This window comes from Microbacterium sp. Be9 (assembly GCF_011754135.1).
GTDB classification, from domain to species: domain Bacteria; phylum Actinomycetota; class Actinomycetes; order Actinomycetales; family Microbacteriaceae; genus Microbacterium; species Microbacterium maritypicum_A.
This window is the reverse complement of the sequence record NZ_WNWT01000002.1, coordinates 171,118-226,997: the sequence shown is the minus strand read 5'-3', so window position 1 is coordinate 226,997 and position 55,880 is coordinate 171,118. Positions and strand designations below refer to the sequence as shown.

Here is a 55,880-nt window from a genome sequence, read left to right as displayed (position 1 = left end):
CCAGGCCCAGTCGCTGCGGATGACCCGCCTCGTCGAGGACCTGCTGCTGCTGGCCCGACTCGACGAAGGCCAGGAGCTCGTCTACGGCACGGTCGACCTGACCCAGCTGGCCCTCGAAGGCCTCTCGGACGCACGCCCGACCGCGGCCGACCACCACTGGAACATCGACGTGCCCGATGAACCCGTCACGATCGTGGGAGACGCCGGACGCATGCATCAGGTCGTCGCGAACCTGCTCGCGAACGCCCGCACCCACACGCCAGCCGGCACGACCGTGACACTGAGCGTCGCGCAGGAGGGTGAGGATGCCGTGCTGCGCGTGCACGACGACGGTCCGGGCATCGACCCCGCCATCCGTGACGAGCTGTTCGCCCGTTTCGCCCGTGGAGACAGCTCGCGGGCCCGGCAGACCGGCGGCACGGGCCTCGGACTCGCGATCGCGAAGGCCATCGTCGAAGGGCACCATGGCTTCATCACCGTCACCAGCGAACCCGGTGACACGACCTTCACCGTCCGCATCCCGCGTAACCCGGCGGCAGCCGACGACGACACCGCCGAGGCCTGACCCGACGGGTCCCTCGGCTCAGTATCCGGCGAACGCGTCGGTGGTGAGGCTGCGGGCCTTCTGCAGGGCAGGGGCGAGGTCGGCGATGAGCCGCGGCGGGCCCGAGATGAACGCATGACGCATGGCCAGGTCGGCGACGGCGCGCTCCAGGGTCTCCGCATCCAGACGTGCGCCTCGCGCCCAGGACCAGTGCGCGGGCAGATCGCCAGGCTCGTCACGTGTGAACACCACGGTGCGCACCCCCGTCGCAGCGAGCTCATCGCGGAAGGCGAGCTCTGAGGCGTCGGAGGCGACATACACGAGCACCACATCGCGGCGCTGACCGGTCGCCTGCAACTGCCGCAGCTGCGAGACGAACGGTGTCACCCCGATGCCGGCCGCGACCATGAGCACCGGCTGGTCTCCGCGAGGAAGGATGAAATCCCCCCAGGTGCCGGTCACCGCGAAGGTCGCCCCCGGCTCTGCGGCGGCGAGAGCGCGCTTGTAGCTCGACGGATGCTTCTGGTCGCCGTTCTTGTACGCGATGCGCAACGTCGGAAGATCAGCCGGTGCCGACACGATGCTGAACTCTCGACGGGTTCCGCGTGCGTCGGGGCGATGATGCGGAACGTCGAGCTCGAGGTACTGCCCCGGAAGGAAGCGCACGCGCCCCTTGGCACGGAACGTCAGCTCCTGCGCGGTCGGGGTGACGAACTCACGCCGCTCGAGCACGAGCCGCACAGAACCGCGCAGGGCGAACGCGAACGCCACCAGGTTGCCGATCAGCAGCGCACGCTCCTGACCGAGGGTGAACAGCCCGGCCACCGAGATCGGCCACCCCGCGAGCAGACCCACCACGACGGCCACGACGAGCTGTTGCCGACGGCGCGGCGGGAGGGTCAGCGGCTCCGAGAGCATGAACGCCCCGAGGAACAGGAAAGGCGACTGCAGCACCGCGAACTGCAGCGCCGTCACGATGTCGAACGAGATGTCGAACTCTGTGGCCTGCACCATCTGACGCACGACCGACGTGGCGACGGCGACGAGCAGGAACACCAGCACGATCCGGATCTTCTCGGTGCGCCACAGCACGGCGAGGCCCAGCACCGCCACAGGGATCGTGAGCACCGGCGTGCCGACCCACCACGACGACGAGGTCCCCAGCCACTCGAACGCTCCGAAAGCGCCGAGGATCGAGACCACGGCCGCCCCGAACGCGGCGGGGTTGAAGATGTGCCGCCCGCGCCACGCGATCAGGTACTTCGAGACACTTGCGACGGCGCCGGCGAGAGCGAGACCGAGGAGCGCGCCAGGCTCGATGCCCGGCCGGAGGACGAACAGGAGGATGAGTGCGGTCACCAGTGACGATTCGACGCGCCAGGGGAGTCGGAGGATGCGCTGCGCCACCGCGTCCACGGCGGAGATGACGACCGCGAGCACGAGGAACGAGGCCACGAGCTCGAGCGGGGTCGGCGAGACGATCACGCCGAAGAGCGACAGGACGAAGGCGATGACCGCGAGTGCGACGAGCGCGAACAGCACGAGGCGGTACATCGACAGCGAGCCCAGCACCGCGAGGACCCGCTGTCGTGCGGCGGCGAATGAGGTGATCACTTCTCCACTCTTCCCTAATTCCGACCTGAGGGGTGCGACGCCCCCGCGGCGACGAACAGTTCGGCCGGGCATCCGGGCGAGCGCTGCACGCGCCCGTCGGTGCTCATGCGCACCCACTCGACGTTCCACATCGCTGCGAGCTCGACACCGCCGTCGAAGAAGAGAGCCGTCGCCACGGCGTCGGCCGTCATCGCCTCCGGCGCCCATGCCCAGGTCGCGGCCCACGTGCGCACGGGCATCCCGGTGCGGGCATCCAGCACATGATGCAGCCCGCTCCCCCACGCCCTCCGGTTGATCGCCGAGGCGCACAGCGCCTGGTCGTGCACGTCGACGACCCCGATCGCCTTCGTCGGATCGTACGGGTGCTCGAGGCCGATGCGCACACCGGAGCCGCGGACCCGGATGTCACCACCGGCGTCGACCACGAGGTCTCCGGGCACCGCTGCCAACACCGCCGCCACGAGGTCGACGAGACGCCCTTTGCCGAGCGCGCCGACATCGATCAGGGCAGGCGCCGAGGCCGTGACATCGGTATCCGTCCAGGACACGTCCTGTTCCCAGTCCGCCGGGGCGCGCACAGGTTCACCCGGCACGAGGGAGTAGTCGGCGTCGTACCCGAGCGCGTCGAGGCTGTCCGCGACGAGCGGGTTGACGGCGCCTCCGGTCGCGGCGGAGAGCCCACGGTACGCGTCGAGCATCGGCCGGGCATCGACGGAGGCGAAGCCGCCCCCCTCACGTCCGAGGCGCACGACCTCCGAATCTGCACGGAATCGGGACCACTCGCGGTCGAAGCGGTCGATCTCCGCCATCACCGCGGCGCGTGCCGACTCTGGCAGGGGTTCCGTCGTCTCGATCTCCCACTGCGTCCCGATGGCCTCGAAACGCCAGCTGGCCATGGTGGATCAGGCGCCTAGGCGGCGGCCTGCTCCTTGATCGCCTCGACGGCCTTGTTGAACCCACCGCTGGTGAGCGACGAGCCGGCGACGCGGCTGACGTTCAGGTCGTCGAGAGCCTTGCCGTCGACCTGCTCGGCGATCCCGTCGATGAACTGCCCCTGGTACTGCTTGCTCTCTGGGGCCTGCGGGTCGCCGGTCACCTCGACATCGGTCACGACGCCGTCGGCGAGGGTCAGGGTGACGGAGATCTGCTCCACCGTCTCGGGCGTCTGGTACGACCCATCGGCGGTGTAGGTGCCGTCGGCGTAGGTTCCCGTGGAGTCGCCGCCGGAGGACGACGAGGAGGAACCGGCGTCCGGAGTGCTGCTGTTGTCGGCGGGCGCCTCGGCGTCGGCGTTTCCGGAGCATCCGGCGAGGACGAAGAGTCCCGCGATCCCGAGGAGTGCGGTTCCCTTACGGACAGAGGTCGGTACGGTCGTGCGGATCATGGTGGTCCTCCCGGCTCGGTGTCGGCCGACGCGCTCGTCGGCCATTCGACCGTAAGCACCCCGGCTATGCGCGGGCTGTGCCGTGACGATGCGTTACGCGTCGCCGCCGAACATGCTCGTCACCGAGCCGTCTTCGAACACCTCGTGGATCGCGCGCGCCAGCAGCGGGGCGATCGGGAGGATGGTCAGCTTGTCCCAGCGACGCGACTCGGTGAGCGGGATCGTGTCGGTGATGACGACCTCGTCGATGGACGAGTCCTGCAGCCGATCGGACGCCGGGTCACTGAAGATCGCGTGCGTCGCTGCGACGATGACGCGATGGGCGCCGTTCGCCTTGAGCGCCTGGGCGGCCTTGACGATCGTGCCGCCGGTGTCGATCATGTCGTCGACGAGGAGACAGGTGCGGCCGTCGACGGCACCGACGATCTCGTGCACGGAGACCTGGTTCGCGACCTTCGGGTCGCGACGCTTGTGGATGATCGCCAGCGGTGCGCCGAGGCTGTCCGACCAGGTGTCGGCGACGCGCACGCGGCCCATGTCGGGCGAGACGACGGTGAGGATCTCACGGTCTTCGGGCGACAGCGTGCGCTCGAAGTAGTCCAGGAGCACGGGCTTGGCGAACAGGTGGTCGACGGGGCCGTCGAAGAATCCCTGGATCTGCGCGGCGTGCAGGTCGACGCTCATGACCCGGTCGGCGCCCGCGGTCTTCAGCAGGTCGGCGACGAGGCGGGCGCTGATCGGCTCACGTCCGCGACCCTTCTTGTCCTGACGCGAATACGGATAGTACGGCGCGACGACGGTGATGCGCTTGGCCGACGCGCGCTTGGCGGCGTCGATCATGATGAGCGTCTCCATGAGCCACTCGTTGACCGGCTCGCCGAAGGTCTGGATCAGGAAGAGATCCACACCGCGGATCGAGACCTCGAAGCGGGCGTAGATCTCGCCCGAGGCGAACGTCCGGTGCTCGACCGGTGCGATCTCGGTGCCGAGGGCCTCGGCGACCGCTGCGGTGAGTTCGGGATGCGAACGTCCACCGGCGACGACGAGCCGCTTCTTGGTCTTCGCGATGATCCCGGGGGCCACGCCGTTGTCGCGATCCAGATCGACCGTCTTCTTCTTGCGCGCCATGTCCGCCTATTCCGCCGAATTCTCGCGGGACGCAGCATCCGCCGCGCCCGTCCCTGCTCTGTTCTTCTCGACCCAGCCCTCGATGTTGCGCTGGGGGGCGACGCTCATGGCCAGCGCGCCGGCGGGGACGTCCTTGCGGACGACGGCGCCTGCACCGGTCTTCGCACCGGCTCCCAGCCTAACGGGCGCGACGAGCACCGTGTGCGACCCGGTGTGCACCTCGTCACCGATCTCGGTGCGGTGCTTGTTGACGTCGTCGTAGTTCGCCGTGATGGTGCTCGCGCCCAGGTTCACCCCGCGGCCGATCGTCGCATCGCCCACGTAGGAGAGGTGCGGAACCTTGCTGCCCTCGCCGATCTCGGCGTTCTTGGTCTCGACGTAGGCGCCGATCTTGCCCCGGGCTCCGAGGACCGTGCCGGGGCGGAGGAACGAGAACGGGCCGACGGTCGCCTCGGCACCGATCACGGCCAGCGTGGCATCGGTGCGGCGGACGATCGCGTCCTCCCCGACCTCGCAGTCCACGAGTGTCGTGTCCGGACCGATGACGGCACCGGAGGCGATCACCGTGGCGCGGAGGATCTGCGTGTTCGGGAGGATCGTGACGTCGGGTGCGAGCTTCGCGTCGTCGTCGATCCAGGTGGTGGCGGGGTCGATCACGGTCACGCCCTCGAGCTGCCAGCGACGCACGATCCGCTGGTTGAGCAGGCGCCCGACCTCGGCCAGCTGGGCGCGGTCGTTGACGCCGAAGGTGACCGAGATGTCGGAGACGACGGATGCCGCCACCCGGTCGCCGTCACGGCGGAGCAGGCCCGGCACGTCGGTCAGGTACATCTCGCCCTGGGCGTTGTCGACGCCGACCCGCGGAAGGTAGGCCCGAAGCGTCGCCGCACGGAACACGTACATCCCCGCGTTGATCTCGCGGACGGCGGCCTCCTCGGCGGTGGCGTCCTTCTGCTCGACGATGCGGTCGACTCCCCCGTCGGCGTCGCGGACGACGCGTCCGTAGCCGGTCGGATCGTCGACCAGCGCCGTCATCAGCGTGGCCGGTGCGCCGGAGGCGCGGTGCTCCGCCAGGAACGCGGAGAGGGTGTCGACATCGGCCAGCGGGCAGTCGCCGGAGAGCACGAGCACGTCGCCGTCGAAGTCGGCGGGGAGGGCATCGACGGCCACCTGCACCGCACGACCGGTTCCGGGGATGTCGTCCTGGTCGACGAAGACCGCATCGGGGTAATCGACCGCGAGCGCCGCGACCACCTGGTCGCGCTCGTGACGGACGACGACCTCGACGTGCGCGGCCTGCAGCCGCCCCGCGGTGGTGAGCACGTGCCCCACCAGTGGACGCCCGCTGATCGGGTGCAGCACCTTGGGCAGGCGCGACTTCATGCGCGTGCCCTGTCCCGCAGCGAGGACGACGATGGCGAGATTGTTCCCAGTCATGCTCCGCCGCCAGGACTCGAACCTAGACCTCACAGCTCCAAAGGCTGTCGTGCTGCCATTACACCACGGCGGACCGCGCCGCCCACGAGGGCGCCGCGGCATCAAGTCTGCCATGCCCCGGCCCCGGTTCCGCTGACACCCCGTGCGTCATCCACCCGAAACACCGCTCTGGGATGCTGGCGTCATGAGCATCGTGATCGAACGGGTGGAGACCGCAGACCCCGCCCTCGTGGAGTTCCTGATCGCCCATCATGCGGAGTTGGAGCACACGGCTCCACCGGAGAGCCGTCATGCCCTGGTGTTCGAGCGTCTGCTCGCCCCGGGAGTGCGGCTGTTCGCCGGGCACCTCGACGGCCGCCCCGTCGCCACCGGCGCCCTGGCGACGGTGGCGGAAGGGCACGAGGAGATCAAGTCGATGCGCACCGACCCCGCGCTGCGCGGGCGCGGTCTCGGACGCACCATGCTCGCCTTCCTCCTGGAGGATGCCGAGGCGCGCGGCATCAGCCGTGTCTCGCTCGAGACCGGGAGCGCCGAGTTCTTCGTCCCGGCGCGCGCCCTCTACTCCGCCGCCGGCTTCCGCGAATGCGGCCCGTTCGGCGGTTACGTCCTCGACCCGCACAGCACCTTCATGACGATCGACCTGCCGGCGGCGTCCTGATCCCCGAGCCGCACACGCGATAATGGGCGGATGAGCGAGGTGGATGAGGTCGACCGGATCGTCGGCGCGTGGAACACCCAGCGCCCCGACCTCGACTTCTCCCCGCTCGAGGTGCTGTCGCGGATGGACCGGCTGTCGCGCCACCTCGACCGCGCCCGACGCGACGTGTTCCGCCGCAGCGACCTGGAGCACTGGGAATGGGATGTGCTCTCGGCGCTGCGCCGAGCCGGGGCGCCGTTCCAGCTCTCCCCCAAGCAGTTGCTGCAGCAGACTCTGGTCTCGAGCGGCACGATGACCAACCGGATCGACCGTCTGGTCGGCCGCCGCTTCGTGCGCCGCGAGGCCGACCCCGGCGACGGGCGCAGCGTGCTGGTGACGCTCACCGACGATGGGCGCATCCGCGTGGATGCCGCCATCACGCGTCTCGTCGACGTGGAGGCCGACCTGCTGCGGGCCCTCTCGCGCTCGGATCGGGATCGCCTCGCGGGGCTGCTGCGCAAGCTGAGCCTGAGCTTCGACTCGTGACCGGCCGCATCTGATGGGCATGCCCTCCCCCCTCCCCGTGCGTGACGGCGTGGGAGCCACACGATTGCACGTGCCCCTCTCCGGCTCGTGGCCCACCGTCGCCGCCTACATGGTCGAGCGCTTCTTCCACCTCGACCCCGAGCGTCTTCTCCAGCGGTTCGACCGCGGCGAGATCGTGCGGGCCGACGGCTCCCCCGTCCCGCGCGACGCCCCGCTCGGCAGCGTCGAATTCGTCTGGTACTACCGCGAACCCGCCGTCGAGACGCGGATCCCCTTCGAGATCGAGGTCCTGCACCAGGACGAGCATCTCGTGATCGTCGACAAGCCGCATTTCCTGCCCACGACTCCCGGCGGCAAGTTCCTGCAGAACTCGGCACTGGTGCGCCTGCGCAACCTCCTCGACAATCCCGACCTGGCGCCGATCCACCGCCTGGATCGCGCGACCGCCGGCCTGCTGATGTTCTCGACACGACCGGCGACCCGCGGCGCCTACCAGCTGATGTTCGAGAAGCGGCAGGTGCAGAAGGTGTACGAGGCGGTGTCGGAGCTCCCCGATCACGGCGAGCTCCCCTCGTTCCCGCTCGTCTACCGCAACCACATCGAGAAGCCGCGCGCCCAGGTGCGTGTGCAGGTCGACGATGCCAGGGAGCCGAACGCCGAGACGCTGATCGCGCTGATCGGCAGCGACGATCGCGTGGTGCATACGCTGCTCCGCCCGCACAGCGGCAAGATGCATCAGCTGCGCGTGCACCTGGCCGCCCTCGGCATCGGCATCCTGAACGACCGGTTCTACCCGGAGCTGCTCGACGACCTGCCCGACGACTTCGACCGCCCGCTGCAGCTGCTCGCTCGTGAACTGCGCTTCATCGATCCGCTGAGCGGGACGGAGCGGGTGTTCACCACTCGTCGCACCCTGCAGGAGGCGCCTGTCGCCGAGGCTCCCCTCAGCGGCGCATGACCTTGCGGGCCAGGCGGGTTCCGAGCGTCTGCGCCACGTGCACGAAGACGACGATGAGCAGCACGGCCGCCCACATCACCACGGGCTCGAACTGACGACGTCCGTAGGTCAGTGCGAAGTTTCCGAGACCGCCTGCACCGATGTAACCCGCCATCGCGGTCATGTCGATGAGGGCGACGATGACGAACGTGTACCCGAGGATGAGCGGCCCCAGGGCCTCCGGGATCACGACGGTGAAGAGCGTCCGCCAGGGGCCGGCCCCCATGGCGCGTGCGGCTTCGATCACTCCGGGTGAGACCCCGACGAGATGCTGTTCGACGATGCGGCCGATCGCGAACATCGAGGCCACGACGAGCGCCACGATCGCGGCGTTCGTGCCGATGCCGCTGCCCACGATGAAACGCGAGAACGGGATCAGCACCGTGATGAGGATCACGAACGGGATGGGGCGGAAGAAGTTGATGAAGAGGTTCAGGACTGCGGAGACCGCCCGATTCTGCAGCATCCCTCCCGGCCTGGTGAGGTACAGACCGACGCCGATCAGACCGCCCAGCAGGCCGCCCAGCACCAGCGTGAGAGAGACCATGTAGAGAGTCTCGACAGCAGCCGTCCAGAACTCGGGCCCCAGCTCGATGAGACGATCCATCAGCGCACCTCCTCGCTGTCGATGTCGGACACGTCGACATGTGGGGCGATGCTCGCGAGCGTCTGCTCGATGACACCGTCCTCACCGCGGATCGCGAGAGTGAGGTGTCCGAAGGCACGCCCGCGGATGTCGTTGATGCCCCCGAACACGAGCTCGAATTCCAGTCCCGCGTCGGCGAGCTGGAGAAAGACCTGCGCCTGGGACGGACCGCCGTCACGGAACGAGAACGTCACGAGGCGTCCATCGTGACGTTCACGGAGCACCGCCCGTTCAGACGGAGAGGGCACCCCCTTCACGACCGTGCCGACGAACCGCTGCGAAGCGGCGTGCTGTGGGTTGGAGAAGACCTCGAACACGTCGCCGTGCTCGATGACGCGACCGCGGTCCATGACGGCGACCTTCGTCGCAATCGTCTGGATGACATCCATCTCATGCGTGATCACGACGATCGTCACGCCCTGTTCCTCGTTCACCTTCTTGAGCAGTGCCAGCACCTCGTGCGTGGTCTCCGGGTCGAGCGCGCTGGTCGCCTCGTCTGCGAGGAGGATGGCCGGCCTCGTGGCGAGGGCTCTGGCGATGCCCACACGCTGCTTCTGACCGCCGGAGAGCTGTTCGGGGTATGAGCGCGCCTTGTCGCTCAACCCCACGAAGCTGAGCAGCTCGGTGACACGCGCCTCGATGTCGGGCTTCGACCACCCGGCCAGCTTGAGGGGATACGCGACGTTCGCCCGCACGCTCTTCGACGAGAAGAGGTTGAACTGCTGGAAGATCATTCCGATTCCACTGCGCACCCGGCGCAGCTCGCGCTCCGCGAGAGCCGTGATCTCCACGCCATCGACAGTGATCCGCCCCTCGGAGGCAGGCTCCAGAGCATTGATGAGACGCACGAGCGTCAACTTGCCTGCGCCGGAGTATCCGATGATGCCGTAGACATCTCCCTGATCGATCTGCAACGTGACGCCGTCGACCGCCGTGATCTGCTCGTCAGCCCCAGCCGGGGACGGGTATCTCTTCGATACGTTCTCGAGGGACACGATGGGCATGGAGTGCTCCGGTCTTGAAGGGGAAAGGAAGGGCGTGGTCGACCTGCAGACGACGAATCGGGCGACGCTCGCGCGTCGCCCGATTCTCTCAGGTCGACCTGATCAGCTGTTCGCCGCGACGTCCTTCTGAACGTCCTTGAGCAGCGAGGCCAGCTCGTCGGCCGGTGTCTGCAACGTGACGCCGGTGCCGCCCGACGACTTCGCCAGGCCCTCCTGCACGTTCTTGTCGGTCTGGAAGATCTCGACCAGCTTGAGGTAGGTCTCGTTGTCGACGTCTTCGGCGCGCGACGCGAAGATGTTCACGTACTGGAGCGCACTCGGGTCCTCGGGGTCGTCGGTGAAGAGCGCGTCGTCGAACGAGAGCCCCGCGTCCTCCACGAAGTCGTTGTTGATGACGGCTGCTGCGACATCGGGCAGGGCTTCAGGGGTGAGGGCCGCTTCCAGCGCTGTGACCTTGACCTTGGACGTGCTCTCATCGACGTCAGCGAGATCCGAGAAGGCGGTGCCGCCGTCCTTCAGATCGACGAGTCCGGCGGCCTGCAGCACCAGCAGCGCCCTGGCCTGGTTCGAAGCATCATCGGGTACAGCGACGGTCTCGCCTTCCGGGATGTCCTTCACGGAATCGTACTTCGTCGAATAGAGACCCAGCGGGTAGATCTGCGTCGATCCGATCGCCGCGAGATCATCGCCCGATGCCTCGTTGTACTGAGCCAGATACACGATGTGCTGGAACTGGTTGAGGTCCACCTCGCCCTCGCTCAACGCAGGGTTCGGAAGCTCGTACGAACCGAAATCGACGAGCTCGACCGTGATGCCTTCCGCCGCAGCCGCATCCACGAACGCGGGCCACTGCGGATCGCTCTCGCCGACGACGCCGATCTTGACGACCTCGTTCTCGGACGATCCCTCACTGCCGGATCCGGCATCGGACGACCCCGTGGCGCACCCGGTGAGTGCGACGAAGAGCGGGACCGCGGCGAGCGCGGCCAGGATGGAAGTGGTACGGCGTGACATGTGAAGGAGTTCCTCTCTTGGGGGACTCGAATACGTTAGGCAGGCCGCGCGACGCACGCGGAATCGAGTGTCACACGGCGTCACAGCGACAGGTCGACCGTCTTCACCCGACTCGGATCGACCGCGCACGCCTGTGCCCTGGCCGTGCGTCATCGAACGACACAGTCGGCGACGGCGAGAAACAGTCGGCGACAGCAGGACACAGTCGGCGACAGCAATCGCACCGTGTGTTCTGCTCGACGCACTCGAAAGAGTGTCGGTGCCGTCCGGCACCGATCCAACGACCGGAGACGTCATGAAAACACGAAAGAAAGTCGCACTCGCCACGGCCACCGCGGTACTTCTGTCCTTCTCGCTGCCCGCCGCCGCTCACGCGGCGACAGAGGAGCATCTGTACGCGAACTCGACAGTCGTCGTCACGGATGTGAGGACCGGAGCGATCGTGTATCAGCAGTCGGAGCAGATCCCTGTGGATACGAACAGCACGTCGGCCACGATCGAGGCGCGGATCCCTTCGACCGAATCATCAGCTGCTCCAACTGAGCCGGGCATCATCGCCCCGCGGTCCTCCGTCGGCGGGAATCACGACAACGGTTCGGTCAAGTCGTCGATCACGATCCAGTACACCTTGAAGGGCGATCAGATTCGGACAGAGAAGGTCACGGGCAGCTGGACGCCCGACCCGGGGTTCGGACTCAAAGAGCGGAAGGTGGAGATCTACAGCGGCGGTGGAGTGCCGTCGATCATCAAGAAGGCGCCGACGGCGAACAGCTATAGCTACAACACCGGATGGGGCTTCCAGATCAAGCCACCGCAGAACTCTCTCACCTCCCCACGGGTGCTGGCCGAGGTGAAGTACCAGCTCTCGGGGACGGGCAGTGCGTGGCTGAAGCTGACGCACTGGGTCGACCTGTCCGGTATCTGATCCCGTGGTGAGGAGGGTCCGAGCAGTGTTCGCACACTCGGACCCTTCTCTCACCTCACACGCGGAAGCGTGCGGCACACAGCGTCACAGCTGGTGCGAAGAGCGCGGTGCGCGCAACGCCAGCTTTCCCACGTAATGGCTTCGCAGCGCGTGGTGCGCCTGGGCGACCTCGGCCGCGTCGAACACCTGCGCCACGTGCGGGGCTATGAGACTGGACTCGATGACCTCGTTCAGACGCTGCAGCGCCGCTCGGCTGCGGTCGCCGTCGTAGAACGACACACGCTCGACGACCTCGGCCGACGGTGGCGGATTCACACCGTGCGCCCACGCGATGCGCCCCGACGGTGCCACCCCGCGCAGCGCATCCTCGGCCGCCCGACCTCCGGCGGTGACGAGTGCGCCGTCGAGGCCCTCCGGAGCGAAGCTCTCGATGGCCGCCATCACGTCGTCCCGCCTCCCGTCGACGACGACATCGGCGCCGAGGCCCCCGGCCAGCGACACGCCGTCCTGTCCTGAGGCGACCGCGAACACCCGGAGTCCACGGTGTTTGGCGAGCTGCACCGCGAGGTGACCGATCCCTCCGCTCGCGCCGAAGATCATCACGGCGTCTCCGGGGCGCGCATCGATCGTGTCGAGTCCGCTCGTGGCCGTCAGTGCGTCCCAGGCGAGCACTCCGGCCTGCTCGTCGGTCAGCCGCGCGGGCACCGGGGCGACATGCTCCTGGTCGACCACCGCATACTCGGCGTAGAACCCGCCTCGCGGGACGGGGGTCGACGCGGCGTACACCCGATCCCCCGGGGCGAAGCGCGTCACGTCGGCGCCGACCGCCTCGACCGTTCCCGCCCCTTCCCACCCGAGGATGTAGGGGAAGGTCGACGGCACGCCGAAAGCTCCCTCGTAGTGGCCTTCGCGCTCCTCCCGATCCCATGACCCGATGCCGGCGACATCGATGCGGATGAGTACATCACCTTCGCCGACCGCGGGGATCGGAACCGACTGTTCACGCAGCTCCCCCTCGTCGCCGAATCGATCGAGAATGATGGCTCTCATCATGGTGGGCATCGGTCTCCTCGTTCTCAGGCGGATCGTTCTGGCGGGTGCGCGCCGTCGTCTCGATGCGCTCCGACGGCGGTGTCGTCCGCTCGGGTGTTCAGTCGTACTCCTCGATCCCCTGCAGGCGCACCTGCTCGAGGTCGAGTCGGGCGGAGATGCGGCGCACGACGATGTCGTCGACCGTGCCGGCGCCACGCAGCCCGAGGAGGACCTCACGCTTGCGGTCGATCAGGGCGAGCTTGAGTCGCGTGTGCTCCTCATGCCGGATCAGCGGCGAGCGCTGCGCGAGGTCGACATCGGTCGAGGTCGCGATCATCTGCAGCACCGTGCCGTCGGTGCCCTCCCCCTCCGTCGCCTGCGAGGTTCCGCCTCCCGTGGTGGGGTCGTCTCCGATGTCGGCGGTTCCGGCACCGAGGGGGTCGGGCTCGCCGAGCATCTCGTCGAGAGCATCGGCTTCCGCGTCGACGAGGGCCTGCTCGCGGGCCAACGACCGGGCGTTCGCGAACTCGAGCATCTGATAGCCCTCCGACCGCACGCGATCGAGGACTTCCTGACCCACGCCGTGCTCAGCCGCGAGGTCGTCGAGAGCGGCGAGCGCCGCCCCGGAGATCGCCCGCTCGGCGAGTTCGTATTCCTCGTCCTCGACGTGGTCGACGGGGAACCGCGCCCACCGCACGATCGCGGGCAGGAGCGGCCCCTGCACGAGCAGACTCAGCAGGATGACGCCGGCGGTCACGAACACGATCTCATCGCGTCCGTTGATGGCCCCACCCTCTGTGATGCTCGTGGGGACAGACAGCGCGATCGCGAGCGAGACGGCGCCGCGCATACCGGCGACGGTGGAGACGACTCTGGCCCGTGCCCTGGCGCCGCGTGCGGGTCTCGGCCCGGCCTGACGCTGGAACAGCACGTTCACCAGCTGGAACAGGTAGCGCACGGCCAGCAGCGTCGCCCAGACGGCGAGCGTGATGAGCACCAGGCGACCGATCGCCGCCGCGGAGATCTCATGCACGACGTACTGCACCTCGAGCCCGATCAGGACGAACAGGGCGCCGTTGAGCAGGAAGACGCCGAACGGCCACGCCGCGTCGGCCTGCCGCCGGGAAGAGGCCGTCGTGACCCTCGGCGACACGTAGGCGACGATGAGACCCGCGACCACGACCGCCAGCACACCGGAGGCGTGCACCATCTCGGCGACGAGGAACGCCGTGAAGGGAATCAGGAGCAGAGCGACGTTGATCACGATCGTCGACGACGTGCGCCGCAGCAGCAGGTACCCGAGAGCCGCGACGATGACACCGGCCGCGATGCCGCCGACATAGGAGACCAGCACGTCGAGCGTGACCGACAGCGGGGTGATCTGGCCGCCGAGCGCCAGCGACACCGCGATCGCGTAAAGCACCAGCGCCGTGCCGTCGTTGGTCAGGCTCTCGGCCTTGAGCTTCATGAACATGCGGCGCGGCAGCAGACGCCCGAGCGCGGCGACGGCCGTGGCATCCGGCGGCGCGACCGCGGCACCCAGGATGAGGGCGATCTCCCACGGCATCCCGAACAGCACTCCGATACCGGCGACCGCGAACGCCGAGGCGACGACCAGCACTGTGCTCATCGGCAGGATGTAGCGGAAGTCACGGCGGATCGACCGCAGAGACGTGGTGAGGCTCTCCCAGAAGAGCATCACCGGCAGGAACAGCAGCAGCACCGTCTCCGGCGGCAGCTGCACTTCGCGCAGCGGAGGCACGAAGCCCAGCAGCAGTCCGAAGATGACGAGGACGAGGGGCAGCGCGAGACGCACGCGCGGGGCGATCAGGGTTCCGACGAGAATCGTGAGTCCGAGCAGGACAGTTACTTCGAGGCCTTCCATCCCTACCTCCCAACAGCGTTGGGAGAAGGATATTCCTCCGTCAGCCGATCTCCTCCGTGAGTTCGAACCAGCGCAGCTCCAGCTCCTCGATCTCGGCCTGCTGGTCGCTGATCTTCTTCATCCGGTCGCCGAGGCCCGCATAGTCGGACTGGTCGTGGTCCGCCAGCGCGGTCTTGGCGGCGTTCACCTGCTGCGTGAGCTTCTGGATGCGCCGCTCGAGGGCGGACACCTCCTTCTGCGCCGTGCGCAGGGCCGCGCCGTCGAGCCCCTTCGCGGCAGCTGTGGCCGTCGCCGTCGCTGCGGCCGTCGCGGTCTGCTTCGACCCGGTGGAGGACTGTAGGTGACGCAGTCGCAGATACTCGTCGACCCCGCCGGGGAGATGACGCAGGTGACCGTCGAGGATCGCGTACTGCTGGTCGGTGACGCGCTCCAGGAAGTACCGGTCGTGGCTGACGACCAGGAGCGTGCCCGACCAGGAGTCGAGAAGGTCCTCGATCGCGGCGAGCATGTCGGTGTCGAGGTCGTTGGTCGGCTCGTCGAGGATCAGCACGTTCGGCTGGTCGAGCAGCACGAGAAGCAGCTGCAGGCGACGCTGCTGTCCACCCGAGAGATCCTTGACCGGAGTGGAGAGCTGGGCGGAGTCGAACCCGAGCCGTTCGAGCAGCTGCCCGGGCGTGAGGTCCTGCGCCTTGGAGCCGGCCCCCATCGTGTAGGAGGTGCGCAGGCCCGAGATGATCACACGCACCGGGTCGTTCCAGTGCTGGGTGAGCTCGTCGAGCCGCTGTGTGAGGGTCTGCACCTTCACCGTCGTGCCGCGCTTGACCCGTCCGACGGTCGGCTCCACGGTGCCGGAGATGAGGCCGAGCAGCGTCGACTTGCCGGCGCCGTTCACACCGAGGATCCCGGTGCGCTCCCCCGGCGCGATGCGCCACTCGATGTCGCGCAGCACGACCTTCTCGCCGCCGTCCGCCGTCGGGTAGGTCACCCCGACGTCGAGCAGGTCGACCACGTCCTTCCCGAGTCGCGAGACGGCGAGCGACTGCAGCGACACCTTGTCGCGGATCTCGGGGACGTCGGCGATGAGCTCATTGGCCGCGTCGATGCGAAACTTCGGCTTGGCCGTGCGGGCCGGAGCGCCACGGCGGAGCCACGCGAGCTCCTTCTTGGCGAGGTTCTGACGCTTCGCCTCGGTGGCGGCCGCCATCCGGTCGCGCTCGACGCGCTGCAGGATGTACGCCGCGTAGCCGCCCTCGAAGGGCTCGACGATGCGGTCGTGCACCTCCCAGGTCTCGGTGCTGATCTCATCGAGGAACCATCGGTCGTGCGTCACGACCATGAGGGCGCCCGAGTTCGGCGACCAGCGCTTCTTGAGGTGTCCGGCGAGCCAGGTGATCGCCTCGACGTCGAGATGGTTGGTCGGCTCGTCGAGGGCGATGACGTCCCAGTCTCCGGTGAGGAGCTTCGCGAGCGACACCCGACGCCGCTGCCCACCGCTGAGAGAACCGATCTCGGCATCCCACGGGAGGTCGGTGAGCAGCCCTTCGATGACGTCGCGGATCCGCGCATCGCCCGCCCACTCGTACTCCGGGGTGTCGCCGACGACCGCCGCACTGATGGTGAGGTCGTCTGGCAGGTTGTCGGCCTGATCGAGCACGCCGATCCGCGTTCCTCCGCGCACCGTGACGCGTCCGGAGTTCGGTTCCTTGATGCCTGCCAGCATGCCGAGCAGGCTCGACTTGCCGTCGCCGTTGCGGCCGACTATGCCGATGCGGTCGCCCTCCTCGATGCCGAGGGTCACGGAGTCGAAGACGACCCTGGTCGGATATTCGAGGTGGAGGGCTTCAGCCCCGAGAAGATGTGCCATGTTCCTTCCAGGGTAGCCGCGTGCGACGAACCGTCCGGCCGTTGCCCGGAAGGCTGCCTCCGACGGACGTCGCCCGATCTAGGATCGACGGGTGCCAAGGAATCGCCGGGTGTTCTCGCTCATGCTCGACAATCGCAAGGCGAAGCTGATGGAGTCGAAGAGACGACCCGGTCGCTTCGAGCTCAGCGTCGATGGGATTCCGCAGTCCGTCGTCTCGATGACCGATCCCACCGCGCTCGAATACGCCTACATCCAGCACATCGCCAGAGCGATGGACGCCGCGGCGGAGCCCGGTGCCCCGCTGTTCACCGTGCATCTGGGCGCCGGAGCACTCACGCTGGCTCGCTACGTCGCGGCCACGCGTGCCGGGTCCCCGCAGCTCGCGGTGGAGTTCGAACCCGCCCTCTACACCGCGGTGGTCGCCGCCCTGCCGCTGCCCTCCGGCACCGATCTGCGCGTCATCTTCGGCGATGCGCGAGCGATCGCAGACGCGGATCTCCCCGACGAGAAGCGCTCGTCGGCGCCCTCGTCCTCTGTCCCCGCGGTCGCCGCGGCTGCAGCGGAGAGCACCGCGATCGACACCGACTGGGTGGATGCGCAGTTCACAGTCGTGGATCTGTGGGATGCCGCGGTCATCCGACATCGTGTGGCCAGCCAGGAGTTCTACCGCCGCGTCGCCGCACGCTCCGCCGCGGCGGGCGTCGTGGCCGTGAACCTGCTCGACGGGCACCCGTTCGAGTACTCACGGCGACAGGCGGCCACCCTGCGCACCGTGTTCGACCACGTCGCCGTCGTCCTCGACGCCGAACCGGAGGATGATGAAGGGCCACTGGGCAACGTCGTCATCTTCGCGAGCGACGAGCCGCTGAGCATCGTGACGATCCCCGAGCTTCTCGGCCCGCCACGACCTCATATGCTCCACGACGATTCTCTGACGTCGTGGATCGCCGAAGCGCGCATCATGACCGACGCCGACGGCACGGACTCCCCCGACCCCGACGATCCGATCTGGGACTAGCCCCGGCGCGACCGCCTCGTCAGCCCGCCTCGTCAGCCCGCCTCGTCAGCCCGCCTCGTCAGCCCGTCTCGGTCGCTGCATCGGCCGAGACCGCCGGTGCGGTGACCGACCCCGCCGTGCGGAGGAACACGATGATCCAGCTGAAGATCAGCACGGCGGCGATCAGCTCGACAGCGGTGAGGTTGTAGTAGCCGACCGCGAAGAAGGCCGCGAGCAGGATGATCACCAGCACGTAGATCCACCCGAAGACCACGAACACACGAGGGATGGTCGGCAGGAACCACGGCAGGCCGACCACGACGATCCCGAACACCACGGTCATACCCGTCGCGACGGTGTTGTGCAGGAGGAAGAACTCGTCCACCGGGAAGATACCGACGCACGCGAGGAAGATGCCCATCAGGATCAGTCCGCCGCGCACCATGAAGCGTCCTCGCCGTTCCTCCGGGCTCTCGGCCGGGAGTCCCGCGGTCGCGTAGCGGGAGATCGTCGTGATCATCACCCCGGCGATGACCAGCGTCACATTGAACGCGACCGATGCGCTGTTGGTGCTCATGCCGAGCGCTGACAGGTTGTCGCGCCACCAGTGCACGTCGCTGGAGGCGAGCATGCTGGCGAATGCGCCGACTACGAGGAAGACGGCGAGCACCAGCGACAGCACCATCGGGGTCAGGGCGACGGCACTGAGGAAACAGACGTATCCGGTCAGCGCGAAGGCGACCGCCACCAGGATGGCGCCGGGGAACGGGAACACCGGGGCATCGGTGAAGCTCCGCTCGAGGAGCTCGGCGACGCCGAGCCAGCCGAGGTACGCGATGGCCGCATGGGCGAAGGCGATGGCGGTGAGGTCGTACCACCGCAGCCGATCCCCCGGCACGCTGAACCCGTCGCGCGCCGCGCGGGGGTCGGGCTGCGCGGGTCGCACGGCGAGGCGCCCGAGGGTGAAGGCGATGACCGCGGTGATCGCGCCCCCGTACGCCGCGAAGACTCCGATCGAGCCGCTGCCGCTGATCGCCAGGTCGTGGCCCCAGAAGACCGGGAGTCCGATCAGGAATCCTGCGACGAAGAAACCGGCGCCGACGATCAGCGCCGTCGCCTCGAAGACGGCCTCCGCCGTCGCCGGGCCGCGCACCTGACGCAGCACCTGCATCACCCTGCTCGCGAGTGCGTTCATCCTCGTCCTTCCCGGTCCACATCCTAGAAGCCGCGCACGCCGCGCACCGGCTTGCGCGCCCGTGCGTTCGTCGCGTGTGCGACTAGCCTGGACCGGTGACCCAGACCATCGCCGCCCGCGCCGCCCTCCTCGACATGGACGGCACCCTCGTCGACTCGACCGCCGTCGTGGAACGGCTGTGGCTCGCATGGGCAGAGCCGCACGGCATCGACCCGGAGACGGTGCTGCGCACCGTGCACGGGCGACAGGGCCATCAGAGCATGGCGATCATGCTTCCGGAGCGCGATCATGCGATCAACCTCCACGAGAACGACATCATGCTCGCGAACGAGGCGGATGACGTCGACGGAGTGATCGAGATCCCCGGCGCACGTGCGCTGCTCGATGCGCTGCGGCCCTTCCCACACGCGATCGTCACCTCCGCGAATGTCGCACTCATGACCGCACGGATGCGGGCCGCGGGCCTCGCCGTTCCCGCACAGAAGGTCACGGCCGAGGATGTGTCCGCCTCCAAGCCCGACCCCGAAGGGTTCCTCCGCGCGGCAGAACTGCTCGGGATCGCTCCGGCGGATTGTGTCGTGTTCGAAGACTCCGGTGCGGGCATCCAGGCGGGCCTCGCTGCGGGAATGCGCGTCGTCGGCGTGGGCACGCACGCCGCGGCCCACCACCCGACCGTCCTGGTCACCGACCTCTCCCAGGTCGCTGTCTCCCCCACGGCCGACGGGTTCGAGCTCACGATCAGCTGACGTCGCCCGCTCCTCCCGCCGACCCTTCACGATCTGCCCGCGCCGCTACGATGAGGCGATGCGACGTTTCCCCGCCTCGGTCTACGAAACCGGTGAGGAGCCCGATCCGCGCTTCTCCCTCGCGAACGAGCGGACGTTTCTCGCCTGGACGCGCACCGGGCTCGCGCTGATCGCCGGTGGCGTCGCCCTCGAGGTGCTCGGCCTCGACCTCCACGCCGGCTTCCGTCTCGCAGCCTCGCTGGTGCTGATCGTCACCGGCACTGCCGTCGCACCGCTGGCCTGGTGGGAGTGGATGCGCGCCGAACGTGCGATGCGTCGCTCCCGCCCACTGCCCGGAGCATTCTCTGCCGTGGTGCTCGCGATCGTGGTGACGGTCGTCGGCCTGCTCGTCCTGGCCGGGGTGCTCTGGCGGTGACGGCTCGCAGGTCGGATGCCGGACGACCGGATGCTCCGGGGCCACACGCACAGGGGCCTTTCGATCCGGGCCTGCAACCCGAGCGCACCGAACTCGCCTGGCGCCGCACGGCCCTCGCGATCGCCATCGGCTCGCTGGTGTCGCTGCGCGTCTTCCCTCTGCTGCTACCGCCCGCCTTCACCGCGTGGGGGTTCGTCCCCGGTGCTGTCGGCCTCGTGGCGGCCTGCGCCCTCTGGTTCGCGGCACGCCGACGTCAGCTGCGGATGACCGCATGGCTGCACTCGACGCTTCCGGGCGCGACGCCGCCGGGCTCGGCGCGGATCACGGCGCCCGGCGGAGGGCTGCTCGTCGCCCTCACCGCTCTCGCAACGGCATTCGGGGTCCTGTGCATCGGGATCGTCGTCGTGTCGTCGTTCGTTCAGTTCCGCGGATAGTCCTCGAAGATCAGCGTCGTCCTCGTCGAGCGGATCGAGGGGATCGCCTGGATGTCCTCCAGCACGATGCGACGCAGATCGCGGGCGTCGTTCGCGCGCACCAGCAGGATCACGTCGAAGTCGCCACCGACCAGCGCCATGTGCTCGATCTCGGGTATCGAGCGCAGCCGTTCGCTCACCGCCTGCCAGGTCGCCTGCTCGATCGCGAGAGTCACGTAGGCACTGGCGTGGTGCCCGAGCAGCACAGGGTCGGTGCGCACCGTGTACCCCGTGATGACGCCTGTGTCGGTGAGCCGTTTGATCCTCGCGTGCGCACCGGCGCGCGAGATGTGCACGGCATCCGCGATCGCGGTCATCGACGCGCGCGCATCCTGACGCAGTTCCTCGAGGATTGCCCGATCCGTCTCATCCAGAGCGACCATGCGACCCCTTCCTCGATGCAGAATTTCTGACACTTCGCTCAAGAATGCCTCATGTGACGAGCTTTCATCCACGATTCCGCAAAAGATCTTGGATGAGTGACGCCCCAGAGGCATGCTGTCCTCATCGAGTTCGGCAAGGAGGGCGAACGCATGCTGCACACCGACCTGCTCCCGCGCGACACCGCGGTGCAACTGATCGACGAAGACGGAACGGCCGTCGCCGACGAGCGGTATGCGCTCCCCGATTCGGACACGCTGCTCGCGGCGTACCGCGGGCTCGTCGAGGGCCGGCGCATCAACGATCAGGCCGGAGCCCTCGTGCGCCAGGGCCGCCTCGCCGTCTACCCGTCGTCGCACGGGCAGGAAGCCTGCCAGGTCGGTGCCGCCATGTCGCTCGGCGCCACGGATTGGCTGTTCCCCACCTATCGCGACTCGGTCGCCGTCATCGCGCGCGGTGTCGACCCCGCCGATGCGATGGTGCTCCTCAAGGGCGACTGGCATTCGGGGTACGACGTGCGCGCCCACCGCGTCGCCCCGCAGGCCACTCCGCTCGCCACCCAGCTGCTGCACGCCGTCGGCTTCGCCCAGGCGGCGAAGCATCGGGGCGAGGACACGGTCGTCCTCGCGCTCTGCGGCGACGGCGCCACCAGTGAGGGCGACTTCCACGAAGCCATGAACTTCGCCGCGGTGTTCCACGTCCCCGTGGTCTTCTTCGTGCAGAACAACGAGTTCGCGATCTCGGTCCCGCTCTCTCGCCAGACGGCCGCCCCCTCGCTCGCCCACAAGGCCATCGGCTACGGGATGCCCGGGCAGCGGGTCGACGGCAACGACGTCGCCGCCGTGGTCGCCGTGCTCGACGAGGCCATGTCTCGCGCCCGCGCCGGCGGAGGGCCGAGCCTCGTCGAGGCGCACACGTATCGGATGCAGGCGCACACCAACGCCGACGACGACACCCGCTACCGGGAGCGCGACGAGGTGCAGGCCTGGATCGCCCGTGACCCGCTGCTGCGCCTTCGGGCGCACCTGACCGCCACCGGCGCGCTCGACACCGCGACCGAGGAGCGCTTCGCCTCGGGAGCCGAGGAGATCGCCGCAGCGATGCGGACCGCGTTGAACACCGACGCCGACCTCGACCCCGAAGACCTGTTCCGCTTCGTGACCGAGACCCGATCCTCTCAGCTCGACGAGCAGTGGGACCTGCTGCGCGGCGAGATCGAACGGTCGCGTCTCACCGATGCCGGAGCCGATGCCGGAGCCGGAGCCGGAGCCGGAGCCGCGATGAACGGAGCACGCCGATGACGATCGCACAGGACGACACCCGCACCGAGAGCGAAGCCGCCACGGTGACGACGATGACGATGGCCGCCGCGTTGAACCGTGCCCTGGCCGATGCCATCGAGTCCGATCCCGATGTCGTGGTGTTCGGCGAAGACGTGGGCGCGCTGGGCGGTGTCTTCCGCATCACCGACGGTCTCACCGCCCGGTTCGGCGAAGAGCGCTGCTTCGACACCCCGCTCGCGGAATCCGGCATCGTCGGCACCGCTGTCGGCATGGCCATGAACGGCCTTCGTCCCGTGGTCGAGATGCAGTTCGATGCGTTCGCCCTCCCCGCCTTCGAGCAGGTCGTCAGCCACGTCGCCAAACTCGGCAACCGCACCCGGGGCGGCATGCGGATGCCGTTGGTGATCCGCATCCCCTTCGGCGGCGGCATCGGCGGGGTGGAGCATCACTGCGACTCGTCCGAGGCCTACTACGCGCACACGCCCGGCCTCACGGTCGTCAGCCCGTCCACTCCGCAGGATGCCTACTCGCTGCTGCGTGCGGCGATCGCCTCCCCCGACCCTGTGGTCTTCCTCGAACCGAAGAAGCTCTACTGGGCCAAGGGCGAGGTCGACACCTCGGTCACCGCCGACCTGGGAACGGCCCGAATCGCCCGTGAGGGTTCCGACGTGACGCTCCTGGCATACGGGTCATCGGTTCCGCTCGCGCTCGACGTCGCCGACGTCGCCGCCGCCGAGGGGCGCAGCGTGCAGGTCGTCGACGTGCGCTCGCTCTCGCCGTTCGACGATGCGACGGTGACGGCCGCCGTGAAGTCGACCGGCCGCGCCGTGGTCATCGCCGAGGCCCCGGGATACGTGAGCGTCGCATCCGAGATCCAGGCTCGCGTCTTCGAGCGCTGCTTCGAGTACCTCGCAGCTCCCGTGCGCCGGGTGACCGGCTTCGACACGCCGTATGCCCCGCCGAAGCTCGAGCACTGGTACCTGCCCGACGTCGATCGCGTGCTCGACGCGATCGACACGCTGCACTGGGAGGACGACGCATGAGCACCCCGCTGAAGCCGCACGCTGGCACGCAGGTGTTCCTCCTGCCCGACCTCGGCGAAGGCCTCACCGAGGCCGGACTCGTGCAGTGGCTCGTGTCGGTGGGAGACACCATCACGACCGATCAGCCGATCGCCGAGGTCGAGACCGCGAAGAGCATCGTCGAGCTGCCGTCGCCGTTCGCCGGCATCGTCACCGCGCTGCACGGCACCGCCGGCGACACGATCGACGTCGGTGCCCCCGTGCTCGAGGTGGCGGACTCCCTGCCGTCTCCGGCCGCGCCCACCGCCGAACCGGCGCAGCCCGAGCACGAGGCCTACCGCGAAGAGGAGCGCGCGGGTTCGGGGAACGTGCTCATCGGCTACGGCACCACCGCGCGTCCCACCATGGGGCGACGCCGTCCGTCAGCCGCCTCGGTGTCTGCGCCTCGGTCACCGGCGACAGCATCGACCCCCACGCCGACCGCGGTCCCTTCCGCCCCGAGCACCCCCGAGACTCCTCCTCCGTCGCGATCGGCCGACCGCAGACCTGTCGCTGTCCGCTCCCCGCTCGTTCGCCGACTCGCTCGGGACCTCGGTCTCGACGTGCACTCGATCGCCGCGACCGGCACCGACGGCGCCGTGACGCGCGCAGACGTGCTGCGGGCCGCCGTCGAGAACGCCGTCGACACTGCCGTCGACGCTGCCGTGGACAGTGCCGCCGCGCACCATGACGGCTCCACCGCAGGCGTCGGCACGCCCGGACACCCGCTCGCCGAGACGGTCGACGGCCTCGGGGTGCTCTCCCGCGAGCGGATGTCGCCGTTGCGTCGGGCTGTGAGCGCGAAGCTCACCCGCAGCCGATCCGAGATCCCCGAAGCCACCGTCTGGGTCGACGTCGATGCCACCACGCTGTGGGACCTGCGTTCGCAGATGGCACCGGAGGGAGGCAAGGCTCCGTCGGTGACCGCGCTCCTCGCACGTTTCGTCCTGCTCGCCCTCGAGGACTATCCCGTGCTCGCATCGCGCCTCAACGAGAGCGGGGACGAGATCATCTCGTTCGACGGCGTGAACCTCGGCATCGCAGCAGACACCGAACGGGGGCTCCTTGTTCCGGTGCTCCCCCGCGCGCACGCGCTCACGGTCGCGCAGCTCGACACGGCACTGCGCGAGCTCACCGCCACGGCGCGCTCCGGGACGATGCCGCCGGAGCGCCTGCGGGGATCGACGTTCACCCTCAACAACTACGGCGGCCTCGGGGTCGATGGATCGGCCGCGATCATCAACCACCCCGATGTGGCGATCCTCGGCATCGGGCGGATCATCGAGCGACCGTGGGTCGTGGACGGGGCGATCGTGGCGCGCCGGATCGTGCAGCTCTCCCTCGCGTTCGACCACCGGGTGTGCGACGGCGGCTACGCCGCGGGCTTCCTGCGGCGGGTGACCGAGCTCATCGAGCATCCGCTGCGCGCGTTCGGGAGGGTCTGACGGAGAAGTCCTGGATTCTCGATTCCGCGGATGACGATGCGCTACGCTCGGCAATTACTGACCGACCATTCGGTCATGAATAACCGGAGTGCTTCATCGCCCTCTCCCCTCGGAATCGCAGAACAACGGAGTTCGCATGACGTCAGCAGTGTCCGACCGCACCTCGTCCGCACGAATGCCCGCCGAAGAACGGAGGGTGCTCGCCGGCACCCTCGTCGGCACGTCGATCGAGTGGTACGACTTCTTCATCTACGCCCAGGCCGCAGGGCTGGTCCTCGCGCCCCTGTTCCTCGCCCCCATCGCCGAGGAGAGTCCCGGCTTCGCGCAGGTGCTCTCCTTCGCCACGATCGGCATCTCGTTCCTCTTCCGCCCCCTGGGGGCGATCGTCGCCGGCCACCTCGGCGACAAGCTCGGGCGCAAGAAGATGCTCGTGCTCACACTCATCATGATGGGACTGTCCACGTCTCTGATCGGTCTCCTGCCGACGTACGCGGCCATCGGCGTGGCCGCGCCCATCCTGCTCATCCTGCTCCGCATCGTGCAGGGGTTCTCCGCGGGTGGCGAGTGGGGCGGCGCGGCATTGATGGCAGTCGAGCATGCACCGAACAACCGACGAGGGCTCTTCGGGGCCTTTCCGCAGATCGGCGTGCCTGTCGGCATGATCCTCGCGACCTCGACACTGTGGGTGCTCACCAGCTCGATGTCGCCGGAGGCCTTCCTCGAGTGGGGGTGGCGCATCCCGTTCCTGCTCTCGATCGTGCTCATCGCTGTCGGTTACGTGATCCGTCGCGCGGTCGACGAGAGCCCGGTCTTCGAGGATCTGCGACGTCGCCGCAAGGAGGCCTCCGCCCCGCTGAGCCGCCTGTTCCGCCAGAACACCAAGCAGGTCGTTCTCACCGCGATCATCTTCATCGCGAACAACGCGGCGGGCTATCTGCTCATCGCCTTCTTCGCGACCTACGCCGTCACGACGCTGGGCATGGAACGTCCGCCGGTGCTGCTGGCGACGACACTCGCCTCGTTCGGCTGGCTCATCTTCACCCTGTGGGGCGGACATCTCTCCGATCGACTCGGCCGCATCCGCACCTTCCAGATCGGCTACGTGGCGCTCGCGCTCTGGGCGGTGCCGATGTGGTTCCTGATCGATACCGCGAACATCCTCTGGTACTTCGTGGCGCTGTTCGTGATGACGTTCGCCCTCGGTTTGTCGTACGGCCCTCAGGCCGCCCTCTACGCGGAGATGTTCCCCGCGAACGTGCGCTACTCGGGCGTCTCGATCGGGTATGCCCTCGGGGCCATCCTCGGCGGAGCCTTCGCACCGATGATCGCCGAGGCTCTGATGAACCAGTTCCACGCGGCATGGACGATCGGCATCTACATCGCCGTGGCCGCCGTGATCTCGCTCATCGGCGTCTCGCTCGTCAAAGAGACGAAGGGCGTGGATCTGCACACCTGACGAGCCGATCGACGACGCGGGATCGCGGTGGTCACCGCGCCTGTGCCATAATTACCGGACGATCGGTCAGTAATTCGGGCCGATCGTCCGGACAGACCGATCAGCCGGACGACGGTCGCCGTCGAGACAACGAAGTCAGGAGTTCCGCATGACCGAGGCATATCTCGTCGGAGGCGTACGCACCCCGGTCGGACGCTACGGCGGCGCCCTCGCCTCCGTGCGCCCCGACGACCTCGCATCGATCGTCGTGCGCGAAGCGGTGCGGCGCGCGGGGATCGACCCCCTGCAGGCGGAGATCGACGAGGTGATCCTCGGTGCGGCCAACCAGGCCGGGGAAGACAACCGCAACGTCGCCAGGATGGCCGTCCTGCTCGCGGGCCTCCCCGACACCGTGCCCGGCATCACGGTCAACCGGCTGTGCGCCTCGGGGATGTCGGCCGTCACGATGGCAGCGCAGGCCATCCGCGCCGGTGATGCCGACCTCATCGTCGCCGGCGGCGTCGAGTCGATGACACGCGCCCCCTGGGTGCAGGCCAAACCGGAGAAGGCCTGGGCGAAGCCGGGCGCTGCTTTCGACACCTCGATCGGCTGGAGATTCCCGAACCCCCGCCTGCTCGCACGAGAGAAGGCGACGTTCACGATGCCGGAGACCGCAGAGGAGGTCGCTCGCGTCGACCGCATCACCCGCGACGAAGCGGATGCGTTCGCACTGCGATCGCAGCAGCGCGCCGCATCGGCGATCGCCGATGGACGCTTCGAGGCGGAGATCGTCGGCGTCCCCCTCGACGCCGCCGTCAGCGCCGGTGCGGAGGTCCGCGTGGACGAGGGCCCCCGTCCGGAGACGACCCTCGAGGGACTTGCGCGCCTGCGTCCCGTCGTGGCCGGCGGTCAGGTCGTCACCGCCGGCAACTCCAGCGCCCTCAACGACGGTGCTTCCGCCATCACGGTCGCGAGTGCGGAGGCCGTGGAACGCTACGGTCTGGTCCCGCGCGCCCGCATCGTCACCGGCACCAGCGCGGGCCTCGCTCCCGAGATCATGGGCCTCGGCCCGGTTCCTGCGACGCAGAAGGCGCTGCGACGGGCCGGGCTCTCCATCGACGACATCGGCTCGATCGAGCTCAACGAGGCGTTCGCCACGCAGTCCATCGCCAGCATCCGACGCCTCGGCCTCGACGAGGCGCGCGTGAACGCCGACGGTGGGGCCATCGCCCTCGGCCATCCGCTCGGCTCCTCCGGATCCCGCCTGCTCGTCACCCTCCTCGGCCGCATGGAGCGCGAAGGCTCTCGGTACGGACTCGCCACCATGTGCGTCGGCGTGGGGCAGGGCGCAGCCGTGATCGTGGAGAAGGTCTGATGGCCGCCGGCCCCCTCGCCAGCGGACCGCTCGTCGTCGAGCGTCACGACGACCGCGTGGTGGCGACGCTCCACCGACCGCACAAGCGCAACGCGATCGACCAGGCCACGATCGACGCGATCCACGTGCTGTGCGCCGAACTCGAAGCCGTGCCGCGCCCGCTGATCCTCACCGGGGCCGGAGGAGTGTTCGCCGCGGGCGCCGACATCGCCGAGCTGCGCGAGCGCCGTGCGGCCGATGCGCTTCGTGGGATCAACGCCCACGCGTTCATCCGGCTCGCCGAGCTGCCGATGCCGGTCATCGCCGCGATCGACGGGTACGCCCTCGGTGGAGGAGCCGAACTCGCCTATGCCGCGGACATCCGCATCGCCTCGCCATCGCTCGCCATCGGCAACCCCGAGACCGGGCTGGGCATCCTCGCCGCAGCGGGGGCAGGGTGGCGCCTGAAGGAGATCATCGGAGACGCCAGGGCCATCGAGCTGCTGCTCACCGGTCGCACCGTGAAGGCCGATGAGGCGCTGCGCATCGGTCTCGTATCGGCGATCCATGAGACCGCGGAGCTTCTGCCCGCCGCCCACGCCCTCGTCGATCGCATCGCCCGCAACGACCGGGCAGCCACCATCGCGACCAAGCGTGTCTTCCGCGCGCCGCGCGACCACCATCCCGCCGTCGACCTGGAAGCGCAGGCCGAGCTCTTCGAGAGTCCGGAGAAGTTCCGGCGGATGACCGACTTCCTGGAGCGGAGAGACCGATGACCGAGAGCAGTTCCCCGGCCCCGCGACACGTGGGGGTGCTCGGCGGCGGACGCATGGGCGCCGGGATCGCCCACGCATTCCTGCTGGCAGGCTCCCGCGTCACCGTCGTCGAACGCGATGCCGATGCGGCCAGATCGGCATCGGCCCGCGTGCTCGAATCCGTCGACTCCTCGATCGCCAGAGGCACGGCGGGCGAATCCGTCGACCGGTACCGGGAGCGTCTCGCCACGGGCACGGATACGGCGCTGTTCGCGTCGTGCGCGCTCGTCGTCGAGGCGGTGCCGGAAGACCTCGCCCTCAAGATCGATGCGCTCCGACGCGTCGAGGCGGCGATCGCGCCCGACGCGGCGATCGCCTCGAACACCTCCTCCATCTCTATCGATGAGCTGGCCGCCGTGCTCGATCACCCCTCACGCTTCCTCGGCATGCACTTCTTCAACCCCGTGCCGGCCTCCGCGCTCGTCGAGATCGTGCGGGGTGCGACCACGGCTCCCCCGCTCGTCGATTCCGCCCGCAGCTGGGTGGAGGCGCTGGGCAAGACGCCGATCGTGGTGGCAGATGCCCCCGGATTCGCGTCCTCCCGACTCGGCGTCGCCGTCGGCCTCGAGGCGATCCGCATGCTCGAGGAAGGCGTCGCCTCCGCCGAGGACATCGACGCCGCGATGACGCTCGGATACAAGCACCCGGTCGGCCCGCTCCGGCTCACCGACATCGTCGGCCTCGACGTGCGGCTCGGCATCGCCGAGTACCTCGCCGCGCATCTGGGCGAGCGCTTCGAACCTCCCGCCCTGCTGCGTCGACTGGTCGCCGAGGGACACCTCGGCCGCAAGAGCGGACGCGGCTTCTACGAATGGGACGCCTCATGAAGGGAACCCTCATGAAGGGAACCCTCATGAAAGGAACCCACATGAAAGGAACAGAGATGATCGAGACCCTCCCCAGCTACGTCCAGGGAGAGTGGTGGACGCCGTCGTCCGACGCGAAGACCACCGAGGTCCGGGATGCGTCGACGGGTGAGGTCGTGGCCCGTGTCTCGACCGAGGGACTCGATCTGGGCGCCGCCCTCGAGCACGCCCGCACCGTGGGCCAGGTCTCGCTGGGAGAGCTCACCTTCCATCAGCGTGCCGTGCGCCTCAAGCAACTGGCTCTCGCCCTGACGGAGCGCACGGCCGAGCTGTACGAGCTCTCCAGCCGCACCGGTGCCACGGCGCAGGATTCCTGGGTGGACATCGACGGCGGGATCGGCGTGCTGTTCGCGTACTCGAGCAAGGGCCGACGCGAGCTGCCGAATGCGAAGGTGTATGTCGACGGAGGCGTGGAGAACCTGTCCAAGGACGGCTCCTTCCTCGGCCGCCACATCTACACGCGGCTGCGCGGCGTCGCCGTGCAGATCAACGCCTTCAACTTCCCGGTCTGGGGATCGCTCGAGAAGTTCGCGCCCGCGTTCCTCGCCGGCGTCCCGACCCTGGTGAAACCCGCCACCCCCACCGGGTACCTCGCCGAAGCCATGGTGCGCGTGATGGTGGAGTCGGGGCTCCTTCCCGACGGCTCGCTGCAGCTCGTCTCGGGCAGCGTGCCCGGTCTCTTCGACGAGCTGCGGCTGGGCGACCTCGTGGCCTTCACCGGTTCGGCATCGACGGCCGAGCAGCTGCGCGCTCACGATTCCGTGCAGACGGGAGGTGTGCGCTTCACGAGCGAGACCGATTCGATCAACGCCTCGATCCTCGGGACGGATGCCGTCTCCGGCACGCCCGAGTTCGACGCGTACGTCAAGCAGCTCGTCGCCGAGATGACCACCAAGGCCGGCCAGAAGTGCACGGCGATCCGCCGCGCGATCGTGCCGACGACTGCCGTCGACGACGTCATCGCCGCAGTCCGGGAACGCCTCTCGACACGTGTCGTCCTCGGCGACCCCCGCGCCGAGGGCGTGACGATGGGTCCGCTCGCCTCGATCGCGCAGCGCGAGGAGGTGCTGCGTCAGGTCGGCCGCCTGCAGGCCGGCGGAGGAGAGCTCGTGATCGGCACGACCGATGCACCGACCGTCCGGCACGGCGACGGCAGCGAAGGGCCGGCCCCCGACGGTGCGTTCGTGGCGCCGATGCTGCTGCGGTTCCCCGACCCGGAAAGCGCGGCGGTCAACGAGATCGAGGCGTTCGGCCCGGTGTCGAGCATCGTCGGCTACCGCACCCTCGATGAGGCGAGCGCCCTCGTGGCCCGGGGCGGAGGGTCGCTCGTGACGAGTGTGGCCACGCACGACCCCGAGGTCGCTGTCGCACTCGCGACCGGCATGGCCGCGTACAACGGGCGCGTGCTCTTCCTCGATCGCGATGATGCGCGCAGCTCGACCGGGCACGGTTCCCCGCTCCCGAACCTCGTGCACGGCGGCCCCGGGCGCGCGGGCGGAGGCGAGGAGCTCGGCGGCATCCGCGCCGTGCTGCACCACATGCAGCGCACCGCGGTGCAGGGCTCGCCCGAGATGATGACCGCCCTCACCGGCGTCTGGCATCAGGGAGCGACCTCACGCCCGTACGAGCAGAGCGACGGAGTGCATCCCTTCCGCAAGTCGCTGGCCGAGCTCCATGTGGGCGACCAGGTGGCGAGCGGTTCCCGCACCGTCACCCTCGAGGACATCGAGACGTTCGCCGCATTCACCGGCGACACGTTCTACGCCCACATGGATGAGACCTCGGCCGCAGCGAACCCGTTCTTCCCGGGACGCGTCGCCCACGGCTATCTGCTGGTGTCGTGGGCTGCGGGGCTCTTCGTCGACCCGGCGCCCGGCCCCGTGCTCGCCAACTCCGGGCTCGAGAACCTGCGGTTCGTGACGCCCGTCTCCCCCGGCGACGACATCCGCGTCGAGCTCACCGCCAAGCAGATCACTCCGCGGGAGACCGACGAGTACGGGGAGGTGCGCTGGGATGCCGTGCTGAAGAACCAGCACGACGACATCGTGGCCACCTACGATGTGCTCACGCTGGTCGCGAAGGAGAAGGCGCAGGTCTGACGGCGGCGTCGCAACGACCGCCGGATCCCGGTCAGACGGCAGGGACTCCGGCGTCGTCGTTCGTGCGCAGCCCGTCGAGGGCGATCGCGACCACGTCGTCGGCGAGACGGTCGGCGCCCTCGCGCCCCCCGGGTCGGTACCACTCGACGATCGAGTTGATCATCCCGAACACGAGACGCGCGACCACGCTCGCATCGATGTCGGCACGCAACGCGCCCTCGCTCTGCGCCTCCGACACCAGCGCGGTGATCCGACGGTCGAAGGCCCGACGGCGGATCAGCGCCTTGCGCTCCACGTCGGTGTTGCCCCGTACGCGCAGCAGCAGCGTCACGGCCGGCAGCTGCTCCACGAGCACACGGACGGCACCGCGCAGCACATGCTCGAGGCGGTCCACCGCGTTCGAGGCCTCCGGTCCATCCTCCGATTCCGGAAGCGGGTTCTCGACCACGGCTTCCAGGCCGCTGAGCGCCGCGTCGAGCGCGAGGTCGAGGATCTCGTCCTTCGATCCGAAGTGGTGATAGATCGCCGACTTCGACAGGCCGAGCCGCTCGGCGAGCATGCCGATCGACGTCGCGTCGTACCCGTGCTCGTTGAAGGCGGCGACGGCGACGCCGAGGATCCCCTGCTGGTCGTAGCCGGGGCGGCCGCGTCGTGTGCTCTGCATCTCGGACATCACCCCACAGTCTCGCACCCGATCAGCCGCACAGGCCGGATCGCCGGCCGCGAGGCGATCCGGGTGTCGCCCGTCGTCACCGCAGGTCGTACACCCGCTTGTACTTCCCCTCGCTTCGCGGCAGCGTCCCCGGCTCTTCCAGCTGGACGGCGACCGTCGACCCGACGAAGATCTTGATGCGCTGCGCGAGCACCTCCGCGGCGCTCTGGCAGGTCTCGACGGACAGGTCGGGGTGGCGTTCGATCCGCACCTTCAACGTGTCCATCCGGCCGTCCTTCGACAGCTCGAGGATGAAGTGCGGCGTCAGCTGTTCGATCCCCAGCACCAGCTCCTCGATCTGGGTGGGGAACAGGTTCACCCCGCGCAGGATGATCATGTCGTCGTTGCGGCCCGTGATCTTCTCCATGCGGCGCATCCCCGCACGCGCGGTCCCCGGCAGCAGACGGGTGAGGTCGCGGGTGCGATAGCGGATCACGGGGAAGGCCTCCTTCGTCAGCGAGGTGAACACGAGTTCGCCGAGCTCCCCGTCCGGCAGCACCGCCCCGCTCTCGCCGTCGATGATCTCCGGCAGGAAGTGGTCCTCCCACAGATGCGGGCCGTCCTTCGTCTCGAGGCATTCGTTGCCCACCCCGGGCCCCATGACCTCGCTGAGTCCGTAGATGTCCAGAGCGTCGATTCCCAGACGCTGTTCGAGCTCGTGGCGCATCTCGTTCGACCACGGCTCGGCGCCCAGAACAGCGACCTTCAACGACGTGGAGCGCGGGTCGACCCCCTGCGCCGCCATCGCGTCGGCGATCGTGAGCAGATAGCTCGGAGTGCACAGGATCGCATCCGGCTCGAAATCGAGGATCAGCTGCACCTGACGGGCCGTCTGGCCACCGGACATCGGGATGACGGTCGCACCGAGCGCTTCGATGCCCGCGTGCGCGCCGAGTCCCCCCGTGAACAGTCCGTATCCGTAGGCGTTGTGCACCTTCATGCCGGCGCGGATGCCACTCGCCCGCAGCGAACGCGCCACCAGAGAAGCCCACCGGTCGAGATCGCCCCTCGTGTAGCCGACGACCGTCGGCCGGCCCGTGGTGCCGCTGGATGCGTGGATGCGGGCGACGTCGGACATCGGCACCGCGAACATCCCGAACGGATAGGTCTCGCGCAGATCCGCCTTGGTCGTGAACGGCAGCCGCTGCACGTCATCCAGGGTGCGGATGTCATCCGGATGCACACCCGCATCATCGAACTTGCGCGTGTAGAGAGGGACGTTCGCGTACGCATGGCGAACGGTCTGCTGAAGCCGTTCGAGCTGGAGAGCCGCGATCTCCTCGCGACTCATACGCTCTTCGGCGTCGAGCTCGTCGGCTGCGGGAGGGCGGACACGGGAGGGCGTTGCGGTCGTCGTCGACACGAGGGGCTCCGGAGGTGGGGATCAGAGGGTCTGGTTGGTGGTGCGGGAGCGTCCGCGGAACTCGGCGACGGGCTCACCCTGCTCGTCGACCACGCTCACGTCATAGATGCCGGAGCGCCCCGTGCGCGTCCGTCGGACCGCCGTCGCGGTGAGCGTCTGGCCGGACACGGTCGATTTGAGAAAGGAGATGTCCGCACCCGCCGCGACCGTCACCCGGTCATCCTCGTTGCACGCGATCGCGAAGGCGGTGTCGGCGAGGGCGAACACGAAGCCGCCGTGCGTGATGTGGAAGCCGTTCGTCATGTCATCCCGCACGCGCATCGACACGATCGCATGGCCCGGATCGTCGCGTTCGACGACGAGCCCCAGTGCGGCCGATGCGCGGTCACGTTCCATCATGGCTCGATTCGGGCGCACGGCATCCGGCGTCTGCGTCGTCGCTTCCGTCATCGTCGACCTCCTCGTCGAGCGGGTCGGATGCGCACCTGCAGCACCCGATCCGCTCATACTAACCGACCGATCGTTCAGTTAGTCAAACGGAAGCCCCGCCGAGCCTTCCGAGCGCCCCGCCCCCGCGGGGTGAAGCTCAGCCGAAGTCGGGGAGCCGGCGCAGCGTCGCGTCCTCCGTCAGGATTCCGGTGATCACGGCATCCGGGTCCGCGGCGTCGCGATCGACGCGGAACCGGATCGCCTCTCCCTCGCGAGTCGTCCACTGGTACAGGTACTCCCCCGACGACACGATCCTGATCGATGTCCCGCCCGGGAACGCGCTCATGGCTTCGGCCACGGTGTCCCCGATCCTCACATCGCCTGCCGCCGGCAGCGCAGCCGGGTCCTCACGCGGCTCATCCGCGACGTTGGCGAAGCCGACCGAGGCGGCGACCACCACGGTGGCGCCGTCGTCCGTCCAGAGAAGCAACGACGCAGCCCCGTCGGGACTGACGATCCGGGTCTGCCCGCCCGCCCACTCCGACCGGATGACCTCCGCTCCCGGCACCGCCGCGATGGCGTCGTCGAGCTCGGTTCCGAGGACGATCGGTCCGATACCCTCGACGGTCACGTCCCACGTGCTCCACGCGGCTCCGGGGTCGACCGCGGGCGGGGAGGCAGGGGCCTCCGGCGGATTCGCGGTCAGCTCCTCCACCAGCCGCTTCTGGGCGGCGGATGCCTGGTCCCGGAGGAAGGACGCGGCCTGCGCGCTGTCGAAGGCGGCTTCGCCGGAGAACGGCTGCCAGAAGTTCACGAGCACATTGCCGACCGAGGCATACCCCTGGTAGAGACGGTGTCCGCCGCCGAACCCGTCATCGATCACCAGCGACCCCGCGACGGCCCGAACTCCGTCCTCGGACTCCGCCGTGGTCGAATCGAACGTCGACGCGCCGCCCCCGTACGCGAACTGCGCGCACTGCTGAGCGGCGTCGACGTACGTGTCCATGAGCCCCTGCGCCGCCGCCTCGTCGGCGAACTGGAGCACATGCAGCCACCCCTCCCTCTGCTCGGGCACAGCACTGGTCCAGGTGACGGAGCGTGCACCGATCGACGTCAGGGAGGGTTCGTACACCAACGAGCTGCAGATCGCCGGCGAGAGGTCGGGACCACCGCCGTCGGAGACCTGGATCAGGGACGGTGTCGGCGTGCCGACCTCACCGACGTCGGGCAGGATCCTCGCGATATCCTCCGCGCTCGGCAGGAACCAGTCGAGCTCGTCGCCGACGAAGACCGCGGGGCCGGCATAGGGCTCCGGTGCCGATTCGACCGGCGACGGGGTCGGTTTCGGCGTCGTCTGAGGAGCCGGGGTGCATCCGGACAGGGCCACGACGGCCCCCACGGCCAGCAGCCCGAGAGTTGATCGCGAATAGGACCGCAGCGCGGACATGAGCCCTCCGATTGCTCGTGGGTGGCCACTCGCCCCCCTCTCCTCTGAGCTTAGGGGCCGGCCCGCCACAGCGTCACCGAGCGCGCATGTCGATATCAGAATGAAACGGAGAATATGTCGCTGCACGCATATGGTGCGGGCTGACCCGGGTCGCTCACCCGTCGGCGAGTGCAGCGGCAGCAGCCGAACGTGCCGCATCGGCCGAAGGAGCGCCGACCGCGGCGGCCGCGGCCCGTGCGCACTCCACCGAGGACAGCTCGCTCAGCTTCGCTGCCACCCGACCCAGCGACCGTGGAGCCATCGATAGCGAGGTCACGCCCAGTCCGACCAGCACGGGAGCAAGTGCCGGGTCACCGCCGGCTTCGCCGCACACCCCCACCGGCTTGCCCACCGCACGGCCTGCCTCGCCGACGGCGGCGATGAGACGAAGCACCGCAGGCTGCCACGGATCGTTCAGATCCCCCAACTCGCTGAGCAGTCGGTCGGCCGCCATCGTGTACTGCGCGAGGTCGTTGGTACCCAGGCTCACGAAGTCGACGACCTCGAACAGTTCGGCCGCGAGCAGGGCCGCCGACGGGGTCTCGATCATGATGCCGACCCGGTCCAGCCCCGCCGCCCGGCACCGATCGGCGAACTCCGCGGCCTCGTCGACCGTCGCGACCATCGGCGCCATCACCTCGACCACAGCCTCCTCCTCGGCGGCCGCCCGTGCGAGAGCCCGCAGCTGGTCGTCGAGAAGCTGCGGTCGACGTCTGGCGATCCGCAGACCGCGGACCCCGAGCGCCGGGTTGTCCTCGCGGTCCGCGTTGGCGAAGGGCAGCGGCTTGTCGCTGCCGGCGTCGAGGGTGCGCACCACGACCTTGCGTCCGGGGAAGGCCGCCAGCACCCCTCGATAGGCGGCGATCTGCTCGTCGACGCTCGGGGCGTCCGTGCGATCGAGAAAGCAGAACTCCGTGCGGAAGAGGCCGATGCCCTCCGCCTGGGCCGAAGCCGCGTTCGTCGCGTCCGCCGCACCCCCGACGTTCGCGAGGAGCGGGACGCGCTGCCCGTCGGCGAGCGCGCCTGCACCGTCGAACTCGAGGACCGTCGCCGACGCTCGCGCCTCGGCGACACGGGACGGCGCAGGCTCGACCTCGACCGTTCCCCGGTCACCGTCGACGAGCACCGTGACTCCGGCCGGGATCGCTTCCGCGTCCGCGAGACCGACCACGGCGGGAAGACCGAGGGAGCGCGCGATGATGGCGGTGTGCGAGGTCGGCCCGCCCTGCGCGGTGACGAGGGCGATGCATCCTCCGCCGGCGAGCAGCGCGGTGTCGGCGGGGGCGAGATCCGTCGCCACCAGCACGAAGGGCTCATCGCGCTCGGGCACGCCCGGCATGTCGACCTGGAGGATCTCGGCGATGATCCGGTCGCGCACATCACGGATGTCGGCGATGCGCTCGGCCATCCGCCCTCCCAGCGCGGCGAGCGCCTTCTCATGGACGACAGCCGTCTCCCAGACCGCACGGGCCGCACTGCGTCCCTTCGATCGCACGAGCGCCGTGGCCTCGGACACCAGCTCCGGATCGGACGCCAGAAGCCGGGAAGCGTCGAGGATCGCCCTGGTCTCCCCCGTCGCCTGCGCGGTGCGCGAGCAGAGCTGATCGGCCACGGCGACGGCCGCCCACTCGATCGCGGAGACCTCGGAGTCCCGGTCGGCCTCGGGGACGACCGTGGTCGGGTCGGGCTCGGGAAGCGGGGGCGCGAGGTGGACCACGGGCGCGGCGACGCGGCCGGAGCTCACTCCTCGTCCGCGAAGCACCGTGCCGGGCGGGACCGCACGCGCGGGCTCCCCCTCCCGCGACGACGGCGCACCGACCGCGGATGCCTCTGCGGCTCCGGACACCCCGGAAGGCGGTGCGACCGCCGTCTCGGGTGGTGCCTGCTCCGTCCCCTCGCCGAACCCGTCGTCGAACAGAGCGACCAGCCGATCCAGTGCCTCCGTCGCGTCATCGCCGCGAGCGGTCAGCTCCAGTTCATCGCCCTGGCGCGCGCCGAGCACGAGCAGGCGCGTCAGGCTCGCGGCGGCCGCATCCGGGCCGTCGGGAAGCCGTCGCAGGTGTACGTCGGTCCCGGCGGCGGCCCGGGCGATCAGGGCAGCGGGACGCGCATGGACGCCGAGCGGATTGCGGACGCGCACCCGACGCACCTGCACGTCACCATCCGCCTGCGGCACAGCCGGTGCGTCGGCGATCTGGTCTTCCCCGGCGCCGAGCGCGCCGGTCTTCACCCCGAGCGCCGCCGTGGCTTCGGCAGCCACCTGATCCAGCGTCCCGCCCGCAGCAGCGGACACGACGGCGGCGAGCAGTCCCTCCACGAACGGTGCCGGGGCGAGCCGCACCGGCACCGCACTCGATCGCAGCTCGAGGGCGAGCTCGGCGCTGAGCACGGCGGATCCCAGATCCATGAGCACGAGCACGCCCTCGCACTCCGCCGCGAGCTCATCGATGGCCGCTGCCACCGCGACGGCATCAGTGCCGAGGATCGGTGCCCCCTCGGCGTCGACTCCCGCTCCGGCCGCGACCTGCACGCGCACTCCGCCGTCGTGCACCATCTGCAGGGCAAGCTCCAGTGCCGCCTCCCCGAGCCGTGCGCTGTGGGAGACGGCGACGATGCCGATCATCAGGCCGTGTCCGCGACCGCTGCGGCGAGCGTGTCGAAGAGGATCGCCGTGGAGGCCGCTCCCGGGTCGAGGTGCCCCGCGCTGCGCTCCCCGAGGTAACTCGCCCTGCCCTTGCGGGCCACCAGCGGCAGCGTGGCATCGCGTCCGGCTGCCGCGGCGTCCGCGGCGGCCCTGGTCGCCTCGGCGACAGAGGATCCCGCGGCGAGTGCCGCGTCCATCGCGTCCACCGCCGGCGCCATCGCGTCGAACATGGTCTTGTCCCCCGCTTCCGCCTTACCGCGTGCGACGATGCCGTCGAGTCCTGCCCGCAACGCAGCCGCAAGAGCGGGGCCGTCGAGTTCGGACACCGGCCCGGCCGCCATTCCCGTCCGCAGGAAGAAGGTGCCGTAGAGGGGTCCGCTGGCTCCGCCGACGGAACTCACCAGGGTCATGCCGACGGTCTTGAGCAGTTCGTCGACCTTTCCGGGTGCGCCCGCGGAGAGTTTCTCGCCGACGGCGCTCATACCGCGAGCCATGTTGGCTCCGTGGTCGGCGTCGCCGATGGCCGAGTCGAGTTCGGTGAGCCAATCGCGCTTCTCGGTGACGGCGGCACCGAACCGGGAGACCCAGTCGGCGAGCACGACGGTGTCGACCGCGCCCATCAGACGCCCCACCGCAGACCGGGGGTGTTCACCGGGGCATCCCACAACCGCAGCAGCTCATCGTCCGCCTTGAGCAGGGTGACCGAGCACCCGGCCATGTCGAGCGACGTGATGTAGTTGCCGACGAGGTTCCTGGCGATCTGCACGCCCGACTTCTCGAGGATCGCCGCGACCTCGCCGTACATGAGGTAGAGCTCGATGAGCGGCGTAGCTCCCATGCCGTTGAGCATCACGATCGCGGGTCCTGCGGCGTCGAGATCGGCGAGGATCGGCTCGACCAGCTGCCGGGCGATCTCGGATGCCGGAGCGAGGGGTTCGCGGTGACGCCCGGGCTCGCCGTGAATGCCGATGCCGATCTCCATCTGATCGTCCGGAAGGTCGAACGTGGGCTTGCCTGCGGCGGGCACGGTGCAACTGGTGAGAGCCATGCCCATCGAGCGCCCCTGTCCGTTGACCTTCTTGGCCAGCTCGACGACGGCGGCGAGGTCCCGCCCCTCTTCCGCGCCCGCTCCGACGATCTTCTCGAGCAGCACGGTGAGGCCCACCCCGCGGCGACCGGCGGTGTACAGCGAGTCCTGCACGGCGACGTCGTCATCCACGGTGATGCTCCCGACCTCGATCCCGTCCATCGCGGCGAGCTCGGCGGCCATCTCGAAGTTCAACACGTCGCCGGTGTAGTTCTTCACGATGTGCAGCACACCTGCGCCGCGATCCACGGCCTGGGTGGCCACCTGCACGCGATCGGGGGTCGGGGAGGTGAAGACCTCGCCGGCGACCGCCGCATCCAGCATCCCGGTGCCGACGAACCCGCCGTGCAGCGGTTCATGGCCGGAGCCGCCACCGGAGACGATCGCGACCTTGCCCTGGGCCTTGGGCGTGGCTCGGGTGATGACATGGTTCTCGAGGTCGACGGAGAGCTCCGGATGAGCGAGGGCGACACCCTTCAACGATTCGACGAGAACGTCTTCCGGGGCGTTGATGAGCTTCTTCATCATTCGATCTCCTTTGATCCTTCGAGGTCTCTTTCGCAAAAAATCCGAAAGCAATTCGTTAATGTCGAATATGCTCGGACCCTGCCGGGTTGTCAAGATCAATCGTGAAACCCGGCTCCATCGGCTCCGGCTCGACGACGCACCGGAAGGAGGCCTCACCGTGATCCAGGCGATCGACCGCGCGGCGAAGATCCTCGAACTGCTCCAGGGAGCACGCCACCTCGGCATCACCGACCTCGCGGCGGCACTCAGCCTGCCGCCGTCGACCGTGCACGGGATCGTGAAGTCGCTGCGGTCGCACGGACTCGTCGCGAAGGAGCGGGGCGGCCAGCGCTACATGCTCGGTCCGACTCTCCTGCGCCTGAGCAACGTCTACCTCGACACCCTCGACGTACGCGCCAGGGCGATGAGATGGACGCAGGAACTCGCGCGCCGCACCAACCTCTCGGTACGGCTGGGCGCACCGCACTTCACCGACGTGCTCGTCATCCATCACAACCTGCGACCCGACGACAGCCAGCAGATGCTCGAGACCGGGGTGGCCATCCCCGCCCATGCCTCGGCGATGGGCAAGGTCCTCCTCGCCTACGACCTGGGTTTCCAGCAGAGCGTGTTCGAACAGCCGCTGCGCAGCCTCACCGGCGACACGATCACCGACGTCGCTCGGCTGACCCTCGAGCTGCCGGCCATCGCCGAACGCGGCACGGCCGGAGAGTTCGACGAGGCGGTGCTCGGCGAGTCCTCGATCGCCGCCCCCGTCGCTGACGCGTCGAACGACATCGTCGCCGCGGTCGCCGTGGTGCTGCCCACATCGCAGACACCCGCCTCGGACGCGATCCTCAATGCCCTGCGCGAGACGGCACGGAACGTCTCCCGCGAACTCGGCGCGACCACCTGGCCACCGCGCGTGGCGCCCGCCGACGATTGACGTCCGCGCGTCCGATCCGGTGCGGCGGATCAGCACTCGCCCGACGAACCGGCGCTCGCCGACGCCTCCTCCACCCAGCCGCTAACTCCGCTCAGCCGCGAAGCGCGAGGGCGAACGGCAGGACCGCGGTCGCCCCGGCCTGACGGAGCGCTCGGGCCGCGACCGTCATCGTCCATCGACTGTCGACAAGGTCGTCCACGAGCAGCACCGGCCCCGACGGCACGTCGAGGTGCTGCGCGCTGAAGCGGTCCCAGAGTCCGGCGAGACGGAAGACGCTGTTCCCGCCCGGCCCACCGGAGGGCCCGCCACCGACGGGTTCGAGCGCGCCGAGGGAGGGCAGACGGCCGACGTCGGCGAGCCCGCGGGCGAGCGAGTCGACCAGGAGCGGGTGCGAACGCGATGGCATGGCGACGACAGCCACCGGGCGCTCCTCCCAGCCCCATCCGGCGAGCACGCGGACGCAGGCCTGGAGCTGCTGCGGTGTCACCGCGGCGTCGGGCGCGCCCACGGCGAAGATCTCGCGCAGCGCCCCTCCCCAGCCCAGATCGGTGAGGCGCGCCAGCGCTCGGCCCTCGGCGGCCTGCTCGTCGGCGGGGATGCGCCCCTTGACCGGCACGTCGAGCCGATCGGCACCGGTCGGCCAGGCACGACGAGGCTCGATCGGCACACCGACACGGTCGAGCGACTCCGCGGCCTGCGAGCTCGCGGATTCTCCGATCTCGCGAGGGAACCATCCGCCCGCGCAGTTGTCGCACCTTCCGCAGGGCGCGGCCGTGTCGTCGTCGAGGGCGCGCTGCAGGAACTCCATACGACAGCCGTCGGTCTGCTCGTATTCGATCATGTGCTGCTGCTCGGCGAGACGCTCGGCGGCGATGCGCTCGTAGCGCTCGGCGTCGTAGGTCCACGGCTCGCCGGTCGCGACCCAGCCGCCCTGCACGCGCCGCACCGCGCCGTCGACGTCGAGGACCTTCAGCAGCAGCTCGAGCGGCGTGCGGCGGATGTCGACCATCGCCTCGAGCGCCGGCGTCGAGATCGGAGCATCGCCGAGCGCACCGATCACCCGCTCCGCCCGCTCCTTGTCGGGCATCGACGCCGTCGCGAAGTAATGCCAGATATCGCGATCCTCGACGCCGGGCAGCAGCAGCACGTCGGCGCTCTCGCTGGCACGGCCCGCACGCCCCACCTGCTGGTAGTAGGCCACCGGCGACGAGGGCGCCCCGAGGTGGAGCACGAAACCCAGATCGGGCTTGTCGAAGCCCATACCGAGTGCACTGGTGGCGACGAGCGCCTTCACCTCGTTGCGCTTGAGCATCCCTTCGGACTCGGCGCGTTCATCGGTGTCGGTCTGTCCGGTATAGGCCCGCACATCGTGTCCGTGGTCACGCAGCAGCCGGGCGGTGTCGACGGCGGCCGCGACGGTCAGCGTGTAGATGATGCCGGATCCGGGAAGATCGTCGATGTGGCTGAGCAGCCACGCGAGACGACTCGCCGAATCGCGCAGGCGGAGCACCCCCAGACGCAATGAGGTGCGGGCGAGCGGGCCGCGGATGGTGAGCACCGGCTCGGCGTCGCGGTCACCGCTCTGTAGACTGCCGAGCTGCTCGGCGACGTCTGCCACGACCCGGCTGTTCGCCGTCGCGGTGGTCGCCAGCACCGGCACGTCGGCGGGCATCTGCGCGATCAGGTCGCGCAGCCGCCGGTAGTCGGGACGGAAGTCGTGTCCCCAATCGCTGATGCAGTGCGCCTCGTCGACGACGAGCATGCCGATGCGACGCACCAGCGCCGGCAGCTGCTGCTCGCGGAACGCGGGGTTGTTCAGCCTCTCCGGCGAGACCAGCAGCACATCGACCTCATCGCGGTCGAGCTGCCCGAGCACCTCGGACCATTCGTGCGCGTTGGTGGAGTTGATCGCGACCGCCCTCACCCCCGCACGTTCGGCCGCGGCGATCTGGTCGCGCATGAGCGCGAGCAGCGGCGACACCAGCACCGTCGGCCCCGCCCCCTGTCGACGCAGCAGCAGGGTGGCGACGAAGTACACCGCGGACTTTCCCCAGCCGGTGCGCTGCACCACGAGCGCGCGCCGACGCGCCTCGACCAGCGCCTCGATCGCCTCATACTGCCCGTCGTGGAAGTCGGCGTCGGGGCGGCCGACGAGTTCGCGCAGCGCCGCGCGTGCGGCCTCACGGGTGTCGGCGGGAGCTGCGAATGTCATGCGCCCACTCTGCCCCACGCCGCCGACACGACGACGCCGTCATCCACAGGTTCGCCGAGCCGTCGGCGAGTCCGGTCGTCTAGCGTGAGGGGATGATCACACGCGAGCTCGCCGTCGCCCTGCGAGACTCCGGACTCGTCTGGCATCCCGCCGAGGGCGACCGCTTCCAGCTCGACCTGCCGGACGAGGTGGAGTTCGAAGCGGAGGCCGAGGTCTTCACGGTCAGCGAGATGACGATCGAAGCCCGCCAGACGCCGAGCGGCACCGATCTGGCGTTCAACGGCACCACGGAATGGGCGCTCGATGCGGTGACCCTCGCGGATGCGGTGTGGCTGCCGCGGGAGGATCAGCTGCGCGACCTGCTCCGGGGCACCTTCCGCGCGCTGGTGCGCCTCGAAGACGCCTTTCGCGTCGACGTCGAGATCGGTGGCCATGTGATCGCCTTCGAGCACCCCGATCCCTCGGAGGCCTACGGCCGGGCGCTCCTCGAGCTGATCTCGCGCTCGCACTGAGCGGGTGCCTTGAAACCGGCCGTGCTCTGTGTCAGAATTACCTAACGATCGGTCAGTAAAGTTGGCCGGAGGCCGAGGAGTCGACGATGACCAGTCCCGCAGACCTGTCCCTGGTGGGCGAGCTCTCCGATGAGGAGCGTCTCTTCGACGAGCTCATCGCGAACGAGCAGCGCATCGAGCCCCGCGACTGGATGCCCGATGCCTACCGCAAGACGCTGGTGCGGCAGATCTCCCAGCACGCGCACTCCGAGATCATCGGCATGCAGCCCGAGGGCAACTGGATCACACGCGCGCCGAGCCTCAAGCGCAAGGCGATCCTCATGGCGAAGGTGCAGGACGAGGCCGGCCACGGTCTCTACCTCTACTCCGCGGCGCAGACCCTGGGCACCACGCGCGACGAGATGATGGATCAGCTCATCAGCGGCAAGGCGAAGTACTCGTCGATCTTCAACTACCCCACCCCGACCTGGGCCGACATGGGTGCGATCGGCTGGCTCGTCGACGGCGCCGCGATCTGCAATCAGGTGCCGCTGTGCCGGGCCTCCTACGGTCCGTACGGCCGCGCCATGGTGCGCGTGTGCAAGGAGGAGTCGTTCCACCAGCGGCAGGGCTTCGAGATCCTGCTCACGCTGATGCAGGGCAGCGCGGAGCAGCGCGAGATGGCACAGGATGCCGTGAACCGCTGGTACTGGCCGAGCCTGGCGATGTTCGGGCCGCCCGACGACCAGTCCCCGAACTCGGCGCAGTCGATGAAGTGGAAGATCAAGCGGTTCTCGAACGACGAGCTGCGCCAGCGGTTCGTCGGCATGCTCGTGCCCCAGGCCGAGATCCTCGGGGTGACGTTGCCCGACCCCGATCTGCGCTTCGACGAGCAGACCGGCCAGTATGTGATCGGCGAGATCGACTGGGACGAGTTCTTCGAGGTGGTGCGCGGCAACGGGCCGTGCAACGCCGAGCGACTCGAGCGCCGACGCACGGCCCACGAAGAGGGCGCCTGGGTGCGCGAGGCCGCCGCGGAGTATGCCCGCAAGCAGTCCCTCGAGACGAAGGCGGTGGCGTGATGGCGACACCGGGCGCGGATGAGCGCGAACCCTGGCCGCTGTGGGAGGTGTTCGTGCGCGCCAATCGCGGGCTCAGCCACGTGCACGTCGGCTCGCTGCACGCGCCCGACGCCGAGATGGCGATCCGCAACGCGCGCGACCTCTACACCCGCCGCGGCGAGGGCGTGTCGATCTGGGTGGCGCCCGCCGACGCGATCACCACGAGCGATCCCGACGCCAAGGGCGCATACTTCGAGAGCCCCGCGGGCAAGAACTACCGCCACGCCGTGTACTACACGGCCTCCGAGGGAGTGCCGCACCTGTGAGCACACCGCACCCGACCACCGCGCCCGAGGACGTCGACGTTCACGGCGACATCCACGGCGACGTCTCGGTCGACGAACTCCGCCTCTCGCAGGAGCTCTCCGGCACCGGCGCGGTGGCCACGTCCGCCGACATCGCCGAGTACGCACTGCGCCTCGGAGATGACGCCCTCATCCTCTCCCAGCAGCTGGGCGCCTGGATCTCGCGGGCCCCGGAGCTGGAGGAGGACGTGGCCCTGGGCAACATCGCGCTCGACCTGCTCGGCCACGCGCGCTCGTTCCTGCACTACGCGGGGTCGTACGACGGCCGCAGCGAAGACGACCTCGCCTTCTTCCGCGACGAGCCCGAGTTCCGTTGCGCGTGGATCGTGCAGCAGCCCAACGGCGACTTCGCCCAGACGATCGCCCGACAGTTCGTCGTGGCGACCTACATGTTCGAGCTCTACACGGCGTTGCGCGGCAGCAGCGACGAGACCTTCGCCGCGATCGCCGAGAAATCGCTCAAGGAGGTCGACTACCACCGCGATCACGCCGTGCAGTGGATGCTGCGCCTCGCGGGTGGCACCGAGGAGTCCCGCACCCGCATCATCCGGGCGATCGGTGATGTCTGGCCGTACGTCGACGAGCTGTTCCGCGACGATGAGCTGATCGAGCGACTCGGCGATGCGGCCGTGTCCCCGTCGCGCCTGCGTCCCGGGTTCGACGGCGTGGTCGCGACCGTCTTCACCGAGGCGGAGCTGACGGTTCCCGACGTCATGTCGTCGTCGGCGCGCGGGCGTCGCGGCGCGCACGCGACCCCCCTCGGCCACATCCTCGCCGAGATGCAGGTGCTCGCGCGACGGCATCCGGGGGCGACATGGTGACTCTCACTCCGACGCAGGCCGCCTGGCGGATCGCCGCTTCCGTTCCCGACCCCGAGGTCCCCGTCCTCACGATCGAGGACCTCGGCGTGCTCCGTGCGGTCGAGGTCGACGGCACCCGGGTGCACGTCGACATCACGCCGACGTACAGCGGCTGCCCCGCGATGGACACGATCCGAGACGATGTGATCCTCGCCCTCACCGCCGCCGGCTTCGACCGGGTCGATGTGCGGCTGGTCCTCTCGCCCGCCTGGACGACGGACTGGATGACGGAAGTCGGCAAGACGAAGCTCGCGGAGTACGGCATCGCGCCGCCCTCCGGCCGCGCCGCCGTCTCGACCGGGCCGATCCGCCTGGCGCTGAGCGTGCGCTGCCCGCGATGCGGGTCGCTCGACACCCGCGAGGTCTCCCACTTCGGCTCGACCTCGTGCAAGGCGCTCTTCGAGTGCCGCGCCTGCCTCGAGCCCTTCGACCACTTCAAGGTGCACTGACATGTCGCTCTTCACCTCGGCGCCCGCGCCCTCGCCGCGGACGACCGCCGCACGCGCGACCTCCCCCCGGAAGCGCGCCCGTTTCCACACCCTCGTCGTCGAAGACGTGCGTCCGCTCACCGAGGATGCCGTGGAAGTGACGTTCACGGTCCCGGCCGCGCTCGCCGACGAATACGACCACCTTCCCGGTCAGTACGTCGCCCTGCGCACCACCCTCGACGGCGTCGAGGTGCGGCGCTCCTACTCGCTGTGCCGCGCACCGGAGCATCGCGACGACGGACAGGACACCCGGCTGAGCGTCGCCGTTAAGCGCGACGAGGGCGGACTCTTCTCCACGTGGGCGCAGACAGGCCTGCACGCCGGCTTCGAGATCGACGTCATGAGCCCGCAGGGCACCTTCACCTCGGCGCTCGACGACCTCGACGACCGCCATGTGGTGGGGATCGCCGCCGGCTCCGGCATCACGCCGCTGATGGCACTCGCGCACACGGTGCTGAACCGGTCGGACACGTCGCGGTTCACCCTGCTCTACACGAACCGCGCGACGCTCGACGTGATGTTCCTGGAAGATCTGGCCGACCTCAAGGACCGCTTCCCGACGAGGCTCGTGCTCCACCACGTGCTGTCCCGAGAGCAGCGGGCGGCTCCTGTGCTGTCCGGACGCATCGACGAGGAGAAGCTCCGCACGATCCTCGGCACCCTCATCCCGCCCGCGACCGTCGATGAATGGTTCCTGTGCGGACCTCTCGCGCTGGTCGACCTCTGTCGCGAGGTGCTGGCCGATGTCGGGGTCGATCGCTCGCACATCCGCTTCGAGCTGTTCACGACCGGTGATGAACCGGCACGTGCGGCCCGGCCGGTGCAGGTGCGCGCCGGCGAGAAGACCGTGCGCATCGAGGTCACGCTCGACGGTGTCTCCTCGACCGTGGAGAGCCCGGTGGATGCACACGAGTCGGTGCTCAACGCGGCGCTGCGCGTGCGGCCCGACGCTCCGTTCGCCTGCGCGGGCGGCGTCTGCGGCACGTGCCGCGCGCGCGTGATCGAGGGCAGCGTGACCATGACCGAGAACTACGCGCTCGAGCCCGACGAGCTCGAACGCGGATTCGTGCTCACCTGCCAGTCCCACCCGACCAGCGACCGCGTGGTCGTCGACTACGACGTCTGACCCCGGAGGCCCCATGATCGACCTCACCATCGCCGACGACGTCGCCACGATCGTGCTGAACGCGCCGTCGAAGCGGAACGCCCTCGATGAACAGGGGCTGGCGGAACTCGACACCGCATATGTCGAGGCGGAGACGGCGGGCGTGCGGGCCCTCGTGCTCCGTGGCGAAGGACGCGGGTTCTGCGCTGGGCGGGATATCTCCGGCGTCGACCCGCGGGATGACGATGTGCTCGGCTACCTCGGCGGCCTCGTGACGCCGTTGCTGCAGCGGATGTCCCGGTTTCCCGCGCCGACGTTCGCCGTCGCGCACGGTGCCTGCCTCGGGGTCGGCCTCGGCCTCCTGATCGCGACCGATGTCGTGTACGTAGCCGAGTCTGCGAAGATCGGCTCCCCGTTCGCGGCGCTCGGCGCGACGCTCGACTCCGGCGGCCACGCCCTGTTCCTCGATCGGCTCGGGGCGCACAAGACACTCGACCTCATCTACACGGGCCGCCTCATGAGCGGCGCGGAGGCCGTGGCATCGGGCCTGTTCTCGCGCGTGTTCCCGGATGACGAGGTCGTGCAGGCGACGACGGATGCCGCAGCGACGGCGGCGCGCGGTGCCACGGCGGCGTTCCTGGCGAGCAAGGAGCTCATCGCCCGCATCCGCGACGAGCGGCTCGCGCTGTGGGATGCGGTCGGCATCGAGAACGCCGCGCAGGCCGCGCTGTGCGACACCGACGACTACCGCGAGGGCTTCGCGGCCTTCCAGGAGAAGCGGAAGCCCGAGTTCGGCGGGCGCTGAGCGGGCCCGTCAGCACACCAGGTGGGAGACCCCTGCCACCCGAGTGTCGTACCCCGGTGCGAGAATGCCCACATGCTGCTCGCAGAGCTCGTCTCCACCACCGACCGTGTCGGAGCCACGTCGTCCCGGCTCGCCAAGATCGAGGCCCTCGCCGACCTGCTCACGCAGGCAGAACCGAGCGAGATCGCCGCGGTCATGGGTCTTCTCCTCGCGGCTCCCCGCCAGGGCAAGCTCGGGGTCGGGTGGCGAGGCATCGCCGCCCTCGACATCACGCACACCGAGAGTCCGACGTTGTCCGTGCTCGACGTCGACCGGGCCCTGGACTCGCTGGCGGCGACGTCCGGTTCCGGCTCCACCTCCGCCCGGAGCAGCATCCTCGGCGAACTCGCCTCCCGCGCCACGGCCCCCGAATGGGACTTCCTCGTCCGGGCGATGCTCGGCGAGCTGCGCACCGGCGCTCTGTCCGGGGTGCTGCTCGACGCGATCGCCCGGGCCTCCGATCGAGCGCCGGCGACCGTCCGGCGCGCAGCCATGCTCTCCGGCGATCTCGGCGAGACCGCCCGCATCGCACTCACCGGAGACGAAGGCGACCTCGAAGCCGTGGGTCTGCAGGTCGGACGCCCCGTCCTGCCGATGCTGGCGGCCACCGCGCCGACTCCCTCCGCCGCGCTCGAGATCACCGGCGAGGCGTCGGTCGAGTACAAGCTCGATGGCGCCCGCATCCAGGTGCACCGTCATGGCGACGAGGTCGGCGTCTACACGCGGAGCCTCGCCGACGTCACCCACCGGGTGCCGGAGCTCGTCGAGATCGTGCGCGCGCTCCCCGTCACGGATGTCATCCTCGACGGGGAGACGCTCTCGCTCGACGAGGACGGAGGGCCGCTCCCGTTCCAGGAGACGATGTCGCGGTTCGGCGCCGATGTGTCCCGCGAACTCGTCCTGCGGCCGTGGTTCTTCGATGTGCTGCACGTGGATGGGCGCGACCTGATCGACGAGCCGCTGTCCGTGCGGCTGGCCGAACTGGAACGCGTGGCCGGCGACTGGCGGATGCCCGGCATAGTGACAGACGATGCCGAAGCCGCCGAACGTCTCTCGCGCGAGGCCCTCGCCGCGGGCCACGAAGGTGTCGTGGTCAAGGCGATCGACGCGCCCTACGCGGCGGGCCGCCGAGGCAAGTCCTGGATCAAGGTCAAGCCGGTCCTGACGTTCGACCTCGTGGTGCTCGGTGCGGAATGGGGTTCCGGACGACGTCGCGGCTGGCTCTCGAACCTCCACCTCGGTGCCCGCGACCCCGAAGGGGAGTTCGGCGACCCCGGCGGGTTCGTCATGGTCGGCAAGACGTTCAAGGGGCTCACCGATGAACTGCTGAGGTGGCAGACCGCGGAGTTCCCCGAGCACGAGTCGCACCGCACCGCATCGACCGTGTTCCTGCGCCCCGAGCTCGTCGTGGAGATCGCGATCGACGGCGTGCAGCGCTCACCGCGATACCCGGGAGGCATCGCGCTGCGATTCGCTCGCGTGAAGGGATACCGCACCGACAAAACCGCAGTCGAGGCCGACACGATCCAGACGCTGCGTTCGCTGCTGCACGCGTGACCCCCGCGCAGCAGGCTCAGGCGGAGGGCGCGAGCCCCTGATCCTCTTCGCGGACGGTTCCACGGAACGACCACGGGAAGTCGATCCAGAGGTCGGTGTCCTTCCAGGCGAAGTCGGGCTGGATGATCGTCGACGGCTTGGTGTAGATCGTGACCGACCGCACGTCGGCCCCCTTGTCCTTCAGCAGCTGCACGGCCAGGGCGAGCGTGCGACCCGAATCCGCGACATCGTCGACGAGCAGCACGCGGCGTCCGTCCAGGTACGCCATGTCGAGCTCGGGAGGCAGCACCTCCGGTGCGTCGAGCACGGTGCCGATGCCGGTATAGAACTCGACGTTGATCGCTCCGCAGTTCTTGGCGCCGAGACCGTAGGCGATCGCGCCTGCCGGGAGGAGTCCGCCGCGCGCGATGGCCACGACGACCTCGGGCATGAAGCCGCTGTCGAGGATGTTCCGTGCCAGATCGCGCGTCGCCGCTCCGAAGCCGTCCCAGGTGAGTGTCTCGCGCTCGATCTCTGCATCAGTCATTCCTGCATTCTCCCGCATTCCGCAAAGGTCTCCCGCCGGTAGACTGAGCGGGTCCGGCCCGGCCGGTGCCTGAAAAAGAGGCACGAAGCACTCCGCGAAGACGCAGAGGCGAGACACATACGGATTCCGCACTACCTCCGTCCCTGTCTCGAAAGGCTTTCGCATGCCCACCGTGTCCGCGCACGTCGCCCTCACTCTCGCCCAGCACATCGACGCCGTGTTCGGGGTGATGGGCAATGGCAACGCCTACTTCCTCGACGCGATCGAGACGCAGACGGATGCCGTGTTCACCGCTGTCCGCCATGAACAGGGCGCCGTGGTCGCGGCCGACGCCCATTTCCGGGCGTCGGGTCGGATCGCCGCCGGCACGTCGACGTACGGCGCCGGTTTCACGAACACCCTGACCGCGCTCGCAGAAGCCGTGCAGGCGCACGTGCCGCTCGTCCTCGTCGTCGGAGACGAGCCCACGTCCGGTCCCCGCCCCTGGGACGTCGACCAGATCGCTCTCGCCTCCGCCGTGGGTGCCCGCACCTATACCGTGGGGCGTGCGGACGCCGCCGCCACCACCGTCATCGCGATCGAGCACGCCCTCACCTACCGGGTGCCCGTCGTCCTCGCGATCCCGTACGACGTCGCGGCGCTCGAGGCGGGCGAGGTCCCGGAGGCGCCGTCTCCGCGCATCCCCGCTCCGCTCCCCCCGCGCGGGGAGTTCGCCGACGCGATGCTCGACGAGATCGCCGCCGCGCTGGCAGGTGCCGAGCGGCCGTTCCTGCTCGCCGGTCGCGGCGCGTGGCTGTCCGGAGCGAGCGCCGCGCTGGGAGAACTTGCGGCCGTGACGGGAGCCCTCACCGCATCGTCGGCTCTCGGCCGCGGGGTGTTCCCCGACACGCGCTACGACCTCGGTGTGACCGGCGGCTTCGGTGCCGATGGCGCGATGGAGCTCGTGCGCTCTGCCGACGTCGTCGTCGTGTTCGGTGCCGCGCTGAACCAGTTCACGATGCGGTTCGGCGAACTGTTCGCTCCGGGCACGCGCGTCTTCCAGATCGACATCGCACCGGCTGCGACACACGCGCACGTCGGAGGCTTCGTGCGTGCCGACGCCCGGCTGGCCGCGGAGGACCTCGTCGCCAGGATCGGGTCGGCCGGATCGGCGAGCCCGTGGCGCGAGACGGTCGATGTCGCGTCCGCGCGCACGTACGATGCCGGCGACGAGCTCGCTCCGGACGGACGCCTCGACCCGCGCTCCGCCGCCCGCCGCATCGCCGAGCTGCTCCCGGAAGACCGCGTCGTGGTGTCCGACGGCGGACACTTCATCGGGTGGGCGAACATGTACTGGCCGGTCGCCGCTCCCGACCGCATGATGATGGTCGGCACCGCGTTCCAGTCGATCGGGCAGGGCTGGCCGAGCGTGGTCGGTGCGGCGTTGGCACGACGGGAATCGACCGTGGTGCTGACATCGGGCGACGGCGGTGGGCTCATGGCGATCGCGGATCTGGAATCCGCGGTGCGTGCTGCCGGCGGCCGCGGCATGGCCGTGGTCTGGAACGACGCCGCCTACGGTGCCGAGGTGAACCTCTACGGTCTCAAGGGGCTGGCGGAGGGCCCGATGCGCATTCCCGAGGTCGACTTCGCGGCATTCGGCGCTGCGGTCGGCGCCGAGGGCGTGGTGGTGCGCGCGCTTTCCGACCTCGAACGCCTCGCGAGCTGGGCGGAAGAGGACCCGGCGACGCGCCCCTTCCTGCTCCTCGATCTGCGCATCTCGGGCGACGTGATCGCGCCCTACCAGCAGGAGATCATCCGCGTGAACTCCTGACCTCGGCGCATTTGCTCCGCAATCGGGATCGGAATCGGGATCGGGCGATGCCGGCACGCCGCCGAGGCCGGGTCGGCACCGCCCGTCGGATCAACCGTGACGCCGACGCCGTCGCCACACGACGAGGCCCAGCCCCACGCCGAGCAGCAGCGCTCCGCCGAGGAGCAACGGCATGCTGTCGGCACCGGTGGTGGCGAGGCTGTCACTCTTCACCGTCCCGCCCCCGGATCCGGGGGCTGCGGCTCCCCCGGTGCCGGGTGCGCCGCCCGGGGTACCCCCTGGCGATTCGCCACCGATAGAAGCGGTCACGGTGAGCGCGACGGTCGTCTCCGCACCATCGGGGTCGATGACGACGATGCTGTGAGCCCCGGGGGATGCGTCCGCGGGAACGGTGACGGTCGCACGGAACGCGCCCGACGCATCCGTCGTCGCCGTCCCGAGCGGCATCGGAGTCGAACGCAGCTCGATCCGCAGCGCGGTCGTGGCGGGGAAATCGGTACCCGAGATCGTGACGTCGCTTCCTGCAGCGACCGAGGCCGCGCCGAGCTGCACGTTCGGCTGCTCGGGCTCGGGCTCGGGCTTCGCGCACCCCTCGTCGCAGACCGTGAAGTTCGCCAGGACCGCCTTGTGATCGGAGGGCCAGACGGCATCCGGAGTGATGATCTCATCGGCGCTGTCGTCGACGACGCGGGCGTTGCGCACGATGCTCGACTGTGGACCGACCACGGCCGCTCCGTCGATCGAGAGCCGCCGGTCCGGCGTCGCGAAGATGTAGTCGATACGGTCGCGCTCATCCGCTTCCGGCGCCCAGGTGAGCGATGACGTGGGGAACAGGGGGTTGTCCGAAGGCCAGGTGAAGCCCGGGTTCGCCACCGGGTCGGGGTGCACCGTGCGGAAGGCGTCGATCAGTCCCCCGTCGAGCAGCGTCTGCGTCGTCTGCCAGGGGACGACGACGCCGTTGTGATCGAAGAGACCGGCGGTGGCAGCCGTCCAGTCCTGCGAGGGTGGTTCGTTGAAATCTCCGCCCACGATGGCGAGTCGTCCCGCCGCTCGCTCGGCGTCGATGTCGGCGACGAGATCCGCAGCCGCAGCGGGGCGGCCGGACTGCTCGTTCGCCTTCAGGATCGCCTCGACATCGGTCACGGGAGCGCCGAGCTTGTTCCAGGTGTTCCAGCCGGCCGGCCAGTCACCGAGGACCTCGCCGCCGTACCCCCGCGGAAGGTAGGTCGTGTACCAGCGGTACTCCAGGTGACCGCCGTAGACGACCACCTCGGAGCCGTTCACATCGAGCACCGCTTTCGACCACCAGCGCCCGACCGTGTCGGTCGAGAGAATCGGATACCGCGAGACGATTCCGGTGTCGGTCGCAGTGAGGTGCTGATACCCGAGCAGTGCCGCGACCTGGGCGGGAGCCTGACCCACCTCGGGCAGGAACGTCACATCGGCATCGGTCTGCGTGATGATGTCGGCGATCTGCCGTGCCCCGTCGGCGACCTGCGTGCCGCCGTGCCACACATTGAACGTCAGCACGTTGAGGCCGCTCTTCCCCTCGATCTCCGGCTTCGGCTCAGCAGGCGTGACGGGCGGCTCGGCGTCATCGTCCGTGACGGTGAGGTCGATGGGTCCGGCGAGCACGTTGTAGCCGTCGTCCTCGAGGAGATAGACGTCGTACTCCCCCGCTCTCATCGTCGACGAGTTGCGGGTCCACCCCTCACGCGTCGAAGGGTTCCAGGTGACCTCACCCGCCGCGGTGGGAACGTATCGCCAGTCCAGGGACGCCGGACCACCGGGCACCACGCCGTCGCGATAGATCCCGATCCAGTTGCGGTCGTGAACAGCCGTGCCGGCATCGAACGTGAAGGTCACGGTTTCGTCGATCGCGATGCTCGGGGAGTCGACCGCGAGCGATCCGTCCGCCGCATGTGCGGGCGGGCCCACGAGGATTCCGGCGAGAGCGATGGCGGCGCCGAGGAGAGCGAGTCGTCCTCGCTTCGGCCGGGAGGGGGAGGTCATTGCGAGGAGGTCCTTTCGAAGCGCGGTCCGTCGCGACGGTACGGGCGTCGGATGACCGGCTCGTGACCTCGAGGTGAATGCCGGTGGCGGGTGGCACGGAGAACGGCTGCCGGAGCGTCGTCGCGGGAGGTTCGAACCACCACGGGCATCGTCCGCTCCGCCGGCTCTCCCCTGGCAGACTCGGACCATGCCGGGTTTCCATCACGTCGAACTGTGGATCGCCGATCTCGACGCGGTACGCGCGGAATGGCGCTGGATCCTGCAGCGCCTCGGTTTCACGCTCGACAGCGAATGGCCCGGCGGCGAATCGTGGGTCGCCGACAGCGCCTACCTCACTCTCACGACGTCTCCGAATCTGTCGGGCTCGACGCACGACCGCCGACGTCCCGGACTCAACCATCTCGCGTTCCACGGCGGTGCGCGCGCTGCCGTCGATGCGCTCATGGCGCAAGCACCCGCCCACGGCTGGGATCCGCTCTACGCCGACCGCTATCCGCACGCCGGCGGCGACCGGCACTACGCCGGGTGGCTCGAGAACGCCTCCGGCTTCAAGATCGAGATCGTCGCCGACGCCGGGCCCTACGCTCCATAGTCGGGGAGCTGCTGCAGCGTCCAGGAGTTGCCGTCCGGGTCGTCGAACGACACGAAACGCCCCCAGTCCAGCTCCTGCACCCCGCGAGCGGAGACGCCCAGACCCTGCAGGTGGGCGAGCGCCTCATCGGCATCCGGGACCACGACCTGGATCGTGTTCTGGCTGCCCGGCTCGAGGTCGATGCCCAGGCCGGTGCCGAACGCTATCGAGCATGCCGACCCCGGTGGCGTCATCTGCACGAAGCGCAGTCCCTCGGTGGGCGTCTGGTCCCAATCGGCGTTGAAGCCGATCTTCTCGTAGAAGGCCTTCGAGCGGTCCACGTCGGTGACCGGCACGAAGATGAGTTCGATCTTCCAGTCCATCAGGTGCTCCTCCTGTCGGGCGCCGTCGCCCGTCGCCGCCAACGGTACGCGTGAGCACCGACATCCGACCAGCGACATTCGACCAGCGACATTCGACAGTGAGCGAACCGCCCCTCAGATCCACCCCTTGTCGAGGGCGATCCGCACCGCCTGCGCACGGTTCGCCGCCCCGGTCTTCCCGATCGCCGCGGAGAGGTGGTTGCGCACGGTTCCCGCTGACAGGAACACCTCGGCGGCGATCATCGCGGCGGAACGGCCGTCCACGGCGAGTCGCAGCACCTGTCGTTCCCGATCGCTCAGGGGGTTCGCACCGTCGAACAGGCTGTCGGCGGCGAGCGCCGGATCGAGCACGCGCAAGCCGGACTGCACGCGTCGCACCGCTTCGGCCAGTTCCTCGGCGGGCGTGTCCTTGACGATGAACCCGCTGGCACCGGCCTCCAGGGCGGAGCGCAGGTAGCCGGGGCGGGCGAACGTCGTCACGACGAGGATGCGTGTGCCCCCGCTCACCTCGCGGATGCGCCGCGTCGCCTCGACTCCGTCCATCCCGGGCATCTGGATGTCCATGAGGCACACGTCCGGTCGCAGCTCCTCCGCGAGTCGCACGGCTTCCGCCCCGTCCGCGGCCATGCCGACCACGGTGAGGTCGGGCTCCAACTCGAGCAACGCCCCGAGCGCGCCCCGCACGAGAGCCTGATCGTCGGCGATCAGCAAGCGGATGCCGATGTCGCGGTTCGATGCGTTCACCAGGTCACCTCCACGCGTGTGCCCGCGCCGCCGACGGGTCCCAGGACGAACGACGCACCGGCCGCCGCCGCGCGTTCACGCATGCCGCGGATGCCGTTGCCTTCCACCAGGCCGACACCCACTCCGTCGTCCTCCACCACCAGGCGTCCGGGAAGCAACCTCACCCGAACCGTTCGAGCACGAGAATGCCGGAGCGTGTTCGTGGTCGCCTCGCGGAGGATCCAGCTCGCGGTGATCGCCTGCACCGGCGACAGCGCGCTCGGCTCCCCCTCGACCTGCAGAGCGATGTCCGCCGCACGGAACGAGTCGCGAGAAGAGGCGAGCTGCTCCACGAGCGTGGTCCCCCGCGCGCCGGCCACCGTCGAGCGGACGCCCGCGATCGCCTCCGCCGTGAGCCGTTCGATGTCGGCCAGCTCGGCCTTGGCCCGTTCGGGATCGGAGTCCATCAGCC

Annotated in this window: 54 protein-coding genes and 1 tRNA gene (2 of these 55 only partly in view); 28 read left to right on the top strand and 27 right to left on the bottom strand. The window is 69.3% G+C overall.

Annotated features, from left to right (window positions below; translation table 11 throughout):
* Window positions 1–565: the final stretch of an ATP-binding protein gene (locus GLO27_RS02145; protein ID WP_021198767.1), read on the top strand. Its footprint begins 935 nt before the window's first position; 565 of the gene's 1,500 nt are visible here — the last part of the coding sequence; its start codon lies off the left edge, out of view; the stop codon is at window positions 563–565.
* An 18-nt stretch (window positions 566–583) separates the two neighbouring features.
* On the opposite strand, the gene GLO27_RS02140 is transcribed toward GLO27_RS02145, so the two are convergent.
* From GLO27_RS02140 to GLO27_RS02115, 6 genes are all read right to left on the bottom strand, one after another.
* A complete protein-coding gene (locus GLO27_RS02140; protein WP_167253388.1) occupies window positions 584–2,158 on the bottom strand; it encodes a flavodoxin reductase in 1,575 nt (524 codons plus the stop codon).
* Window positions 2,159–2,172: 14 nt separating this feature from the next.
* A complete protein-coding gene (locus tag GLO27_RS02135; RefSeq protein WP_167253387.1) occupies window positions 2,173–3,054 on the bottom strand; it encodes an FAD:protein FMN transferase in 882 nt (293 codons plus the stop codon).
* A gap of 14 nt (window positions 3,055–3,068) precedes the next feature.
* Window positions 3,069–3,542, bottom strand: a complete 474-nt coding sequence (locus tag GLO27_RS02130; RefSeq protein ID WP_167253385.1) for an FMN-binding protein — start codon at window positions 3,540–3,542, stop codon at window positions 3,069–3,071.
* Between the two features lie 93 nt (window positions 3,543–3,635).
* Window positions 3,636–4,670 (bottom strand): ribose-phosphate diphosphokinase, encoded by a 1,035-nt coding sequence (locus tag GLO27_RS02125; RefSeq protein ID WP_021198771.1) that lies wholly within the window; start codon window positions 4,668–4,670, stop codon window positions 3,636–3,638.
* 6 nt (window positions 4,671–4,676) lie between these two features.
* Entirely contained in the window at window positions 4,677–6,107 is a 1,431-nt protein-coding gene (gene glmU / locus GLO27_RS02120; RefSeq protein WP_167253383.1) for a bifunctional UDP-N-acetylglucosamine diphosphorylase/glucosamine-1-phosphate N-acetyltransferase GlmU, read from the bottom strand.
* A 1-nt stretch (window position 6,108) separates the two neighbouring features.
* Window positions 6,109–6,180: transfer RNA gene (locus GLO27_RS02115), tRNA-Gln, on the bottom strand.
* 111 nt (window positions 6,181–6,291) lie between these two features.
* Between GLO27_RS02115 and GLO27_RS02110 the strand changes: the two genes are divergently transcribed.
* The 3 genes from GLO27_RS02110 to GLO27_RS02100 are packed head-to-tail and all read left to right on the top strand — an operon-like array spanning window position 6,292 to window position 8,248.
* Window positions 6,292–6,765: a GNAT family N-acetyltransferase gene (locus tag GLO27_RS02110; protein ID WP_167253381.1), complete on the top strand. Its 474-nt coding sequence runs from the start codon at window positions 6,292–6,294 to the stop codon at window positions 6,763–6,765.
* 30 nt (window positions 6,766–6,795) lie between these two features.
* A complete protein-coding gene (locus tag GLO27_RS02105) occupies window positions 6,796–7,290 on the top strand; it encodes a MarR family transcriptional regulator (protein ID WP_021198774.1) in 495 nt (164 codons plus the stop codon).
* Window positions 7,291–7,309: 19 nt separating this feature from the next.
* A complete protein-coding gene (locus GLO27_RS02100; protein WP_208323475.1) occupies window positions 7,310–8,248 on the top strand; it encodes a pseudouridine synthase in 939 nt (312 codons plus the stop codon).
* On the opposite strand, the gene GLO27_RS02095 is transcribed toward GLO27_RS02100, so the two are convergent.
* From GLO27_RS02095 to GLO27_RS02085, 3 genes are all read right to left on the bottom strand, one after another.
* The gene (locus GLO27_RS02095; RefSeq protein ID WP_021198776.1) at window positions 8,235–8,894 is read right to left on the bottom strand and encodes a methionine ABC transporter permease; all 660 of its coding nucleotides are present in this window, start codon (window positions 8,892–8,894) and stop codon (window positions 8,235–8,237) included. The two genes, GLO27_RS02100 and GLO27_RS02095, sit on opposite strands and share 14 nt — an antisense overlap.
* Window positions 8,894–9,937 carry a methionine ABC transporter ATP-binding protein gene (locus GLO27_RS02090; RefSeq protein WP_167253377.1) on the bottom strand — a complete coding sequence of 348 codons (1,044 nt, stop codon included), beginning with the start codon at window positions 9,935–9,937 and terminating at the stop codon, window positions 8,894–8,896. Before GLO27_RS02090 ends, GLO27_RS02095 begins: the two co-directional genes overlap by 1 nt.
* A gap of 102 nt (window positions 9,938–10,039) precedes the next feature.
* Window positions 10,040–10,951, bottom strand: a complete 912-nt coding sequence (locus tag GLO27_RS02085; RefSeq protein WP_021198778.1) for a MetQ/NlpA family ABC transporter substrate-binding protein — start codon at window positions 10,949–10,951, stop codon at window positions 10,040–10,042.
* A 295-nt stretch (window positions 10,952–11,246) separates the two neighbouring features.
* On the opposite strand from GLO27_RS02085, the gene GLO27_RS02080 reads away from it, so the two are divergent.
* The gene (locus GLO27_RS02080) at window positions 11,247–11,876 is read left to right on the top strand and encodes a hypothetical protein (protein ID WP_136025231.1); all 630 of its coding nucleotides are present in this window, start codon (window positions 11,247–11,249) and stop codon (window positions 11,874–11,876) included.
* 84 nt (window positions 11,877–11,960) lie between these two features.
* Here the strand turns inward: GLO27_RS02080 and GLO27_RS02075 are convergent, their stop codons facing one another.
* The 3 genes from GLO27_RS02075 to GLO27_RS02065 form a co-directional block, all read right to left on the bottom strand.
* Window positions 11,961–12,938 carry an NADP-dependent oxidoreductase gene (locus GLO27_RS02075; protein ID WP_021198780.1) on the bottom strand — a complete coding sequence of 326 codons (978 nt, stop codon included), beginning with the start codon at window positions 12,936–12,938 and terminating at the stop codon, window positions 11,961–11,963.
* Between the two features lie 88 nt (window positions 12,939–13,026).
* A complete protein-coding gene (locus GLO27_RS02070) occupies window positions 13,027–14,793 on the bottom strand; it encodes a Na+/H+ antiporter (protein WP_021198781.1) in 1,767 nt (588 codons plus the stop codon).
* Between the two features lie 40 nt (window positions 14,794–14,833).
* The gene (locus GLO27_RS02065; protein WP_021198782.1) at window positions 14,834–16,657 is read right to left on the bottom strand and encodes an ABC-F family ATP-binding cassette domain-containing protein; all 1,824 of its coding nucleotides are present in this window, start codon (window positions 16,655–16,657) and stop codon (window positions 14,834–14,836) included.
* Between the two features lie 91 nt (window positions 16,658–16,748).
* Between GLO27_RS02065 and GLO27_RS02060 the strand changes: the two genes are divergently transcribed.
* Window positions 16,749–17,675: a hypothetical protein gene (locus GLO27_RS02060; protein WP_167253375.1), complete on the top strand. Its 927-nt coding sequence runs from the start codon at window positions 16,749–16,751 to the stop codon at window positions 17,673–17,675.
* A gap of 58 nt (window positions 17,676–17,733) precedes the next feature.
* Here the strand turns inward: GLO27_RS02060 and GLO27_RS02055 are convergent, their stop codons facing one another.
* Window positions 17,734–18,849, bottom strand: coding sequence for a DUF998 domain-containing protein (locus tag GLO27_RS02055; protein ID WP_167253373.1), 1,116 nt, complete (start codon window positions 18,847–18,849; stop codon window positions 17,734–17,736).
* Window positions 18,850–18,944: 95 nt separating this feature from the next.
* Here GLO27_RS02055 and GLO27_RS02050 point away from each other — a divergent pair, with 95 nt between their 5' ends.
* Genes GLO27_RS02050 through GLO27_RS02040 form a run of 3 tightly spaced genes read left to right on the top strand, consistent with a single transcriptional unit; the run spans window position 18,945 to window position 20,444 of the window.
* Window positions 18,945–19,595: an HAD-IA family hydrolase gene (locus GLO27_RS02050; protein WP_167253371.1), complete on the top strand. Its 651-nt coding sequence runs from the start codon at window positions 18,945–18,947 to the stop codon at window positions 19,593–19,595.
* Between the two features lie 58 nt (window positions 19,596–19,653).
* Window positions 19,654–20,010 carry a DUF202 domain-containing protein gene (locus GLO27_RS02045; RefSeq protein ID WP_021198786.1) on the top strand — a complete coding sequence of 119 codons (357 nt, stop codon included), beginning with the start codon at window positions 19,654–19,656 and terminating at the stop codon, window positions 20,008–20,010.
* On the top strand, window positions 20,007–20,444 hold the full coding sequence (locus GLO27_RS02040) for a DUF202 domain-containing protein (RefSeq protein ID WP_167253369.1): 438 nt from the start codon (window positions 20,007–20,009) through the stop codon (window positions 20,442–20,444). Before GLO27_RS02045 ends, GLO27_RS02040 begins: the two co-directional genes overlap by 4 nt.
* Here GLO27_RS02040 and GLO27_RS02035 read toward each other — a convergent pair.
* Window positions 20,429–20,866 carry an Lrp/AsnC family transcriptional regulator gene (locus tag GLO27_RS02035; protein WP_021198788.1) on the bottom strand — a complete coding sequence of 146 codons (438 nt, stop codon included), beginning with the start codon at window positions 20,864–20,866 and terminating at the stop codon, window positions 20,429–20,431. The genes GLO27_RS02040 and GLO27_RS02035 overlap by 16 nt on opposite strands.
* Before the next feature lie 150 nt (window positions 20,867–21,016).
* On the opposite strand from GLO27_RS02035, the gene GLO27_RS02030 reads away from it, so the two are divergent.
* The 8 genes from GLO27_RS02030 to paaZ all read left to right on the top strand — a co-directional run bounded on the left by GLO27_RS02030 (window position 21,017) and on the right by paaZ (window position 31,222).
* Window positions 21,017–22,165 carry a thiamine pyrophosphate-dependent enzyme gene (locus GLO27_RS02030; protein ID WP_167253504.1) on the top strand — a complete coding sequence of 383 codons (1,149 nt, stop codon included), beginning with the start codon at window positions 21,017–21,019 and terminating at the stop codon, window positions 22,163–22,165.
* Window positions 22,162–23,190, top strand: a complete 1,029-nt coding sequence (locus GLO27_RS02025; RefSeq protein WP_051667895.1) for an alpha-ketoacid dehydrogenase subunit beta — start codon at window positions 22,162–22,164, stop codon at window positions 23,188–23,190. The genes GLO27_RS02030 and GLO27_RS02025 overlap by 4 nt, the downstream gene beginning before the upstream one ends.
* Window positions 23,187–24,653 (top strand): dihydrolipoamide acetyltransferase family protein, encoded by a 1,467-nt coding sequence (locus tag GLO27_RS02020; protein ID WP_167253368.1) that lies wholly within the window; start codon window positions 23,187–23,189, stop codon window positions 24,651–24,653. Before GLO27_RS02025 ends, GLO27_RS02020 begins: the two co-directional genes overlap by 4 nt.
* Window positions 24,654–24,789: 136 nt before the next feature.
* Window positions 24,790–26,109, top strand: coding sequence for an MFS transporter (locus GLO27_RS02015; protein ID WP_167253366.1), 1,320 nt, complete (start codon window positions 24,790–24,792; stop codon window positions 26,107–26,109).
* 148 nt (window positions 26,110–26,257) lie between these two features.
* Window positions 26,258–27,463, top strand: coding sequence for an acetyl-CoA C-acyltransferase (locus tag GLO27_RS02010; RefSeq protein WP_167253364.1), 1,206 nt, complete (start codon window positions 26,258–26,260; stop codon window positions 27,461–27,463).
* Window positions 27,463–28,218 (top strand): enoyl-CoA hydratase/isomerase family protein, encoded by a 756-nt coding sequence (locus tag GLO27_RS02005; protein ID WP_167253362.1) that lies wholly within the window; start codon window positions 27,463–27,465, stop codon window positions 28,216–28,218. Before GLO27_RS02010 ends, GLO27_RS02005 begins: the two co-directional genes overlap by 1 nt.
* Entirely contained in the window at window positions 28,215–29,084 is an 870-nt protein-coding gene (locus GLO27_RS02000) for a 3-hydroxyacyl-CoA dehydrogenase family protein (RefSeq protein WP_167253360.1), read from the top strand. Before GLO27_RS02005 ends, GLO27_RS02000 begins: the two co-directional genes overlap by 4 nt.
* A gap of 56 nt (window positions 29,085–29,140) precedes the next feature.
* On the top strand, window positions 29,141–31,222 hold the full coding sequence (gene paaZ, locus GLO27_RS01995; protein ID WP_167253503.1) for a phenylacetic acid degradation bifunctional protein PaaZ: 2,082 nt from the start codon (window positions 29,141–29,143) through the stop codon (window positions 31,220–31,222).
* A gap of 31 nt (window positions 31,223–31,253) precedes the next feature.
* Here paaZ and GLO27_RS01990 read toward each other — a convergent pair whose 3' ends face one another.
* From GLO27_RS01990 to dhaK, 7 genes are all read right to left on the bottom strand, one after another.
* Entirely contained in the window at window positions 31,254–31,895 is a 642-nt protein-coding gene (locus tag GLO27_RS01990) for a TetR/AcrR family transcriptional regulator (protein ID WP_021198797.1), read from the bottom strand.
* A 76-nt stretch (window positions 31,896–31,971) separates the two neighbouring features.
* Window positions 31,972–33,225, bottom strand: a complete 1,254-nt coding sequence (gene paaK / locus GLO27_RS01985; RefSeq protein ID WP_231479851.1) for a phenylacetate--CoA ligase PaaK — start codon at window positions 33,223–33,225, stop codon at window positions 31,972–31,974.
* Between the two features lie 93 nt (window positions 33,226–33,318).
* A complete protein-coding gene (gene paaI / locus GLO27_RS01980; protein ID WP_021198799.1) occupies window positions 33,319–33,747 on the bottom strand; it encodes a hydroxyphenylacetyl-CoA thioesterase PaaI in 429 nt (142 codons plus the stop codon).
* Between the two features lie 136 nt (window positions 33,748–33,883).
* Window positions 33,884–35,173 carry a sensor domain-containing protein gene (locus GLO27_RS01975; RefSeq protein WP_021198800.1) on the bottom strand — a complete coding sequence of 430 codons (1,290 nt, stop codon included), beginning with the start codon at window positions 35,171–35,173 and terminating at the stop codon, window positions 33,884–33,886.
* A 154-nt stretch (window positions 35,174–35,327) separates the two neighbouring features.
* Complete coding sequence (gene ptsP, locus GLO27_RS01970; protein WP_167253358.1) at window positions 35,328–37,835, bottom strand: phosphoenolpyruvate--protein phosphotransferase; 2,508 nt, start codon at window positions 37,833–37,835, stop codon at window positions 35,328–35,330.
* Complete coding sequence (gene dhaL, locus GLO27_RS01965; protein WP_136025247.1) at window positions 37,835–38,476, bottom strand: dihydroxyacetone kinase subunit DhaL; 642 nt, start codon at window positions 38,474–38,476, stop codon at window positions 37,835–37,837. Before dhaL ends, ptsP begins: the two co-directional genes overlap by 1 nt.
* Window positions 38,476–39,468, bottom strand: a complete 993-nt coding sequence (dhaK, locus tag GLO27_RS01960) for a dihydroxyacetone kinase subunit DhaK (protein WP_029260506.1) — start codon at window positions 39,466–39,468, stop codon at window positions 38,476–38,478. The genes dhaL and dhaK overlap by 1 nt, the downstream gene beginning before the upstream one ends.
* 160 nt (window positions 39,469–39,628) lie before the next feature.
* On the opposite strand from dhaK, the gene GLO27_RS01955 reads away from it, so the two are divergent.
* Complete coding sequence (locus tag GLO27_RS01955) at window positions 39,629–40,396, top strand: IclR family transcriptional regulator (RefSeq protein WP_029260505.1); 768 nt, start codon at window positions 39,629–39,631, stop codon at window positions 40,394–40,396.
* Between the two features lie 91 nt (window positions 40,397–40,487).
* Here GLO27_RS01955 and GLO27_RS01950 read toward each other — a convergent pair whose 3' ends face one another.
* Complete coding sequence (locus tag GLO27_RS01950) at window positions 40,488–42,608, bottom strand: DEAD/DEAH box helicase (RefSeq protein WP_167253356.1); 2,121 nt, start codon at window positions 42,606–42,608, stop codon at window positions 40,488–40,490.
* Between the two features lie 92 nt (window positions 42,609–42,700).
* Here GLO27_RS01950 and GLO27_RS01945 point away from each other — a divergent pair, with 92 nt between their 5' ends.
* The 8 genes from GLO27_RS01945 (at window position 42,701) to GLO27_RS01910 (ending at window position 49,379) form a co-directional block, all read left to right on the top strand.
* Window positions 42,701–43,120, top strand: coding sequence for a pilus assembly protein CpaE (locus tag GLO27_RS01945; protein WP_136025249.1), 420 nt, complete (start codon window positions 42,701–42,703; stop codon window positions 43,118–43,120).
* Window positions 43,121–43,206: 86 nt separating this feature from the next.
* Complete coding sequence (paaA, locus tag GLO27_RS01940; protein WP_021198807.1) at window positions 43,207–44,181, top strand: 1,2-phenylacetyl-CoA epoxidase subunit PaaA; 975 nt, start codon at window positions 43,207–43,209, stop codon at window positions 44,179–44,181.
* Window positions 44,181–44,486 (top strand): 1,2-phenylacetyl-CoA epoxidase subunit PaaB, encoded by a 306-nt coding sequence (gene paaB, locus GLO27_RS01935; RefSeq protein ID WP_017828375.1) that lies wholly within the window; start codon window positions 44,181–44,183, stop codon window positions 44,484–44,486. Before paaA ends, paaB begins: the two co-directional genes overlap by 1 nt.
* Complete coding sequence (gene paaC / locus GLO27_RS01930) at window positions 44,483–45,346, top strand: 1,2-phenylacetyl-CoA epoxidase subunit PaaC (RefSeq protein WP_167253354.1); 864 nt, start codon at window positions 44,483–44,485, stop codon at window positions 45,344–45,346. Before paaB ends, paaC begins: the two co-directional genes overlap by 4 nt.
* The gene (paaD, locus tag GLO27_RS01925; protein WP_021198809.1) at window positions 45,340–45,834 is read left to right on the top strand and encodes a 1,2-phenylacetyl-CoA epoxidase subunit PaaD; all 495 of its coding nucleotides are present in this window, start codon (window positions 45,340–45,342) and stop codon (window positions 45,832–45,834) included. The genes paaC and paaD overlap by 7 nt, the downstream gene beginning before the upstream one ends.
* 1 nt (window position 45,835) lies before the next feature.
* Window positions 45,836–46,999, top strand: coding sequence for a 1,2-phenylacetyl-CoA epoxidase subunit PaaE (gene paaE / locus GLO27_RS01920; protein WP_021198810.1), 1,164 nt, complete (start codon window positions 45,836–45,838; stop codon window positions 46,997–46,999).
* A gap of 13 nt (window positions 47,000–47,012) precedes the next feature.
* A complete protein-coding gene (locus GLO27_RS01915) occupies window positions 47,013–47,783 on the top strand; it encodes an enoyl-CoA hydratase/isomerase family protein (protein WP_021198811.1) in 771 nt (256 codons plus the stop codon).
* A gap of 72 nt (window positions 47,784–47,855) precedes the next feature.
* The gene (locus tag GLO27_RS01910) at window positions 47,856–49,379 is read left to right on the top strand and encodes an ATP-dependent DNA ligase (RefSeq protein ID WP_167253352.1); all 1,524 of its coding nucleotides are present in this window, start codon (window positions 47,856–47,858) and stop codon (window positions 49,377–49,379) included.
* Window positions 49,380–49,395: 16 nt separating this feature from the next.
* On the opposite strand, the gene GLO27_RS01905 is transcribed toward GLO27_RS01910, so the two are convergent.
* Entirely contained in the window at window positions 49,396–49,905 is a 510-nt protein-coding gene (locus GLO27_RS01905) for a phosphoribosyltransferase (protein ID WP_021198813.1), read from the bottom strand.
* Between the two features lie 163 nt (window positions 49,906–50,068).
* On the opposite strand from GLO27_RS01905, the gene GLO27_RS01900 reads away from it, so the two are divergent.
* Window positions 50,069–51,718 (top strand): thiamine pyrophosphate-binding protein, encoded by a 1,650-nt coding sequence (locus GLO27_RS01900; protein ID WP_167253350.1) that lies wholly within the window; start codon window positions 50,069–50,071, stop codon window positions 51,716–51,718.
* A gap of 90 nt (window positions 51,719–51,808) precedes the next feature.
* Here the strand turns inward: GLO27_RS01900 and GLO27_RS01895 are convergent, their stop codons facing one another.
* The gene (locus GLO27_RS01895) at window positions 51,809–53,731 is read right to left on the bottom strand and encodes an endonuclease/exonuclease/phosphatase family protein (protein WP_243844699.1); all 1,923 of its coding nucleotides are present in this window, start codon (window positions 53,729–53,731) and stop codon (window positions 51,809–51,811) included.
* Between the two features lie 187 nt (window positions 53,732–53,918).
* On the opposite strand from GLO27_RS01895, the gene GLO27_RS01890 reads away from it, so the two are divergent.
* Complete coding sequence (locus GLO27_RS01890; protein ID WP_021198816.1) at window positions 53,919–54,323, top strand: VOC family protein; 405 nt, start codon at window positions 53,919–53,921, stop codon at window positions 54,321–54,323.
* Here the strand turns inward: GLO27_RS01890 and GLO27_RS01885 are convergent.
* From GLO27_RS01885 to GLO27_RS01875, 3 genes are all read right to left on the bottom strand, one after another.
* Window positions 54,311–54,685 carry a VOC family protein gene (locus tag GLO27_RS01885; protein ID WP_021198817.1) on the bottom strand — a complete coding sequence of 125 codons (375 nt, stop codon included), beginning with the start codon at window positions 54,683–54,685 and terminating at the stop codon, window positions 54,311–54,313. The genes GLO27_RS01890 and GLO27_RS01885 overlap by 13 nt on opposite strands.
* A 114-nt stretch (window positions 54,686–54,799) precedes the next feature.
* Complete coding sequence (locus GLO27_RS01880; RefSeq protein ID WP_200861059.1) at window positions 54,800–55,432, bottom strand: response regulator transcription factor; 633 nt, start codon at window positions 55,430–55,432, stop codon at window positions 54,800–54,802.
* Window positions 55,426–55,880: the final stretch of a sensor histidine kinase gene (locus GLO27_RS01875; RefSeq protein WP_031206824.1), read on the bottom strand. 739 nt of this gene lie beyond the right edge of the window; only the last 455 of its 1,194 coding nucleotides appear in the window; its start codon lies off the right edge, out of view — the gene reads right to left on this strand; it ends in the stop codon at window positions 55,426–55,428. The genes GLO27_RS01880 and GLO27_RS01875 overlap by 7 nt, the downstream gene beginning before the upstream one ends.

Bases quoted from the DNA above. Each gene is read 5' to 3' on its own strand.
- GLO27_RS02005 (WP_167253362.1), top strand. From the start codon at position 27,463: ATGGCCGCCGGCCCCCTCGCCAGCGGACCGCTCGTCGTCGAGCGTCAC.
- glmU (WP_167253383.1), bottom strand. From the start codon at position 6,107: ATGACTGGGAACAATCTCGCCATCGTCGTCCTCGCTGCGGGACAGGGC.
- GLO27_RS02110 (WP_167253381.1), top strand. From the start codon at position 6,292: ATGAGCATCGTGATCGAACGGGTGGAGACCGCAGACCCCGCCCTCGTG.
- dhaK (WP_029260506.1), bottom strand. From the start codon at position 39,468: ATGAAGAAGCTCATCAACGCCCCGGAAGACGTTCTCGTCGAATCGTTG.
- GLO27_RS02135 (WP_167253387.1), bottom strand. From the start codon at position 3,054: ATGGCCAGCTGGCGTTTCGAGGCCATCGGGACGCAGTGGGAGATCGAG.
- GLO27_RS01990 (WP_021198797.1), bottom strand. From the start codon at position 31,895: ATGTCCGAGATGCAGAGCACACGACGCGGCCGCCCCGGCTACGACCAG.
- GLO27_RS01895 (WP_243844699.1), bottom strand. From the start codon at position 53,731: ATGACCTCCCCCTCCCGGCCGAAGCGAGGACGACTCGCTCTCCTCGGC.
- paaB (WP_017828375.1), top strand. From the start codon at position 44,181: ATGGCGACACCGGGCGCGGATGAGCGCGAACCCTGGCCGCTGTGGGAG.
- GLO27_RS01975 (WP_021198800.1), bottom strand. From the start codon at position 35,173: ATGTCCGCGCTGCGGTCCTATTCGCGATCAACTCTCGGGCTGCTGGCC.
- GLO27_RS01890 (WP_021198816.1), top strand. From the start codon at position 53,919: ATGCCGGGTTTCCATCACGTCGAACTGTGGATCGCCGATCTCGACGCG.
- dhaL (WP_136025247.1), bottom strand. From the start codon at position 38,476: ATGGGCGCGGTCGACACCGTCGTGCTCGCCGACTGGGTCTCCCGGTTC.
- GLO27_RS01945 (WP_136025249.1), top strand. From the start codon at position 42,701: ATGATCACACGCGAGCTCGCCGTCGCCCTGCGAGACTCCGGACTCGTC.
- paaD (WP_021198809.1), top strand. From the start codon at position 45,340: ATGGTGACTCTCACTCCGACGCAGGCCGCCTGGCGGATCGCCGCTTCC.
- GLO27_RS02000 (WP_167253360.1), top strand. From the start codon at position 28,215: ATGACCGAGAGCAGTTCCCCGGCCCCGCGACACGTGGGGGTGCTCGGC.
- GLO27_RS01910 (WP_167253352.1), top strand. From the start codon at position 47,856: ATGCTGCTCGCAGAGCTCGTCTCCACCACCGACCGTGTCGGAGCCACG.
- GLO27_RS02125 (WP_021198771.1), bottom strand. From the start codon at position 4,670: ATGGCGCGCAAGAAGAAGACGGTCGATCTGGATCGCGACAACGGCGTG.
- GLO27_RS02025 (WP_051667895.1), top strand. From the start codon at position 22,162: ATGACGATCGCACAGGACGACACCCGCACCGAGAGCGAAGCCGCCACG.
- GLO27_RS02035 (WP_021198788.1), bottom strand. From the start codon at position 20,866: ATGGTCGCTCTGGATGAGACGGATCGGGCAATCCTCGAGGAACTGCGT.
- GLO27_RS02085 (WP_021198778.1), bottom strand. From the start codon at position 10,951: ATGTCACGCCGTACCACTTCCATCCTGGCCGCGCTCGCCGCGGTCCCG.
- GLO27_RS01885 (WP_021198817.1), bottom strand. From the start codon at position 54,685: ATGGACTGGAAGATCGAACTCATCTTCGTGCCGGTCACCGACGTGGAC.
- paaI (WP_021198799.1), bottom strand. From the start codon at position 33,747: ATGACGGAAGCGACGACGCAGACGCCGGATGCCGTGCGCCCGAATCGA.
- GLO27_RS02065 (WP_021198782.1), bottom strand. From the start codon at position 16,657: ATGGCACATCTTCTCGGGGCTGAAGCCCTCCACCTCGAATATCCGACC.
- GLO27_RS02075 (WP_021198780.1), bottom strand. From the start codon at position 12,938: ATGCCCACCATGATGAGAGCCATCATTCTCGATCGATTCGGCGACGAG.
- GLO27_RS01950 (WP_167253356.1), bottom strand. From the start codon at position 42,608: ATGACATTCGCAGCTCCCGCCGACACCCGTGAGGCCGCACGCGCGGCG.
- GLO27_RS02015 (WP_167253366.1), top strand. From the start codon at position 24,790: ATGACGTCAGCAGTGTCCGACCGCACCTCGTCCGCACGAATGCCCGCC.
- GLO27_RS02130 (WP_167253385.1), bottom strand. From the start codon at position 3,542: ATGATCCGCACGACCGTACCGACCTCTGTCCGTAAGGGAACCGCACTC.
- GLO27_RS02055 (WP_167253373.1), bottom strand. From the start codon at position 18,849: ATGAACGCACTCGCGAGCAGGGTGATGCAGGTGCTGCGTCAGGTGCGC.
- ptsP (WP_167253358.1), bottom strand. From the start codon at position 37,835: ATGATCGGCATCGTCGCCGTCTCCCACAGCGCACGGCTCGGGGAGGCG.
- paaZ (WP_167253503.1), top strand. From the start codon at position 29,141: ATGATCGAGACCCTCCCCAGCTACGTCCAGGGAGAGTGGTGGACGCCG.
- GLO27_RS01915 (WP_021198811.1), top strand. From the start codon at position 47,013: ATGATCGACCTCACCATCGCCGACGACGTCGCCACGATCGTGCTGAAC.
- GLO27_RS02080 (WP_136025231.1), top strand. From the start codon at position 11,247: ATGAAAACACGAAAGAAAGTCGCACTCGCCACGGCCACCGCGGTACTT.
- paaE (WP_021198810.1), top strand. From the start codon at position 45,836: ATGTCGCTCTTCACCTCGGCGCCCGCGCCCTCGCCGCGGACGACCGCC.
- GLO27_RS02020 (WP_167253368.1), top strand. From the start codon at position 23,187: ATGAGCACCCCGCTGAAGCCGCACGCTGGCACGCAGGTGTTCCTCCTG.
- GLO27_RS02030 (WP_167253504.1), top strand. From the start codon at position 21,017: ATGCTGCACACCGACCTGCTCCCGCGCGACACCGCGGTGCAACTGATC.
- GLO27_RS02010 (WP_167253364.1), top strand. From the start codon at position 26,258: ATGACCGAGGCATATCTCGTCGGAGGCGTACGCACCCCGGTCGGACGC.
- GLO27_RS02100 (WP_208323475.1), top strand. From the start codon at position 7,310: ATGCCCTCCCCCCTCCCCGTGCGTGACGGCGTGGGAGCCACACGATTG.
- GLO27_RS02070 (WP_021198781.1), bottom strand. From the start codon at position 14,793: ATGGAAGGCCTCGAAGTAACTGTCCTGCTCGGACTCACGATTCTCGTC.
- GLO27_RS02090 (WP_167253377.1), bottom strand. From the start codon at position 9,937: ATGCCCATCGTGTCCCTCGAGAACGTATCGAAGAGATACCCGTCCCCG.
- GLO27_RS02045 (WP_021198786.1), top strand. From the start codon at position 19,654: ATGCGACGTTTCCCCGCCTCGGTCTACGAAACCGGTGAGGAGCCCGAT.
- paaA (WP_021198807.1), top strand. From the start codon at position 43,207: ATGACCAGTCCCGCAGACCTGTCCCTGGTGGGCGAGCTCTCCGATGAG.
- GLO27_RS01905 (WP_021198813.1), bottom strand. From the start codon at position 49,905: ATGACTGATGCAGAGATCGAGCGCGAGACACTCACCTGGGACGGCTTC.
- GLO27_RS02105 (WP_021198774.1), top strand. From the start codon at position 6,796: ATGAGCGAGGTGGATGAGGTCGACCGGATCGTCGGCGCGTGGAACACC.
- GLO27_RS01900 (WP_167253350.1), top strand. From the start codon at position 50,069: ATGCCCACCGTGTCCGCGCACGTCGCCCTCACTCTCGCCCAGCACATC.
- paaK (WP_231479851.1), bottom strand. From the start codon at position 33,225: ATGAGTCGCGAGGAGATCGCGGCTCTCCAGCTCGAACGGCTTCAGCAG.
- GLO27_RS02095 (WP_021198776.1), bottom strand. From the start codon at position 8,894: ATGGATCGTCTCATCGAGCTGGGGCCCGAGTTCTGGACGGCTGCTGTC.